Here is a 57,671-nt window from a genome sequence, read left to right as displayed (position 1 = left end):
CAACGCACACTACTCCAAACCCTTTAGCCTTAAATGAACTGCTGAAGGATATGGTAAATGCAGGCTGCGACTACTGTTTTATGGAAGTTAGTTCTCATGCGGTTTCTCAACATAGAATTGAAGGGTTAACTTTTTCTGGTGGCGTGTTTTCTAACCTTACACATGATCATCTTGATTTCCATAAAACTTTCGATGCTTATTTAAAAGCTAAGAAAACATTTTTCGATTTGCTACCTAAATCAGCTTTTGCACTTACCAATATCGATGATAAAAATGGTATGGTTATGCTGCAAAATACAAAGGCTCATAAAAAAACCTATGCGCTTAAACAGCTTGCCGATTTTAAAGCTAAAATTATAGAAAACGGTTTTGCTGGTTTGCATTTAGATATTGATAATGAAGATGTTTATTTCAAACTGATTGGTTCTTTCAATGCCTATAATTTGCTTGCTGTTTATGGTACTGCAATTTTATTAGAGCAAGATAAACTTAAAGTGCTTACGCTTTTGAGCCGCTTAAGCGGAGCCGAAGGTCGTTTTGATTATATCGTTTCTGATGATAAAATTATCGGAATTGTAGATTATGCACATACTCCTGATGCTGTACAAAATGTATTAGGTACAATTGCAGACATCAGAAAAGGAAATGAGCAGGTGATTACTGTAATTGGATGTGGAGGAGATAGGGATAAAACTAAAAGGCCGATAATGGCTCAGGTTGCCTGCGATTGGAGCGATAAGGTAATTCTTACTTCTGATAATCCGCGTACTGAAAATCCGCAAAGCATTATTGCGGATATGGAAGCAGGTGTTTCGCCAACCAATAAACGTAAAACCTTATCCATTTTGGATAGAAAAGAAGCTATAAAAACAGCTTGTCATTTGGCGCAAAGCGGAGACATTATTCTAATTGCCGGAAAAGGACATGAAAAATACCAGGAAATAAATGGCGCACGTAACCATTTTGATGATAAGGAAATATTACTTGAACAATTAAACCCTCGCAGCTAATGTTATATTTATTATTCGAATACCTGCATAAGCATTACGATATTCCTGGATTAAGGTTGTTCCAGTACATTACTTTTCGTGCGTCAGTTTCAATTATTTTGTCATTAATAATTACTACGGTTTATGGCCGCAGGTTGATTGATTATTTACATGCAAAACAAGTTGGTGAAACGGTAAGAAATTTAGGTCTTGAAGGACAAATGCAAAAACAAGGTACGCCTACAATGGGTGGTATCATCATTTTGCTTGGTATTTTAATTCCAACATTATTATTTGCAAACATTGCTAATGTGTACGTTATCCTGATGATTATAACCACCATCTGGATGGGTGCAATTGGATTTTTAGATGATTACATCAAAGTTTTTAAGAAAAATAAAGAAGGTTTAGCAGGGAGATTTAAAGTTGTTGGTCAGGTTGGTTTGGGAATTATTGTAGGCTGTACAATGTACTTCCATCCAAATATTGTAGTTCGCCAAACGGTTAAAGATGATGTTAAAAACACTTCAACAGTGCCAATGGTTTTGCGCCAAAAAGGAGAAACATTCTACTACACACAAGATGTAAAATCAACCAAAACCAATATTCCTTTTTATAAAAATAATGAGTTTGATTACGCTAAGGTGCTTAAATTTTTAGGAACTGGATATGAAAAATATGCCTTTCTTGTATTTCTGGCATTTACAGTATTTATCATCACGGCAGTATCAAACGGAGCAAATATAACGGATGGTATAGATGGACTTGCAACGGGAACATCGGCCGTAATCGGTACCACGCTCGGAATTTTGGCTTATGTTTCAGGTAACACTGGCTTCGCCGATTATCTGAATATTATGTACATCCCGAATTCGGGTGAGCTGATGATTTTTGCGGGTGCATTTGTGGGTGCCTGCGTAGGTTTCCTTTGGTATAACTCTTATCCTGCTCAGGTTTTTATGGGCGATACCGGTAGTCTTGCCATCGGAGGTATCATTGCATCGTTTGCAATTATGATTCGTAAAGAATTGCTAATTCCAATTTTGTGTGGAGTATTCTTAATCGAACTTGTTTCGGTAATTATGCAGGTTTCCTATTTCAAATATACCAAGAAGAAATTTGGTGAAGGACGAAGGATTTTCCTGATGTCGCCTTTACATCATCATTATCAGAAAAAAGGTTATCACGAAGCAAAAATTGTTACCCGTTTTTGGATTATTGGAATTATGCTCGCCATCATGACGATTGTAACCCTGAAATTGAGATAGGGATTAAGTACAAAGTAAAGAGTAAAAAGTTAAAAGTAAAAAACCAATCTAAGGTGTCTTAGGTGATTAATAAAAGAATAAAGAAATGAGCACTAATCAAAATACAACAAACAACACTCCCTCAGCAATGGCAGGGCAGGGCCGTGTTGTAATTTTGGGTGCTGGTGAAAGCGGTGTTGGTGCTGCAAAGTTAGCTCAATTACAAGGTTTCGATGTTTTTGTATCTGATTTTGGAGTGATTACAGATAAATACAAAGCTGCTTTAGAAAAGTTATCTGTACCGTTCGAATCAGAGAAACATACTGAAGAGCTTATTTTAAATGCAAGCGAAGTAATTAAAAGTCCGGGTATTCCTGCAACAGCTCCAATAATTAAAAAGTTGGTTGCTTTGGGTATTCCGGTAATTTCTGAGATTGAGTTTGCAAAGCGATATACAAATGCTAAAACTGTTTGTATAACGGGCTCTAATGGTAAATCAACAACAAGTTTACTTACTTATCATATTTTAAAAGACGCCGGGCTTAATGTTGGTCTTGCAGGTAATATCGGACAAAGTTTTGCGGCTCAGGTTGCAACTGAAAACTTTGACTGGTATGTGCTTGAAATTTCGAGTTTCATGCTCGATGATATGTTTAAGTTTAAAGCTGATGTAGCGGTTTTGCTAAACATCACGCCAGATCATTTAGATAGATACGATTACAAACTTGAAAATTACGCGGCTTCAAAAATGCGAATTATTCAAAATCAAACTGCTGATGATACATTTATTTACTGTGCTGATGATGAAGAAAGTTTGAAAGCACTGCAAAAGGTAAAGCCATTGGCGAAAACATATACTTTCTCTATAAACAAAAAGGTTAAAGACGGAGCAGATTTAGAGAACGATACAATACACATACACATTGAACCAAATAAAGAACTAACCATGTCTATTACAGAATTAGCCTTACAAGGCAAGCACAACATTTACAACTCTATGGCTTCGGGCATTGTAGCAAAGGTTTTAGAGTTAAGAAATGATTCTATTCGTGAGAGTATGGGTAATTTCAAAAATATTGAACATCGCCTGGAGCATGTTGCAAAAATTTCTGGAATTGATTTTATCAACGATAGTAAAGCAACCAATGTTAATTCTACCTGGTATGCTTTAGAAAGTATGACTACTGATGTTGTGTTGATTATGGGTGGTGTGGATAAGGGCAATGATTATGGTATGCTTAAAGATTTGGTTAAAAGCAAGGTCAAAGCAATTGTATGTTTAGGTAAAGATAATAAACGTATTCATGATGCTTTTGAGGATGATGTTGAAGTGATTGTAAATACTTTTTCGGCAGAGGAAGCAGCTCAAATTGCTTTCCACCTTGCAAAACGTGGCGATTCGGTTTTGTTATCGCCTGCTTGTGCAAGTTTCGATTTATTTAAAAATTATGAAGACCGTGGAAATCAGTTTAAAGCGGCTGTAAAAGAATTATAGAAGGAGGTTAACAATATGTTGCAAGCTCTACTTAATAAAACAAAAGGTGATAGATGGATATGGTTAATCATCATCCTGCTTTCGCTTATTTCAATAATGGCAGTATATAGTGCCACTGGTGCTTATGCATACAAGAAAAACCAATCGGTTGAAAAGGTTTTGTTGTATAAGCATTTGATTTTTGTAATGTTAGGCATTGGGATGATTTACATTTCCCATTTACTCGATTATCGATATTACGCAGGGATATCCAAAATATTGATGATTGTAACCATACCGTTATTACTATACACATTAATATTTGGTACAAATTTAAATGATGCTTCTCGCTGGGTTAAAATTCCGGTTATTGGCTTAACGTTTCAAACTTCCGATTTAGCAAAACTGGCATTAATTACCTTTTTAGCACGTATGCTAACTAAAAAGCAAGAAAATATTAAGGATTTAAGAGAATCTTTTATACCGATTATGGCTTCTGTTTGTTCAGTATTCGTTTTAATCGCTCTTGCGAATATGTCTACAGCGTTGATGCTTTTCGGCGTAAGCATTTTGCTTTTAATTATTGGAAGAATCAGTATAAAACAGATTTCGATAGTTTGTGCAGGCGGTTTAGTTTTATTGTTACTTGTAGGGTTTTTAGGTCCAAGAAGTGAAACATACAAATCACGTATCAGAACCTTTTTACATCCGGAATTGGTACACTCTGATAAAAGTTTTCAAGCCGACCAGGCAAAAATAGCTTTGGCAACCGGCGGTGTTTTTGGTAAAGGACCAGGTAATAGCACACAGCGTAATTTCCTTCCGCACCCTTATTCTGATTTTATTTTCGCCATTATTATTGAAGAATGGGGAACGTTAGGGGGAATTGTGATTATGATGCTTTACCTGGTGCTTTTATATCGATGTATAAAAATTGTAACCAGGGCGCCCAAGGCATTTGGTGCATTGCTTGCAGCTGGACTGAGTTTTAGTTTAACCATTCAGGCGTTTGCAAATATGGCTGTAGCGGTAGGTTTAGGCCCGGTAACAGGTGTTCCACTTCCGCTAGTGAGTATGGGTGGTACTTCGATGATATTTACAAGTGTGGCTTTTGGTATTATTTTAAGCGTTAGCCGAGATGTAGAAGAAAACGTTGCAGGTAAAACAACAGGCGATAAAACTAAAGTAAGTAATAAAGTTATTGTTGGAGAGATTCCGGCGATGGCTTAGAAGAGCTTAAGGCTTAAAGCCGAAAGTTTAAAGAGATAGTGTTAGTAAAAATAAAGCTTTAGACTTTGGTCTTTTAGCTTCAAAGCTTAAATATAACAAATGAATAATTCCCCAAAAATTATCATATCAGGAGGTGGCACAGGCGGGCACATTTTTCCCGCCGTTGCCATTGCCAATGCGCTAAAACGTATTGTGCCTGCTTGTGAAATTTTATTTGTGGGTGCAATCGGCCGGATGGAAATGGAAAAAGTTCCTGCTGCCGGATATAAAATTGTGGGATTAAACATTAGTGGCATTCAACGTGGTTCAATTGTGAAAAATCTGGCTTTGCCATTTAAGGTTTTGGGCAGTGTTCGCAAAGCGATGCAACTGATAAATGATTTTAAGCCCGATGCAGTTGTTGGCGTTGGTGGTTATGCTTCTGGTCCTTTATTGTACGCAGCTTCATTAAAAGGAATTCCGTATTTGATACAAGAGCAGAATTCTTACGCAGGTGTAACCAATAAGTGGCTGGGAAAAAAGGCTTCAAAAATTTGTGTCGCTTTTGATAATATGGACGCTTTCTTCCCTGCGGATAGGATTTTAAAAACGGGAAACCCAGTAAGAGGTGAAGTTGTAGATATTAGAGGAAAGCATTTTTCAGGAGCAGAGCTTTTAAAGTTAGATCCTCAGAAAAAAACAATATTGGTAACAGGCGGAAGTCTTGGTGCCGGAACATTAAATAAAGCAATTGAAAAACATTTACCTGAAATTCTTTCAAAAGATGTGCAGGTAATCTGGCAGACAGGCAAATTTTATTATAAAGGAATTATCGAAAGATTAGGACTGGATTATCACCCAAACGTGAGAATTCTGGAGTTTTTAAATAAGATGGATTTAGCCTACGCTGCCGCTGATGTAATTATTAGCAGGGCAGGTGCAGGTACAATTGCAGAGCTTTGTATGATTAGAAAACCAGTGATTTTGGTACCATCGCCGAACGTGGCTGAAGACCATCAAACTAAAAATGCTCTGGCGCTCGTTAAAAATAATGCAGCAGTGTTAATTAACGATCGCTCTGCTGAAGATACTTTGGTAACCGAAGCTTTGAAATTGCTGAATGATAAAGCTCATAGTGAATTGCTTGCAGATAATATAGGTAAAATGGCATTGCCAATGGCAGATGAAATTATAGCGAAGGAAGTATTGAAGTTGATAAAATAAGTTAAAAGACTAAAGCTGAAAGATAAAAGCAGAATTGCTTGATAACAAAGTATTAATTAAAAGTAAACAAATAACTGAATAGCTGAAAGGAAAGCCTTAAGCTTTTGTCTTTCAGCTTTAAGCTCAAATAAAATGGAACTAAGTAAAATAAATAGGGTTTATTTCGTGGGTATCGGTGGTATCGGTATGAGTGCGCTTGCCCGTTATTTTGCTAAGCGTGGCTTGGTTGTTTGTGGTTACGATAAAACCAGAACCAAACTAACTGAAACATTAGAACAGGAAGGTATTTTGATTTCTTATCTGGATGAATCTGCGGCTTTGCCTTGTGCATTTTTAGATAAGCACGATGATAGTCTGATTGTTTACACACCAGCAATTCCAAAAAACTCGAAGATTTTAAGTCATTTTATTGATCAGGGTTTCAGCTTAAAAAAACGTTCTGAGGTTTTAGGTATTATCAGTAAAGGCATGTTTTGCATTGCCGTTGCGGGTACCCATGGTAAAACTACAACTTCATCAATTGTAGCGCATATTTTAAAAGATACAGGTTACGATTGTACTGCATTTTTAGGCGGCATCACCAGTAATTACAATACCAACGTGCTGTTTGGAGAAAATAATGTAGTAGTGGTAGAGGCTGATGAATACGACAGATCTTTCCTTACACTTCATCCAGATGTTGCGGTTATTACATCAATGGATGCTGATCATTTAGATATTTACGGAGATAAAAGCCATCTAGAAGAATCGTTCCATTTATTTGCTGGTCAGCTTAAACCAAATGGTGTTTTATTTGGGCATGAAGGATTGCCTTTAGAAAATAGCATCAGCTACGCTGCAAGTAATACTGCGGTAGCAAAGGCAGAAAACTTAAGGGTTGAAGGTTCAAAATTCGTATTCGATTATGCTGATGAAAATCACAGTATTAAGGATTTGAGTTTGATGTTGCCTGGAAAACACAATGTAGAAAATACAGCGGTAGCCATCGCGATATCGTTAAAACTTGGAATTGATGCTGAGAAGATTAAAAAAGCAGTTGCAAATTTTAAAGGCGTAAAACGTCGCTTTGAATATATTGTAAATAACGATAATCAGATTTATATTGATGACTATGCGCATCACCCTGAAGAATTAAGAGCTTGTTTCGATGCCGTTAGACAATTGTATCCGGAGAAAAAACTAACGGTGATTTTTCAACCTCACCTGTTTACCAGAACCAGAGATTTTGCAGATGAGTTTGCAAAGGTTTTAAGTACGGCAGATGAATTGTTATTGCTTGAAATTTATCCAGCGAGAGAATTGCCTATTGATGGTGTGAACTCTGCTTTTTTACTGGATAAAATAAATTCAAATAATAAAAGAATAATAGAAAAAGGAGCTGTAACAGAATATATTAAAAATACCAAGCCTGAATTAATTTTAACTGTGGGTGCCGGAGATATCGATACTTTAATTGAACCAATAAAAAATATTTTAACAAATGCTTAATAGGATAAACTGGAGCGCTATTTTTACTGGATTTGCATGGCTTGTAAGCCTTGCTGGTTTGGTGGTGCTTTTAAGTTTTATTAATGTTAAAAAGCAAACGGTTAAATGTACAAATGTTAAAATTTTAATCCCTGGTGCGGATAATTTTATAGAGCGTGAAGAAGTTGATCAGATCTTACGAGAAGACCAAGGTGTATTAGTGGGTAGAAATTTAGAGCAGATTAACATTCATCAAATTGAAAAGAAACTTCAGGCTAATCCTTACATCGGCTTTGCTAAGGTTTTTGTAGATATGGATGGTGTTTTAAATATTGAGATTAAACAACGTCAACCTATTTTAAGAATTTTGAACAGCAGCGGACAGGATTTTTATATTGATAATGATGGTTTAAAAATGCCAATTTCTCCAAACTTTACGGCTAATGTACTTGTTGCTACAGGCAATATTCAGGAAGTTTTTGGAACAAGGGTTGATACTTTGAGAACCCAAATGGCGAGAGATTTATACAAAACTGCTCAATACATTAAAAGAGATACCCTTTGGGATAATCAGATTGAACAAATTACAGTTGATTCTAAAAATGATATTGAACTAATTCCGAGGGTTGGTAACCAACGCATTATTCTTGGAAATGCAGATTCATTGGATAAAAAAATGAAGAACCTGTTGGTTTTTTACAAAAAGGCAATGCCACAGGTTGGATGGGAAACTTATCGCACAATTAATATAAAATATACCAATCAAATTGTTTGCGAGAAAAGAGATTCATCATTAATTGGTAAGCAAAGTAAAAAGCTAACTGCGGTAGATAGTTTAAGTCTCAGCAGAAAGGTTGCTGATTCTTTAATAAAGGCAGCAATTGGAAAATCGCTTGCTGATGATGCAGATGAAAGAACCGATGAGCAAAGGAAAGCAGTTACCGCATCGAAACCAATAGTAACAAAGGCAGAACCTGCCAAGGCTGTAGAGAAAAAGGAGCCTGAAAAGGAAAAGGTGAAAACAACTGATGCTACTAAAGAGAAAGCAAAGGTTACTGCTAAACCAGAAGTTAAGAAAGCCGAACCAAAAAAAGAAGAGGTTAAAAAAAGCACTTTAGCTAAAACTTCCACAACAAAACCAAAAACTGATGCAAATCAGAAAAAGGATAAAGAAAAGAAAAACAAATAGATCCCTAAGAAGAACAATATATAAAACTCAACAAAATTAACGAATATGGACAAGGCAAAACATACTAGTCAGTCTCCAATTGTAGTTGGCCTGGATATCGGTACTACAAAAATTTGTGTTATTGTAGGCCGCAGAACACAGCATGGTAAAATTGAAGTATTAGGAATCGGCAAGGCCGAATCAGCAGGTGTAACGAGGGGTGTGGTTTCTAATATTCAGAAAACCGTGCAGGGTATTATGCAGGCTGTTGAAATTTCAAGCGGACAATCGAATGTAGAAATTCAGGTTGTTAACGTTGGTATTGCGGGGCAACACATTAAGAGTTTGCAGCACCGTGGTATTTTAACCAGAAGGGAATTAAATAACGAAATCGGTAAAAAAGATATCGATAAGTTAATTGATGATATGTTTAAACTGGTTATGCCTCCGGGCGAAGAAATTATTCATGTTTTACCACAAGAATTTACCATTGATAACGAGCCGGGGATTAAAGATCCTATCGGGATGGCAGGAGTGCGCCTTGAGGCTAACTTCCACATCATTTCTGGTCAGGTTACAGCAGTAAAGAACATTATTAAATGCGTAAATAATGCAGGATTGCAAACTCAGGATTTAATTCTTGAGCCTTTAGCTTCTTCGGAATCGGTGTTGAGCGATGAAGAAAAAGAAGCGGGAATTGCACTTGTAGATATTGGTGGTGGTACAACAGATATTGCTATTTTTCACGAAGGGATCATTCGTCATACAGCAGTTATTCCTTTCGGAGGAAACAGTGTTACCGAAGATATTAGAGAAGGTTGTTCAGTAATGCGTAACCAGGCGGAGCTTTTAAAAACACGCTTTGGTTCTGCATTGGCAGAAGAAAACAAGGAAAACGAAATTATTTGTGTTCCGGGTTTAAGAGGTAGAGAACCTAAAGAAATTTCGGTTAAAAATTTGGCTTATGTTATTCAGGCCAGAATGGAAGAGATTATCGAACACGTTTACTACGAGATTAAATCATCAGGATACGAGAAAAAATTAATTGGTGGTATTGTAATTACTGGTGGTGGCGCTTTGCTTAAACATTTATCTCAGGCGGTAGAATATGTAACTGGTTTAGATTGCCGCATTGGTTACCCTAACGAGCATTTATCTAAGTATGAAGATATGCCGAAAACCATTTATGATGATTTAAAAAGCCCGATGTATGCAACCAGTGTTGGTTTATTAATCAAAGGTATCCAAAGAGCAGAAGAGCAGGAGATAGAAATTAGAAAAGGTACAGTTATCGTTGATAAATCAAAACCTCAAAAAGAAAAAGAGAAACGCGGACCAGGCTTATTTGATAAGTTGCTGGCAAAAACTAAAATTTTCATCCAGGATGACATGGATGTAAGCGATGAAGATTACTTGAAAGGTTAATTTTTTCAACAAATAAAGAGTTTTCCACATTATGAACAGTTGTGGAAAACGTCTGTTGAAAAAGTGTTAATATTACATTGAGTAATGAACAGAATTTAAAAAATTTTAAACAACTGATTCATAATATTATGCAGTTCGAAATGTTAAAAGATAAGTCGTCAATCATCAAAGTAATTGGTGTTGGTGGCGGTGGCGGCAACGCAGTAAACCATATGTACCTGTCAGGAATTACGGGTGTAGACTTTATTATTTGTAATACCGATGCTCAGGCTTTGGAGTCTAGTCCTATACCTAACAAGGTTCAATTGGGTGCTAGCTTAACCGAAGGGATGGGTGCAGGATCAATTCCTGAAGTTGGTAAAAACTCAGCGATTGAAAATATCGATGATATTAAAGCTATGCTTGGTAGTACAACCAAAATGCTATTTATTACAGCAGGAATGGGTGGTGGTACTGGTACTGGTGCAAGTCCAATTATCGCGAAAGCTGCAAAAGAACTTGATATATTAACAGTTGCTATAATTACAACTCCTTTTTCTTTTGAAGGAAAACGTAGAAGATCACAGGCAGATGAAGGTTTGGAAGAACTGAAAAAGTATGTTGATTCTTACTTAGTGATTTCAAACGACAGGTTGCGAGAAATTTTTGGAAACCTAACCCTTGGCTCAGCTTTTGGTCAGGCAGATGATATTTTAACAACTGCCGCGAAAGGAATTGCCGAAATTATTACCGTTCCTGGTTATATAAACGTCGATTTTAAAGATGTGCGTACCGTTATGAAAGATAGCGGTGTTGCAATAATGGGTAGCCATGCATCTGACGGTGAAGACAGAGCTTTACAAGCGGTTGAAGGTGCATTAGCTTCTCCTCTTTTAAAGGATAATGAAATTGAAGGTGCCCGTTATATCTTATTAAACATTAGTTCTGGTTTACGTGAAGTAACTATGGATGAGGTTTCAATTATTACAGATTACATTCAGGAAAAAGCAGGTTTATCTGCTGATTTAATTTGGGGTAACTGTACTGATGAAACATTAGATGATAAATTATCGGTAACAATAATTGCTACTGGTTTTCAAACTTCTGATGAGCGTGTGCATGAAGAGAAAAACAAAAAGAAAATCTCTTTATTAACTCCTGAAGAAGCACCATTAGTACGTGCTGTTGAGCCTGTTAATTCTTTCATTCAGCCAAAGACTGTTCCTGTTGCAGAACCAGTAATGAAGTTGAAAGAAGAAGCACCACAAGCAGATTTATTTGGAGGAATGTTTAACAAAACAGAAACTTCAAAATATCAGGAGCCTGAAAATGAAATCGTTCGTCATACTTTAATTGAAGAAGAACCACAAGCAGAAGCGCCTGCTGAACAAGGCTTTGAATTTGAGATAAAACTGGCTGAAACAGAATACGTTTTTGAAACTCCTGTTGCTGAAGTACCGCAAATGCCGGAACCTGAACCAGAATTGCCAATTGTTGGTTTGGATGATAATCAGAATGATGAATCAGTTGAAGAACAACTTAAAAAATCGAAAGAACGTATTATGCGTTTAAAAGATTTAAGTATGAAACTTCGTACAACAAATGGTTTACAGGAATTAGAAAACGAGCCTGCTTACAAACGCAAGCAAATGCAGTTACAACAGGTTCAACATTCTTCTGAGTCTCAGGTTAGTCGCTTTACATTAAGCAACGACCAGGACGGAGGAACAGAAATCAGACCTAATAACTCATTTCTACACGATAACGTTGATTAATCCAATCAAAATATAGTTTTAAGGCTCCGATGTATCGGGGCCTTTTTGGCATAAGGTTAAAACGTTAAAAATTCATAATTGACATCAGACGGATTAAATGAGTTGATTTTAAGCCGAATAAACCGTAAATTCGCAAAATTTTAACACAATAATAATACATAATACATTGGATATATTTGAGAAGATAGCAAAACACATGGGTCCGCTTGGCCAACACCAAAAATGGTCTCATGGGTATTTCTCTTTCCCAAAATTGGAGGGAGAAATTGCACCACACATGCAATTTAAAGGAAAAGAGCATTTGGTTTGGAGTTTAAACAATTATTTAGGTTTAGCCAATCATCCTGAAGTTAGAAAAGCAGATGAAGAAGCTGCAGCACAATTTGGAATGGCTTATCCGATGGGTGCACGTATGATGAGTGGTAACTCAAAGTATCATGAGCAATTGGAGCAAGAACTTGCTGCTTTTGTTGGTAAACCAGATGCATTCTTATTGAACTATGGTTACCAAGGTATGGTTTCCATTATCGATACTTTGGTAGATAGAAACGATGTTATTGTTTATGATGCGGAATCTCACGCTTGTATTATTGATGGTTTGCGTTTGCACATGGGTAAAAGATTTGTGTACAAGCATAATGACATCGAAAGTGCAAGAAAACAATTAGAACGTGCTACTAAATTAACCAACGAATCGGGTGGTGGTATTCTTTTAATTACCGAAGGTGTTTTTGGAATGAGTGGCGCACAAGGTAAACTGAAAGAAATTGTCGATTTAAAGAAAGATTTCGATTTCAGAATCCTAGTTGATGATGCTCACGGTTTCGGTACTATGGGTAAAACAGGAGCAGGTACACACGAAGCACAGGATTGTATTGATGGCATCGATGTTTACTTCGGTACTTTTGCAAAATCAATGGCAGGTATTGGTGCTTTCGTAGCTTCTACAGAAGAAATTACTAACTTCTTAAGATATAATATGCGTTCTCAAACATTTGCAAAGGCATTGCCTATGCCAATGGTAATTGGATTATTAAAACGCTTAGAACTGCTTAAAAGTAAGCCAGAACTGAAAGATAAACTTTGGGAAATTGCCATGACCTTGCAAAAAGGTTTACGCGAGCGTGGGTTTGATTTAGGCGTAACAGATTCTGTGGTAACGCCGGTTTTCTTAAAAGGAGAATTAAGTGATGCTACCGCGATTACTTTTGATTTACGCCAGAACTATAGTATTTTCTGTTCTATCGTAGTATACCCGGTTATTCCAAAAGGTATGATTGAGTTGCGTTTAATTCCAACAGCGGTGCATACACTTGAAGATGTACAACGTACATTAGATGCATTTAGCGAAGTTTCTGAGAAATTGGAAAATGGTTATTATAAAGAAAACCAATTCGAGATAGCTTAAGCAAATTTCAAATATTTCGATGCCCTTTAATTCAGTTTAAAGGGCATTTTTTGTTATACTAGTTTTGTAATATTCTGATTTTTAGCTTATTATATTAAATATGTTACAATTGTTTGTGTATAAATGTCCGAAATGTGGAAAAAAAGGGCTTTAGAGGCCGTTTTTTATTAGCACAAAAGTTTTTTTATTTAATTAAACACGTTAAATTAGATATACAAATTAAATTAAAACTAAAAACCTAAAATTACAGGAGCATTTAAAAATGAAAAAATTTGAAGAAGTAAAAAGTTTAGTTGCAGCTTTGGAAGCTGACGCAGACAAATTCTATAACAAAGGTAACAGCGCAGCAGGTACTCGTGTACGTAAAGGCATGCAAGATTTAAAAAACTTAGCTCAGGCTATACGTTTAGAAGTACAGGATACTAAAAACAAAGCTTAAGCAAATTAATAATATTATTAAAAATGCCTCACGATAAAATCGTGAGGCATTTTTGTTATTGAATGAATTTGTAATCATCAAGCCTATCAGATTTTACAAACCTTACTAATTTGCTGTTATTAAAGTAAAAGAATGAATAAGGTTCTGGAATTGGTCTCCAACCCTCATAAGTACTTCTATAAATTTTTGTATTATCATCCGCAGACGATACTAACATAGATTTAGGGTTGCTTTGCTTAAAATCAGCTTCAGTCATACCAATTGTAAATTTGGGTTCGTAGTACGAAACCGATTTGCAGCCCAACGCCACAACTGCCAGTAGGCAGATAAATAGTAGTTTTTTCATATGTGTTTAATTTGTGTGTGTAAAGTTTGCTTCAACAATGGTGCCCAGTTTTATGCCCAAAACATATAATGCCTTTTATCAATTCTTTTTTCTTTTATAGGTAATTAATGGTCTGATTAAAAGTGAATTATAAAAGGTAATTTTTTGCTTACGAATAAAGTCTTAATAGAAAGTTTTAACAGTAAACATCATTGAATGCCTCTTTAACTACTAAAGAATAATACAATAAATAATTAGTCTAAAATTTAAATTTTGTGACTTATTAGCTTACCGAAGAGCAGAAATTTTTAACTATTTCATTATATGATGTTGCCAAAACCTAAATATTTTCAGATTATTTTGAGAATAAAGTCATTTGGTTTGATTTATAAGCTCAAGTGCCGCAAATATGGGTTTGGGAGCCATTGAAGAGGTATTTTTTATAATTTTTTGAAGATTAAAGTGCACATAATTTACATATAATGTATAATTAATAAGTCTGTATTTTTACGAATACGTTTATGTATTTTTTTTATTATAAATAATTTGCATTAAATTATATAATTATCTATTATTGGATTAGTAAATCGTTTTAATTCTAACCAAGTTAACCCTATGAGATTTATATATAATTCTATCATTACCAGCGAAATTGTATTATTATCAATTTCATCTTTCTGTTTGCTTCTATTACTTATTTAGCATTCCCATTTTCTATTTCCTGTAATCTTCAATTCTTTTTAATTATTAACTAAATCGTTTTATGTAACATAATTTTCTATCATTATTAACCATTTATAAAATTTATGAGAATGAATCTATCAAAGATTTCAGGGCTAGCAATGCTCTTGCTGCTCCATGGCCCTGTTTTTTCAAAAAATCCCATGGAGGAAGGTCCAAATGGATTTAAAATTTCAAATTTTTCTCCTCTATTGCAGCAGACGACCATTAGTGGAACTGTTACGGATGAAAAAAATCAATCCATGCCTGGAGTTGGCGTAAAAAATCAAACTACAGGAAAATCCGCGGTTACAGACGCTTCAGGAAAATTCGTTATCGAGGCGAGTCCGGGTAATGTAATTCGCTTTACTTTTATCGGGTATAAAAACAAAGATGTTACCGTAGGAAGTGGTTCAACCCTTAATGTTAAAATAGAACCCGCGGAAGCAAATGAACTTAACGATGTTGTTGTAATCGGATATGGCGCCGTTAAGAAGAGTGATTTAACCGGCTCAGTTGGTGTAGTTAAAGCAAGTGAACTCCAGGAGCGCCCTGCTCCATCCCTTAATCAGGCGTTAGCAGGTAGGATTGCAGGTGTTCAGGTGAATACCAATTCAGGAAGACCTGGTGGACAGACCAATATCAGAATCAGGGGATTTAGTTCTATAAATACGAGTAATAATCCTCTTTATGTAGTAGATGGAGTGGCGCTGCCTGTAGGTTCACAGACCCAGAATAGCAGTGCTATTGATTATATCAACCCAAGCGATATTGCTTCTGTTGAGGTATTGAAAGACGCTTCATCGACTGCTATTTATGGTGCAAGGGGTGCTAATGGTGTAATTTTAATTACAACTAAAAAAGGAACAGCCAATAATCAACGCATTACTTATGATGCAGATTTTTCTGTAAATACACTTGGTCCAAAACATGTTGAAATGCTGGATGCTTTCGAATACGTTAAGGTACAGGATTTGGCCTATGAGAATATTAAAGTATACGATCCGGTAGGCTGGGCAGCGGGGAATTATGCTTCTACACCAGTTCCAAAAAATGCCCGAATCGCTTTACCCCAATTTTTCGATGGTAATGGTAATCCTCTGTATAATACGGATTGGTTAAAGGAGTCAACACAGAATAAACTTTCGCAAAACCATCAACTTGGATTTTCTGGTGGTAACGAAAATAGCACTTACGGCATTTTTGCAGGTTATCGCAATGATGAAGGCCTTCTTAAAAACTCTTTTCTTAAACGTTATTCTGCCAGATTCAACTTCGATAGTAAGATAAAAAGCTGGTTAAAAGTTGGGGGTAACCTAAGCTATAATAATCAACAAGAAAATATTGTAGACCAAGGTACTGGCGGATTAAATTCTGTTAGGATGATTACAGAAGCTTTTCCTTTTCTACCGATTAAATTACCTGATGGAAGATGGGGTGATAATAAGTTGATTCCATGGGCAGAAGGCGGTTCAAATCCGGTACATATTTTAACTGATCAGAAATATGGTGTTGTAACTCAAACCGCATTAGGAAGTCTTTACAGTACCATCAGCCTAACAAAGGATTTGGAGTTCAGAACACAACTTGGTGCGAACGTTGTGAGCAGAAATATTAATGAATATAACGCTAAATTACTATATGGTATCTCTGATGGGCAAAACGGTACAGCTAACATTACTGATGACAGGGAAACCTTCTGGTCATTAGAGAATTATTTAACTTATAACAAGCGTTTTGGAGAATCTCACGCACTAAACGCCTTATTAGGTTTTTCATGGCAAGAAACCAATTTTTTCAGTAACACTAGTCATGCAGAGAATTTTGTAACCGATTTTTATGGTAATAATAATCTGGGTTCGGGAAGTAAATCGATTACAGTTGGCTCGAGCAGAAACCGTTCAGCATTTAATTCTTATTTCGGAAGGATAAATTATGCTTTTAAGGATAAATATTTAGCTACAGTTACAGGCAGGGTAGATGGTTCATCAAAATTTGGAGAAAATCATAAGTTTGCTTTTTTCCCTTCTGCAGCCCTGGCTTGGAAAGTATCTGAAGAAAGTTTCTTGAAAGGAAATAAAACAATATCAAACCTTAAATTACGTACCAGCTACGGATTGAGTGGTAATTCTGAGTTGCCTGCATATCAATCTTTAGCAACGCTTGTTAACAATTCAGCAATCATAAATGATACAAGAGTTACAGGTATTGGTATTGGAAGACTAGCCAATCCTGATTTAGTTTGGGAGAAAACTGCACAATATGACGCCGGACTTGAATTGGGTTTATTAAATAACCGAATTAATATAGAAGCCGATGTATATTATAGAAAAACAACAGACATGCTGTTGGATGCACCAGTTCCTCGTTCAACTGGTTATGCCGTAATTCGCAAAAACATTGGCTCAATGCGTAATAAAGGGGTTGATTTAGGTATTAATACCATAAACGTTGAAACGGAAAACTTTGCCTGGAAAACCAGTTTCAACATATCTTTAAACCGCAACAAGGTACTATCATTAGCAACTCCTGACGATATTTTTGGTGTTGGTAATCCAAACTTTACCAATCAAACCGGAATCATCAGAGTTGGAGAACCTGTTGGCTCCTTTTGGGGACTTGTTCGTTTAGGAACCTGGAGTGAAGCCGAAAGAGCAACTGCAGCGCAGTTTGTAAGTTATCGAGGAGGTAAAACACTTCTTCCTGGTGATGTGAAATATCTTGATGTAAATGGCGACAAAGCAATTACAGATGCAGACAGACAGATTATTGGAAACGGAACTCCAAAAGGCTGGGGATCATTCTCCAACTCATTTCGATATAAAAATCTTGATCTGATAGTAGAATTACAATATTCTTATGGTAACGATATATTAAATATGACACACCACTCTGGCGAAGACAGACAGGTACAGGCCAATAGTTTTGCAAGTGTTTTAAATGCCTGGACACCGCAAAATCAAAACACATCTATCGCTGCTATCCGTGATCAGTCGGCAGGTTATGTAACCAATGTGGATACGCACTGGCTAGAGGATGGTTCATTTATCCGCGGTAAAAATTTGTTGTTAGGCTATACATTCAATCCTTCAGTTGTACAAAAATTAAGATTGAGCAGACTTAGAGTCTACGCCTCAGTCCAAAACTTTTTCCTTGCCACTAAATATACCGGAAACGATCCGGAGGTGACCACCTACGGTAATGCTTTTGCACAAGGACAAACTTTTTTCGATTATCCTAAGCCAACAACTTTTATGCTGGGCTTAAACATCGGACTGTAATATTGATTAACGATAAGAAATACTAAAATGAAAATTAATATAAAAAATATTGTCTTGTTATCGCTTCTAGCAGTCGCGATAACGAGTAATTCGGGATGTAAGAAATTCCTGGAAGAGCAGGACCCTACGAACCTATCGCCCTCAAGTTTTTACACCTTGCCTGAACATGCGGAGGCAGGAATTGCGGCTGTTTATGCCGAGCTTAGATTTATTGGTAACGGGGCAGGAATTTTTTCAAATAACTGGCAAATGTTTGATGCTCCTTCTGGAATACAAACGACCGAGACAGCACAAAACTCAGATTTGAATAACTTGTATTCGCTAATTTATGATGGTTCTAATCTTCATATTAACCAAAATTGGAATGGCTTTTACAAACTAATCGCACAAACTAATTTGGTTTTGGATAAAGTTCCGGGAATAAATCCAATGGATGCTGTGCAAAAAAAGCGTATTCTTGGAGAGGCTGCCTTTGTCAGAGCCTGGGCATATTTCTATCTGGTTCGTTTATGGGGAGATGTTCCGCTTATTGTAAAACCAATAACAAGTCCTAACGATCCAAATTTCTCACCGGCAAGAACTCCACAAGAACAGGTTTATAAACAAATTGTTGATGATTTAATTTTAGCAGAGGCGGCAGGTTTGCCTTTTATGGATGCAAGTGGACGAGTTTCTACGGCAGCCATCAAAACTCAGCTGGCTAAAGTTTATTTAACAATGGCTGGTCAGCCTTTAAATAAGGGAGCCGAATATTACAGACTTGCTGCAACGAAAGCTAAGGAAGTGATTGATTATTCAACAGCCAATCCAACTGTTGTAGGTCTCTTTCCTAATTACGCTGCGCTTCACGATGCCAAAAACGATAACAAGGTTGAGCACTTATTCGGTATTCAGTATAATGATGCAGCTGGTGCAGGGAATCCACTTCAATCGTCATATTTACCTTTGCATCAGCCACTGGTTTCAAAGATTGATGGTATAGCTACCTCGATACCTACTCCTGAATTTTTCACTTCGTATGATGCCGGTGACATAAGAGCAAAAAACCGTGAAGGATTTTTCTTTACCGATTATTATACTGATGGTTTCAAACTGCCATTGATAAACAGAGGGAAAGCTTACGTGTTTAAATATTTCGACATCATTGCCAATGGAACACTTGGTGTAGAAGGAACCAGTAGGAGTGATTTGAATATTCCGCAAATCCGCTATGCAGAAACTTTGTTAATTTATGCTGAAGCTCAGAACAGAGCGGACGGAATAGCAAATACAGCCGCTTATGCAGCAGTAAATGCGATTCGCTCTAGAGCAGGTTTAACGCCATTGGCCGGTTTAACACAAACAGCATTTGAGGAAGCAGTTTGGACAGAACGCTGGCACGAGTTATGTTACGAAGGCATAATTTGGTTTGATATGCTACGTTTACGTAAAGTGTACAATGAAACCACTAAGGGATTTGATAATTTTGTTGGGCATATCAACAAAAGTGTTAACCAACCATTACAAGCGAAGCATTTATTATTCCCAATACCAACACCAGAAATCAAGAACAACCAAAAGTTAACTCAAAATCCTGGATATTAAAAAAATTGTTAAGTTAAGTTGATTAGTGAGCGGATGCCCTTTTGGGTATCCGTTTTTTTTATGACGAAAATTAACCATTAATCAGTTATGGATTTTTATATCTTTAAGCATACCATATCATTCCAATCATGAAAAAAATAATACTCCTCCTTCTTCTGATGAGCACTAAACTGATTTATGCTCAAGAGAATCTAAATTTTGGTCGTCAGAAGGAAATTATATCTCCACAAACCAATAGTGATGGTTCGTTTACTTTCAGGCTTAAGGCTCCAAATGCAAAGAAAGTAGAAATACAAGGTGACTTTTTGGTTGCCAAAGGAAATGCTCCAGCGATAGAATCAATGAAATTAGGAGCAGATAGTATCTGGACTTTTACTTCTTCAGTTTTACCGTCAGAGCTTTACAGTTACAGTTTTATTGTTGATGGATTGAAAATTAGAGACCCTAATAATGTGTACCTCATTCGCGATGTGTCTTCAGTTGTAAACGTGTTTTTAGCTGGTAACGGCAAAGCCGATTTGTATATGGTTAAGGATGTGCCTCATGGAACAGTCGCAAAACGTTGGTATGAATCGGCAGGGCTTAAAACCAGTCGCAGACTTAGCGTTTATACACCACCAGGTTATGAGTCATTAAAAGGAAATTATCCTGTTTTATATTTATTACATGGTGTTGGTGGAGATGAAGAAGCGTGGATGCAGCTTGGCAGAGCATCACAGATTTTAGATAACCTAATTGCCGCAGGTAAGGCAAAGCCGATGATTGTAGTTATGACTAACGGACACACGAGTAACACTGCTGCGCCAGGAGAATCGTCAAAAGGTTTATATAAACCAATTATGATGACACCGGACGTGTTTAACGGCGACATGGAAACTTATTTCAAAGAAATAATCGATTTCACTGAGAAAAATTATCGTACCGGAAAAACTCAAAACGATAGGGCAATTGCTGGCTTATCAATGGGAGGATTTCATTCGCTTTGGATTTCGGCAAACTACCCTAAAACTTTTGGTTATGTTGGTCTATTTTCTCCGGCAATATTAGCTCCTGCGAGTGCAAATAGTCCTATTTACAAAGATTTGGACGTAAAATTACAAGCTCAAAAGAAAAACGGCTATAAACTTTACTGGGTCGCAATTGGAAAAACAGATTTTTTATATAAAAACGTAACCGATTTTCGTAAAAAGCTTGATGGAATGGGGTTTGAATATCAATATAAAGAAAGCGAGGGTGGTCATACCTGGTCAAATTGGAGAGATTATTTATCTGCTTTTACAACAATGTTATTTAAGTAGATATTAAAAATAGGCTAAAATAAGAAAGGCTTCCAAATTTCGATTTGGAAGCCTTTCTTAATAATTAATTAAGCTACTGCACTTATTTTTTCTAGCTCGGCAATTATTAATTGTTCAAGACCTGAAGATGCTTTAACCAAAGGCAATCGTACTGTATCGCCACAAATATTTAAATGTTTTAGTGCAGCCTTAATTCCTGCAGGATTTCCTTCTGCAAAAGCTAGGCGAGTAAATTCTACCAAACTTAAATGAGCTGGTGTAGCTGCTTTAAAATTACATTCAAGACATAAATTAACCATATCGGTAAATGGCTTAGGTACAGCATTTGCAATTACTGAAATAATTCCACTCGCACCTAAAGCAATCATAGGCAGTGTTATCGGATCATCACCAGAAATTAATAGAAAATCTTCTGGTTTATCTCTCATAATCTGATTAAACTGGTCGAAACTTCCTGATGCTTCTTTGGTTGCGATAATGTTTTTAAAATCGTGAGCCAACCTGCAAGTTGTTTCCGGGCCCATATTACTCATTGTACGGCCAGGAACATTATATAAAATTAAATCCAAAGGTGAAACCTCTGCCAAATGTTTATAATGCTGATAAATTCCTTCCTGTGTTGGTTTGTTGTAATAAGGACTAACCGATAGAATGGCAGAATATCCTTCTTTGTTAAATGATTTAATATCTTCAGCAACCGCTAATGTATTGTTGCCACCAATTCCGGCTACTAATGGTAATCTGTTATTGTTAATTTCAGCAGTAAAAGCCCACACCTTCTTCTTCTCTTCCTTAGTCATTGTGGCTGTTTCACCTGTTGTACCTAAAGAAACGAGGTAATCTACCCCTCCATCTACCAAGTGATTAATCAGGTTTTTTAAACCATTATAATCAACTTGTCCATCTGCGTTAAAAGGTGTAACTAAGGCTACACCAGTACCCTGAAATTTGTTCATTATGTTATTTATTGTTTTTATTCAGCATAGGCACTTTTTACCTATGTGTTCTTTTATTTATAAATCCCCGTTTAGGATGTGTCTCATACTAATTAATATTTTAACTTTAAGCGCTTATTTTGCTAACATGCCAAGTAATTCTTCATCACTAATTATAGGTATCTTTAGCTTAGTTGCTTTTTCGAGCTTTGATGGTCCCATATTATCTCCAGCAACTAAATAATCAAGTTTGCCAGAAATGCCACTTAAAATTTTTCCACCGTTAGCTTCAATCAAATCTTTAAGTTCATCGCGACTCAAATTTTCGAAAACGCCCGAAATTACGAATGTTTTTCCAATAAGTGTATCGCTGTCTAGCGTTATTACTTTTTCTTCAATTTCGAAGGCTAATCCGGCTAATTTTAATAATTCTATTTGTTTTATATGCTCATCTTTTCCAAAATACTCAACAATGCTTTCAGCAATACGTTGCCCTATTTCATTTATAGCAATTAATTCTTCAAGATTTGCACTTGCTAGTTTATCGATATTTTTAACACCAGCAGCGAGTTTTTTTGCTACTGTTTCGCCAACGTAACGAATCCCTAAACCGAAAAGTACCTTCTCGAATGGCATTTGCTTGGATTTTTCTATGCCAGATAACATATTTTCGATGGAGCGTTCTCCAAACCTGTCGAGCGATTTTAATTGTTCAGCTTTTTGATAAAGTGTATATAAATCGCTGATGTGATTTACCAATCCATTTTTGTAAAAAGTTTCAATAGTTTCATCACCCAATCCATCAATATTCATCGCTTTGCGTGAAATAAAATGCTGAATTTTGCCAACAATTTGTGGCGGGCAGCCTTCATCGTTTAAGCAATAATGAACGGCTTCGCCTTCTTTTCTTACTAGTTCAGTTCCACATTCGGGGCAGTTTTTCAGGTAATGTATTTTATCAGAACTAGGTTTGCGTTTATAAAGATTTACTTTAATAATTTTTGGGATAATTTCTCCGCCTTTCTCTACAAAAACAGTATCGCCTTCATGTAAATCTAATCGCTCAATTTCATTGGCGTTGTGTAGAGTAGCTCTTTTAACGGTTGTACCAGCAAGTAAAACGGGTTTCAAGTTTGCAACAGGTGTTACCGCACCTGTACGACCAACCTGATAAGTAACCTTTTCCAAAATGGTTTCAACTTCGGCAGCTTTGTATTTGTAAGAAATTGCCCAACGAGGAGATTTGGCAGTGAAGCCAAGTTCCTGCTGTTGCGCATAACTATTTACTTTAATTACGATTCCATCGATATCGTAACTCAATTTAAAGCGTTCGTTTTCCCAATGGTGAATAAATTCTAAAACATCGTCGATGTTTTTTACCAATTTATTATGCTCGCAAACGTGGAAACCCCAATTTTTTACAGCGTTTAAGCTTTCCCAATGTGTTTTAAACTCATTTTTATCGGTATACAAGAAATAAATAAAACCATCTAACGGACGTTTTGCTACTTCTTTGCTATCCTGCATTTTTATAGTGCCTGATGCAAAATTTCTTGGATTAGCGTAAGCAATTTCTCCCAATTCTTCGCGGGCAGCATTTAGCTTTAAAAAAGCCGCTTTATGCATAAAAATTTCGCCTCTTATCTCAAAATGTTCAGGTGCATTGCCTGTTTTAATTTGATGAGGAATGGTGTGAATAGTTTTTACATTACTAGTTACATCATCACCTTTTGTTCCGTCTCCACGGGTTACAGCTCTTAAAAGTTTGCCATTTTCGTAAGTAAGGCTTATGGATAAGCCATCAAATTTCAGTTCGCAAACGTATTCAAAGTTATCACCTATCGCTTTTCTTATGCGTTCATCAAAGTCGCGTAAATCCTGTTCGTTGTAAGTATTTCCCAATGATAACATTGGATATTTATGCTGTACAGTTACAAAATTCTTGGTGATATCGCCGCCAACACGTTGTGTTGGAGAATTTGGATCGGCAAAATCAGGGTTTGCCAGTTCTAAATCTGCAAGGTGTTTAAGTTTTTTATCAAATTCAAAATCGCCAATAGTTGGCATCGCCAATACATAATAATTGTAATTATGCTGGTTTAATTCTGCCACAAGGGCATCCATTTCTTCTTTTACTGCAAATAGCGACATAACACAAAGATAAAAAAAGGAAGGATGCTTGAAAGGCTCTATCTAATTAGTTAGGATAGTTTCAAATCTATTTCATCGAAAATATCCATAAAATCTTTTTCCAAAATCTCTTTAAAGAAACCCAATTGGAAAGTTAACTGGTCAAGTTGATGTTCGTTTAAAGTTTCAGGCCATAAACGCATACATATTCTGTTTAAAGCATAGCTGATGTTTCCCAGTTTTTGATAGCTTAATAAATATTTACTGCTGATAAACTGCTCCAAAAATTTGAAGAATACATCAGGATTTTTCAATTGGCAATGCTCAAGAAAATCGCTTAACGATTCTTTTTTAACGGCAGTTAAATTATCATAGAAATGGTTGACTTGAATTAAGTTGTGTTCAATTAAAAGATGATCCAATAAAAGTTCTAAGCCTATATGAGCCAAAAATGAAGGTCGAACAATTGAATTTTCTAACACCGGAAGGATAAGGTGTTTAAGTTCTGTAGTTCTTTCAAGAAAAAATGTTGAGGAATGAAAATGTAAGTCTACCGCGAGATGGCGTTTCCAACCTTTTAATAAACTTTCCTCATCAAGGTTTCCTAAAAATAAAAACTCATTTTTTTGCGGATATAGATTTGCCTCTTTTGATGCATTTTTTATTAAATCGGGCAATACAGTGCCCATCACAATATTTGCATCAGTAGTGTTTCTATCAAAATAAAAATGAGAAAGGAAGTTCATTCAGTAAATATAGTTTTTAAAATTACCCGTTTTAAGATACTGCATTATCTTAACCACAATATAACAATTCATTTATAAAAAGATTTTAGCTTTTCATTTGGTTTCGGCTTTAACATCAAAAAACTATCTTTGCGCAATTAATTTTATACCATGACAAATTTTGTTGAAGAGTTACGTTGGAGAGGCATGTTGCACGATATTATGCCTAATACTGAAGAAAAGTTAAATGAAGGCATGACTTCTGGCTATATTGGTTTCGACCCGACTGCTGATTCGTTACACGTTGGTCACCTTACCCAAATTATGACGCTTATTCACTTTCAGAATGCGGGTCATAAACCTTTTGCTTTAGTTGGCGGTGCTACAGGAATGGTTGGCGATCCGTCAGGGAAATCTGATGAGCGTAATTTGCAAACTCCAGAAATGATTGAGCATAACCTAAAAGGGATGAAAACTCAATTGGCTAAATTTTTAAAGTTTGAAGATGCTGGTAACGGTGCGGTTATGGTAAACAATGCCGACTGGTTTAAGGATATGAATCTTTTTACTTTTATTCGTGATGTTGGTAAACACATTACCGTTAACTACATGATGGCGAAAGATAGCGTGAAAAGACGCTTGGAAGGCGATTCTGGATTATCTTTTACTGAGTTTTGCTACCAACTGATTCAAGGTTATGATTTCTATTATTTGTGGAAGAACAATAACTGCTTAGTACAAATGGGTGGTTCTGACCAGTGGGGCAATATCGTTACCGGAACAGAATTAATCAGGAGGAAAGACCAAGGTACGGCATATGCCATTACTACTCAGTTGATAAAAAAGGCAGATGGTACTAAATTTGGTAAAACCGAAAGCGGTGCAGTTTGGTTAGATCCAGAAAAAACCTCTCCATATAAATTTTATCAATTCTGGTTAAATGCATCAGATGATGATGTTAAAAAATGGATTAGAATTTTTACATTAAAAACTAAAGATGAGATTGAAGCACTTGAAAAAGAACATGATGCTGCTCCTCATTTAAGAATATTACAAAAAGCATTAGCTGAAGATATTACAGTTAAAACGCACTCGGTTGAGGCGCTTGAAACTGCAATAAAGACTTCTGAGTTTTTGTTTGGAAATGGTTCTTTAGAATTTTTGAAAACTTTATCTGAAAATCAGGTTTTAGAAATGTTTGAGGGTATTCCTCAATTTAAAATATCAAAAGCTGAACTTGCTGGTGGATTTGATGCAGCAACTTTATTTGCTGAAAAATCATCTATTTTTCCATCAAAAGGTGAGACTAAAAAGTTAATACAAGGTGGTGGAGTTTCTGTTAACAAGGAAAAGGTTGCAGATGCAAATCAGATATTCAACTCAGAAAATTTAATAAATGATAAGTTTATTGTAGTACAAAAAGGAAAGAAAAACTATTTCTTATTGATTACAGAATAAGCTAATTACATTTTCTTAATACTTTAATCCCAAGCTTTTTAGCTTGGGGTTTTTTTATTTGATTTTTTTTATTTCGGACAAAATGTATATATTGGTGTATTATTGTCTGATATGAAAAAGAAAATCGAAGATATCCAAAAAGTTGAAGAGCCAATATTTGCGTATGGTGTACAAAGTTATACGCCAATGGTTGCCATGATGGGAAGTCAATATGCAAATCCTTCGGATTTTGATTTGCTTCAATTAGCTAGAAAGGGCATTTCAAAAAAGTCGTTATTAGCTTTGGCAAAGCAAATTTCTTTAACAATAGAGGAAGTGGCTACTGTATTGCATATTTCTGAACGCACTTTGCAAAGATATACGCCAACTACATTGGTTAAAACAGAACATGCCGATAGAGCAATTGAACTTGCCTTATTATATGAACGAGGTATTGAAGTTTTAGGTAACGAAAAAGCTTTCAGTACCTGGATAAAATCTCCAAATGTAGCGCTTGGTGGCGAAGTTCCTTTTAATTTATTGGATACCCGAATTGGCTTTACAATGGTGCTAAATATTTTAGGTAGGATAGAGTACGGAGTTTTTAGCTAATGATTCTGTATCGAATTTCAAATTGTAACTACGCTAATGATTATAGCGGTACAGGCGCAAAGCTATATGGCGGTCGCTGGAATTCAGTTGGTGTTCCATTGCATTATATGGCTTCGAATAGGGCTTTAGCTGCTTTGGAAGTTTTGGCAAATAAAAATACACTAATAAATTCTAAAAATTTATGTTTAACCGTATTTGAATTACCTGATAATCTTGTGAAACAAATTGAATTGAAAGATTTACCTAAAAACTGGAAAGATTATCCATCAATACCACAACTAGCAAAAATAGGCGATGAATTTGCAAAGCAGAAAGAATTTTTATTGCTTAAAGTACCATCAGTTTTAATCGAGGACGAATTTAACTATTTAATGAATGTTAATCATCCCGCGGTTATTGAAGTTAAAATTATTGAGGTAAAACCATTTATGTTTGATGACAGATTGACTTAAATTACTGCACCAAAAGATTACAACCTCTAATATCTGCGTTATCAAATCTCCCTAACACTTCAAAACTACCATCAGGGTTTATTCTACCTAAATCCTGTGTTGCAATAAAAGAGCATGAATTTATATTTGCTAAATCAATAACGTTAATTCCTCCGGTTTTACCGTTATTAATTAGTGACAGGGGATCGTTTGTATCTCTAATTAAAACTTTTATCCATCTCGGGCAATTAAAAATACCATCACCTAAAGAATAAGCCTGAGAAAGCAGTTCCGTCATGCCATATTCGCTATGAATCGATTTTACGCCAAAACCGTTTGTAAGTTGCTCATGTAATTCCTCGCGAACCATTTCCTTTCTTTTGCCTTTCATTCCACCGGTTTCCATAATGATGAGTTCGGGGAAATCAATTTCAAATTTCTCTATAAAACCGAGCAGGGCATAAGTAACACCGATTAAAATAGTTTTCTGATTTTTAGATTTTAAAATGTTAAGTGTTTCAAGAAGCTCGTCGTGGTTATATAAAAAATATCCACTTTGTGGATGATTGCTTTTTTCAATCAAATCGTTCACCATATAGATTAACGATGAGCCTGAACGTTGTTGATAGGATGGAAGTAATGCCAAAAAACAATACTCTTCTATTTTCCCGTAAAACTGATTAAAAGCCTGAAGGTAGCTTTGCTCATATAAACTCACATCTGTTACATGATGGCTACTTTGGCTCATTCCTGTAGTACCAGAACTGCTGAAGGTAATTTCTACAGGGTTTTTACTACTTAATATGGAGTGTGTTTTAAAAAAACTAATGGGTAGAAAAGGAATGTCTTCAATACATTTAACTTCATTGATATCAATACGCAGATTTTGAATATAATCGCGGTAAACGGCACAATTTTTTGATTGTAATTTGAAGATTTCTATTGCAGCAGCACTAAAACCCTCATTTTCTTTTACAGAAAATATTTTATCAGCATTTAAACTCACAAGCGCAAAAATACTAAGCTTTATGCTATTTTCTAGTCAGTTTTTTTAATCAGCATCGCTTTGCGGAAATGGTAACCACAAAACCCACTAATTCCTGCCACCAAACCGCTGACTAAGCCAGTTACAAGTAATAAAATCCACCATATCTTAATGCCTATCATAACTGCAACTCTGCTTGCAAGGATGTTATCGTTAGGTAAGCTTTTAAATAGCGAATAACCAATCCACAATAAAAATATCGCAAAAAAAGATTGCCAGAATGCAATTTTACCTGTTTTGCCAATAATGCCACAGGTTGCGAAAGAAATTACGATGATAACCCACCAAGGCGCAACCATTTGAAGGAAAAAACAGATAATTAATATAACCAGAAAAACCATTTTGTATTATTTAGATATTTTTAATCGAGAAATTATTTTGCCAGATTTATCATCTGGGCTTTGCATGTAAAATAAATCGTAAAGCTGACCGCTAGCCCATTTATCTACCATGTTATCGTAAAATTTGCTGCCTGGATTACCAGATTGGCCGCCAGGGTAAACGCCATGTCCTTTTGGTGTTTTGCCAAGTTCTATTACCATTCTCCACGATGGCCCGTTTGCTTCGCTCATTGCATTTATAGTGCTTTTTGCGCCGCCTATTAATAAAACTTTCGAGCCAAAGCCTGGTATTTTTGCCAAATGCGGAACATTGGTTTGCTTGACATTGGCCCAATTCCAATCTTTATTAATCGGGCCAAACCTACGTTCTAAACTATCGCAACTATATTTAAAAGCTTCATTTACTAAATCAGAAAGTGTTTCTTTCTGTGGAGTTTTAACATTGTCGAACCATTTCGATTCAGGTTGTTTCAAAATCAATTCTATTGTTCTGTCCCTTGATGGATAACGCATCGGTATGCCGTCTACCTTAAATTCATCATCCCAAATATTAAAGGAAACGCGTTTGGTCCAGATTTCGAAAACACTTGCAGCAATCTCATTTGCATCGTAACGTTTATTCCATTTATTTACATAACTAAAAGCCTCTTTTTGGGTAGCGTTTAATTGTTCGTTATTAACCAAAGGCAACAATGTTGGCAAAATATTTTGGGCCATAATGCTGTAATTGTCAGTTTGCATTAATCTTATGCTATCAAGATTTGCTTTGGTCATTGTCGTTAACCTATCATTAATTCGCTTGCCTCTTTCGTAAGGTGCAAATTCCCAGTTAATGTAATAAGGATAACTTGCATCGGTTGAAGATTGATTTGCTGAACTTACAAAACCACGTGGCGGGTTTTTAACCGTTGGATTTTGTGCTGCCGGAATCCAGCCTTGCCAATCGTAAGATGGGTCGGTTCCGTCTAAAATAAATTTGCCTTGATTCTTCCACTTCAATGGAAATTTTCCATTTGGAGTGATGGCAATATCATTATCAATACTTGCGAAAACAAAATTTTGGGCAGGAGCCGTATAAAAAGTTAATGCTTTACGGTAATCATTATAGTTTTTGCCTCTGTTTAAATAATAAAAGGTCATTAATTCATTCGATTCATCATGTGCAATCCATCTCAATGCATCCCCAACAGGTACATTATTTGCTCTTGCATATTTAGGTTGTTGAAAATATACAACCGGACCATGGTGCGTGTAATAAACCGTATCAATTTCATCTTTGCTACCACGAATTTTTATGGTTTCAAGCCTTGTTTTTGTAGCTTTCCATTGGTTGTTATACCAGTATTCTTTGTGCGAATCATCTTTAAATTTAATTTGATAAAAATCAAGTACATCTGCCGCTACATTAGTTACGCCCCATGCAATTTTTTGATTAAAACCAATAATTACGCCCGGCGCACCTGGAAGCGAAACTCCATAAGTATTTACCCCTGGAGCATGAAGTTGAATTTGATACCAGATTGATGGTAGAGTTAAATCTAAATGTGGGTCGTTGGCTAAAATAGGAAAGCCCGATGCCGTCTTGTTGCCCGAAAGCGCCCAGTTATTACTTCCTATACCTTCAATTTTTTCTGTCGTTTTTACCTCTCCGGTTATTGCTTTGGTAAAAGATTCAGGGGTTTTCGGTATGCTAAGCGGAGTAAAATCCCATTTTGTACCTACCGGGATAATTGGGTCTTCGCGAAATGGATAGTCTGGAAATAGATCTTTAGTTACTTCAGTTCCGAATTTTTTAAGAATGTTAGTCATGTAAAACTCATCAGAGCCCATTGCTAAGACTGCCGACATTTGCTTTAAAAGCAAGGCACATTTTACAGGTGACCAGTTCTCAGGTTTAAAATCAAGTATTTTATATTCTATTGGGTAATTGGCATGAGATAAAGTTTTAATGTATGCATTAATTCCATCCGTGTATGCCAAAATCATTTCCTTCGCTTTAGGGTCGGCCATCATGCCTTTTAAAGAATTTTCTGCACCGTAAACCATGCCCATTCTTCGCTGGTAGCGGTCAACCTCAATTGCTTTTTCTCCAACTACTTCACTTATTCTTCCGGCGGCAAACCGTGTTTGAAAATCCATTTGCCAAAGGCGGTGCATAGCCGTAACGTAGCCTTGAGCAAGGTAAAGGTCATGGTCATTCTTCGCAAAAATGTGCGGAATCATTCTATCGTCGAAAACAATTTGAATTTCATCTATTGCACCTTTTATTTTCGCTTTATGATTAAACATAAAATGATTATTCTCTGCATTTTGCCAAAAACCCATAAAAGGATTTAGGAACTTCAGGATAGGAGGCGTACTTCCGATTTTTGTATTGAACAAAAAAGCTAATGCGATAGGGATGATAACGCAAAAAAGCGCTTTTATTTTATTCATAATGGTTAGCTGATGTAGACTAATAAGTTTTGTTGAGCGATATTATTGCAAATTACAACAATCTCTATGTGAAACAAAATAATAAATTTTATTAAAAAATTATTATGCTAACATAATTTGTTTAATTCAAAAAAAGCATTTAAGTTTATATTAACTAAAGAACAACTAACCAAATAGTAATCATTTTATGAGCAAATTCTCTACGCAAATCTTGTATGTGTTTCTGCTTGTATGTGCAACTAATTTTGCAGTACAAGCCCAAAACATAACGGTAAGTGGAACCGTTAAAGATAAACAGACAAAAGAACCATTAATAGGTGTAACCGTAATCGTTAAAGGACAAACAGGTGGTGCAGCCACTAGTGCAAATGGTAGTTTTAGTTTCACAACATCAGCAAAAACGCCTTTTACTTTGGTAGCAAGTTATATTGGCTACACTACCGTAGAACAACAGGTTACCGGAGGTACAACAGGGATATCTATAGAGATGGATGGCGGAACTGTTTTAGGTGGTGACGTTGTAATTTCTGCATCAAGAACTCCGGAACGTATTTTAGAATCGCCTGTATCAATAGAGAGAATGAGTGCCGCATCCATTCGCGAAATTGCAGCGCCATCTTTTTACGATGCCTTGAATAATATGAAAGGTGTAGAAAGTAGTATGCAAAGTTTAACTTTCAAATCTATTAATACCCGTGGTTTTAACTCTAACGGTAATACGCGTTTTAACCAATATATTGATGGAATGGATAATCAGGCGCCTGGTTTGAATTTCTCAGTTGGTAATATTGTTGGTATTACCGAGCTCGATATAGATAATGTTGAACTTCTACCTGGTGCATCCTCAGCGTTATATGGTGCTGGTGGTATTAACGGTACCTTGTTAATGACATCAAAAGACCCATTTAAATATCAGGGTGCAAGCTTTCAATATAAAACAGGAGTTAACCATGTAAATGATAATAATAGCTCTGTTCAGCCTTTTAACCAATTGGATGTTCGTTTGGCTAAATCCTGGAATAACAAATTTGGTGTAAAGGCAGCATTTTCATTCTTACAAGCAAAAGATTGGTTCGGAAATAATTATTCAAATTTTGATAGAGTTTCTAGAACCGCAAAGTCTGGAGACAGAAATAGCGATACCAACTATGATGGTATTAATGTCTATGGAGACGAGGTTAGTCAGAACATGAGAAATGTTGCTTTGAGTGTTCAAAATGCAACTATTTCTGGTATTAATGCTGGCTCAGGCGGTGCAATACCGAACATTAAAAATTTAATTGACGGCACTTTTGGTGCGGCAATCCCTAACGCAGCACAACAAGCTGGGTTTTTAGCTGGATTACCTGCCGCATTACGTCCGGCAGTTCAAAACTATTTTCCATTTTATGTTGGTTTAAAAGCAAATTTAATTCCTGATCAAAACGTTTCAAGAACAGGATACAACGAAGAAAACCTGGTTGATTACGATACTAAATCTTTAAAAGTATCTGGAGCGATGTATTACAATATTACCAATACCGTTCAGGCTGTTGCGCAAGCAAATTGGGGTACAGGTACATCTGTTTACACAGGTTCAGATCGTTATTCTCTACGTAATTTCAATATTGGTCAGTATAAACTAGAGATTAAAGGTCAAGATTTTTATGTTAAAGGATATACTACTCAAGAGCGTTCAGGTGATTCTTATATTTCATCAATACTTGGTAGTTATATTAACGAGGTTTCAAAACCATCAACAACATGGTTTCCTCAATACATTGGAAATTATGTTGGTGCGAGAGCAGCAGGTCAAAATGATGTAGCAGCGCACGCCTTTGCGAGAGGTGTTGCAAATCAAGGTCGTTTCGAACCTGGTTCTCCTCAGTTTGCAACTACAATGAATACCATCATGAATACGACAATTAGTGCTACTTCTATTAATTCAGCTAATCCTTCTCAAAGTATTTATGGTGCTAAATTCGATGATAAAACCAATTTATACCATTATGAAGGTATGTATAACTTTACCAATGCATTTAATAATGTAGTAGAGTTTCAGGTTGGTGCATCATATCGTCTATACGATTTAAATTCAGCAGGAACAATTTTCAATGATTTAAATGAATCGATAGACATTAACGAATACGGTGCATTTGCACAAATTGGTAAAAAACTCTTCAACGATAAGGTGAAATTTACTTTTGCTGGTAGATACGATAAGAGCATGAACTTCGAAGGTCGTTTTACACCACGTATTACGGGAGTTTTCACAGTTGCTAAGAATAACAACATCAGAGCATCTTACCAAACCGGTTATCGTAACCCAACTACACAAAATCAATATATCGATTTATCAGTGGGTGGAGGTTCTCAACGTTTAATTGGTGGTTTGCCAGAAATCATGTTCGGTAAATATAATCTTAACGGTAATAAAGCTTTTACTGATGTAAGTTATAGAGCATTCTTGGCATCAGCAGCAACTGGTACACCAAACCCTGCTTTGCTACAACAATATACTTTTGATGCAGGTGGCGTTCGTCCGGAAAGTGTTCAATCTTTCGAGTTAGGTTATAAAGGATTAATTACTCCAAACCTTTTAATTGATGCTTACGGTTATTACAACACTTATAAAGATTTTATTACTGCAGTTGATGTTTATCAGAATGTTGGCACATTAGCTAGCCCTACTTTTGTTAAATTCGGTGTTCCGGTAAATGCACAAGGTGAAGTAAATTCTTATGGTGCTGCTTTAGGTTTAGATTATTTAATGAATAAATGGACAGTTAGCGGTAACGTATCTTACAATCAAATCGGCGATCTTCCCGTAAACTATATCAACGATTTCAATACACCGAAAGTTCGCTTTAACTTAGGTTTAGGTAATAAAGAGATTATCAAAAACTTTGGTTTTAACGTTTCTTACCGCTGGCAAGATAGATTTTACTGGAATTCATCTTTCGCATCAGGCGAAGTGCCGGCATACAGCACTTTGGATGCACAAGTTAGCTTGAAAATTCCTTCAGTTAATTCTTCTATCAAACTTGGTGGTTCAAACATCATGAATAAATATTACATCACTTCTTATGGTAACCCGGCTGCAGGTGCTATTTACTATTTGGCATTTACATTTAATCCATAATATCAATTAGTTAACATTAAAAAAATCAAAGCCTGCATAGTTTTAAACTTTGCAGGCTTTTTTATGCACAATTAAGTTACCTTTTACAAAATATTTGTATTATAGTACTTTCTTAAACGTATTCAGGTTTAAGGAGTTTAATTTAATTTTTTTGAATAGTTAAGGATGGAAGATACAAACGATAAGCAGAACGAGGTTAATGAATTGATTGAAAAAGAACAGGAAATTCAACATTTAAATAATCCCGTTGATATTTCTGTTAAGCCAATTGTTAAACAATATTTAGGAGCTGTAAAAAAGGTTAAAAAAGAAGGTAACCGTTTTTATTTTTCTGATGGAGATGCAAGAGTAGAAATTAGAGTTGTAAGCGACAATATTATACGTGTTAGACTTGCGCCACACGGTGTTTTCTTAGATGATTTCTCTTATGCTGTGCCTGAAGTTGACCAGAAAGTTTCTGTTTTTAAAATGCAGGAACATGATGAATTCTATACTGTTTCTACAAGTGTTGTAACCTGTAAAATTGAAAAAAAGAATTTCCATATTTCCTTTTCAGATAACATTACAAATACTGTAATGGTTGATGAAGCCAACTCAATGCATTGGGAAGAAAATGTTGATTTTGGTGGATATTATATTTACGCAACTAAGAAATGCCATCCTGAAGAAAATTTCTTCGGACTTGGAGATAAATCAGGGAATTTTAATTTAAGAGGTAGAAGGTTTGAAAACTGGAATACCGATGCTTATTCTTTCGGCTGGAATCAGGACCCATTATATCGCACTATTCCGTTTTACATCGGAGTACATAATCAGGCAGCTTACGGTATTTTCTTTGATAATACTTTTAAATCTTACTTTGATTTTGGTAGCGAAGATGTATCAAAAACTAGTTTCTGGGCTGATGGAGGAGAGTTGCAATACTATTACATACATGGTCCACATATGATGGATGTTGTTAAGCGTTACGCAACCTTAACAGGAACACACCCGATGCCCCCAAAATGGACTCTAGGTTATCAGCAGTGCCGTTGGAGTTATTATCCTGAAAGTAAGGTTAAAGAAGTAGCTAAACAATTCAGAGAACGTAAAATTCCATGCGATGCAATCTATTTAGATATCGATTACATGGATGGATATCGCTGCTTTACCTGGAATAAAAAGTATTTTCCTGACCCAAGGAGAATGATAAAAGAGCTTTCTGATGATGGTTTTAAAACCGTTGTAATGATTGATCCGGGAATAAAGGTTGATGATGATTACTGGGTTTTCAAAGAAGGTAAAGACAATAAATATTTCTGCCGTAGAAGTGATGACTATTTTATGGAAGGTCATGTTTGGCCGGGCCGTTGTCAGTTTCCTGATTTTACCAATCCAAAAGTTAGAAAATGGTGGGGTAAATTATACGAGGAGATGGTAGATATGGGGGTTGCAGGTTTTTGGAATGATATGAACGAACCTGCAGTATTTGGTTCGGGCACTTTCCCTAACGATGTTCGCCATAATTACGATGGTTATCGTGGTTCGCACCGTAAAGCACATAATGTTTATGGTATGCAAATGGTGCGTTCTACTTACGAAGGTTTGAAAAAACTAATGCGTAATAAAAGGCCTTTCACAATCACAAGAGCTGGTTATGCCGGTATGCAGCGTTATGGAAGCGTTTGGACAGGAGATAACATCGCCACCTGGGAGCACTTAAAAATTGGAAATATCCAGTGTCAACGTTTAGCGGTTTCTGGCGTTTCTTTCTGCGGTACTGATATTGGTGGCTTTAGTGGCGAACCAGATGGTGAATTATTTACAAGATGGATTCAGCTTGGAACATTCTCTCCATTTATGCGTGCACACTCGGCTGGTGATACTGCGGAGCGTGAGCCATGGAGTTTTGGAGAGTTTTTTGAAGATATTAACCGAAAATTTATTGAGTTAAGGTATCGTTTGTTACCATATTTATATTCGGTTTTCTGGGAACATCATCGTTACGGTTTCCCAATTTTGCGTCCGCTTGTAATGCTTGAGCAAGAAAATATCAGCAATCATTTCCGTCAGGATGAATTTTGCTATGGAGATAAGTTGTTGATTTGTCCGGTTTTGGAGCAGGGTGCAATCTCAAGAAAAGTTTATCTTCCAAAAGGAAAATGGTATAATTTCTGGACTAATGAAATTCTTGATGGAGAAAGCGAGCATTTAATTGAGGCAAAAATTGATAGTATGCCGATGTTTGTGCGTGCGGGTTCTGTAATTCCAGAGTATCCTGTAATGCAGTATGTTGATGAAAAATCAATTACTGAGGTTGTTTTGAATATTTACAATAGTGATTACGAAGTGAACTCGTATATGTACGAAGATCACGGCGATACTTTTGCATTTGAGCAAGATATTTATCTGGAGAAGAAATTTACAGTTAAAGGTGATGATCAATTTTTGAAAGTAAACCAGAGAATTGAAGGTTTATACACTCCGAATTATGAGTTTTATGCTTGTAATATAATGGGTGTAAACTTTCAGGTAAAAAAGATTATTGTAGACAATAAAGAAGTGACTGATTTTTATACAGATGATAAAAATATCCTTCACTTTAAGTGTCTTAAAAATTTCTCAGAAATACAGATTTTAAGTCTGTAATCATTCAACCCCGAAACTTTAAATCGGTTTCGGGGTTATACCTATCTAACCGAAAAACGTCTATGTCAGCAGCAAAAAAAGAAAATATTAAGAAAGCAGCTTTACCAGTAGATTTTACTTTGAACGTTTGGTCTCACAGTTTATTTACGGATTATGATATTGATTTATTTTCAGTCGGCAAGCATTTTCGATTATACGAAAAATTTGGTGCTCACATCACAACGCTTAACAAAACAGCTGGAACATATTTTGCGGTTTGGGCACCTAATGCCATTAGAGTTGGTGTAGTTGGGGATTTTAACGGTTGGGACAGAAGGGCTCATCCTTTAAATAAACGTTGGGACAAATCAGGTATTTGGGAAGGTTTCATTCCAAATATTGGAAAAGGCGAAGTTTATAAATATTTCGTAAAAGGATTTGATGAGTCAGAGCATTTAAAAGGCGACCCTTACGCAACTAAATGGGAGCATCCACCGCAAACGGCCAGTGTAATTTGGGATACTGATTACAGTTGGAAAGATAAAGCCTGGTTAAAAAAAAGACCAAAACTAAATGCTTTAAATCAACCTATATCAGTTTATGAATTGCATTTAGGTTCTTGGCAGAGAGATCCCAGCGAGCCTGAAAGAGTTTTAAACGCTCGTGAGGTTGCCACAGCCTTAGTTCCCTATGTTAAGGAAATGGGTTTTACTCATGTAGAACTTATGCCTGTAATGGAGTTTCCATTTTTTCCAAGTTGGGGATATCAGATAACAGGTTATTTTGGAGCTAGTTCCAGGTATGGAAGTCCGCAGGATTTAATGTATTTAATAGAAGAGTTACATAAAGCGGATATTGCTGTAATTCTGGATTGGGTACCATCTCATTTTCCTGGTGATAGACATGGCTTGTATGAATTTGATGGAACTCACCTATACGAGCATGCAGATATGCGTAAAGGATTTCATCCAGATTGGAAATCTTATATTTTCAATTATGATAGGAACGAAGTTCGTTCGTTTTTAATTAGTAACGCTCTGTTCTGGTTAGATAAGTATCATGCCGACGGGCTTAGAGTAGATGCGGTTGCTTCTATGCTTTATTTTAATTTTTCTAGAGAGGATGGAGATGCAGCAACCAATGAATATGGTGGAAGTGAAAATCTTGGTGCAATACAATTTTTGCAAGATTTGAATGTTGCCGTTTATGGCAATTTCGAAGGTGTGCAAACTATAGCTGAAGAAAGCAGTACTTACCCTGGAGTAACTCATCCCGTTCACTCTGGTGGATTAGGTTTTGGGATGAAATGGATGATGGGTTGGATGAATGATACATTAAAGTATTTCAAAGTTGATACTTTAGGTAGAAAACACCACCATAACCAGCTCAGTTTTAGCATGAGTTATGCTTTTACCGAGAATTTTATGTTGCCTTTTTCGCACGATGAGGTTGTGCATGGCAAATCGCCTATGTTGTACAAAATGCCTGGCGATGACTGGCAAAAATTTGCCAACTTAAGAGCACTCTATGGCTATATGTTCACGCATCCTGGCGCGAAGCTACTTTTCATGGGCAACGAATTTGGGGACACAAGTGAATGGAATTTTACAGCATCATTAAATTGGCATTTGCTTGATTTCACACCTCATAAAGGACTGCAAGAAACTGTGAAGGCTTTGAATTTTCTTTACCGGAACCAACCAGCCTTGCACCACTTTAATTTCAGTTATGAAGGGTTTGAATGGCTGGATGCGGATAACTCTAGTGAATCAACCTTTGTTTTTATGCGAAAGGGGCCTAAAGCTAAAGATACTTTGATTGTGGCCATCAATCTTACCCCGGTAGTGAGAGAAAGCTACCGAATTGGTGTACCCTTTAAAAATAATTGGACGGAAATTTTTAACACCGACAATATTATCTTCTACGGAAGTGGAATTAATAATAGCGGTCATATTCTTGCTAACGAGCAACCATACAATAATCAGCAGTATTCTATTGAGGTTGTGCTGCCTCCATTGGCAGTGGTGATTTTTAAAAGCCGTTAACAACAAGAGTACAGAATAACTACAGTGTACTTTCTATAAACAAAACAAAAAATAGATTTGTAGTTAACTAGCGATTTCATTAGTAATTTTTGGTAATCAGTTTTGTCGCAAGAAAAAAAGCATTTGAGGTCTGGATTACGAATTAATCACTCAAGCTATCAAAATCGGAATTGGTTCAAACTGGGTAATTTTATCCTTTAGTTCTTTTGTAAGCCATGGATAGGTATTGCTAAAAAAATATAGACGGTTGGCTGATTGTTCCTGTGCATGCAGCGCTGTCCTTGAATCAAAGCCTTTCATGGCGTAGGGAAAAAGTAGATTAAAAAATAAGACCATTAAAATTGGGTATTTTTTGCAACCCTCTTCTAACTGCTGACCATTTATAATCATGAATTTGGAAGGTTCGCATGCAGTAACATTAAAGTTTTCTAAAATGGATTCTTCACACATAAACATGCTTCCTTTTATCCCAACCCATATTACTTTGTTTTGTTCTGCTGTAGCATTCGACAGGTATCCATTTACCAGACCGCTAGTTAACATTAGGATATGTGTCTTTGAGTAAGGGTGCTCTGCATTAAAAAGCAACTCGCCTTTCTTTACATATCTGAATGAAGTATTTAAATAGAGGTAGCGCAAAGCTTGGTGGTGAGACCTGTTGTTTAAGAAAGGTAATGACAGCTTTAGAAAGCTGCGTATGTTTGCAGTTGATTTTTTATTTATTCTTATTGGCTCTGGGGTAGCAATCATCATAGATATAGGGGTTCTGAATACTAGGTACTAATATTTTTCAAATTTCCTCAAAACGAAATACATTTCCGCTGACTGCAGACAGTATAAACCTTGATTATGATCAGCAATTAGTTCCTTAGTGATTTAAGTTGTTCAGGCCTCTTTATAATAATCTCGTTGCCATGTTTTCCAATCAGACCCTCCCTGGCAAAATCACCAAGTACCCTGCTCAAAGTCTCAGAAGCAACGCCAGTAAAGCTGGCCAGGTCGTTTCTTGATATAGTAAGGATTGGTTGAAGATTGTAAGGTTGATTCTCGGAAAGGTGTAAGATCGTATTAGAAATCCGTTTCCGCACTGAACAGTAGACAATTTCTAAAAGCCGCTTTTCTCTCTGTGTAACTCTTGAAGATAAATCCCTGATAAACATTTGAAGTAGGTCCGGGTAGTCCAGTATCATTTGCTGCAATTCTCGCATTGGGATTGTGACAACCTCTGTATTCTCAATCGCCACTGCCTCATCTATTGAGAGCTTTCCTAGGGAAAGGTTTTCCAGGCCGAAATACTCGTTTTTGTGGTAAAAGCCAGTTACCATTGTATTCCCTTTAACATCGGAGATAAATGTCTTTACCCGCCCTGATATAATAAAATGGAGACCAGAAACATGGTCATCGTTGTAAAAAATGGTTTGGCTTTTCTTAAATGATCGTAATGGGAAGTTTTTGAGGCGTTCGATAAGCCAAGGTAAAGCTTCATTGAGGGTTGCAGCGACCCTGGCCTGTTGAATTTTCTTTAAAAATAACTCTTGTTGGAAACGCTTTTTTCTTAGGCGCACTTCTGCCTGATTGAGTAATTCTAAGTCGTCAAAAGGCTCAACTAGATATCCATCTGTTCCGAGCTCCATCGCCTTCCTTGCTAACGGTTCCTGGTATTTTTCTAGTAACATAATAAAGCTGGTGGCAGCAGTTTCCAAAAATTTATTCGCTACTCTGAGTACGCCGAAACCATCCATTCCGATGAGTTCAATTCCGCAGATTACCAAATCTATAGGGTTTTCCCGTATGTGTTCAACTGCCTCGCTACCGCTCGCTGTTTCTTTGACCTTGTATTTGCCTGCAGTGAGTATGCTTGATATTTTTTTTCTTAACTCAAAATTCTTGATTGCTATCAAGATTCTGGATCCTTCCATTTAAATTTAATTTTTGAGTCCGGCTTTGTTTATTGCAAGCTGGAAATTACAAGACGGTTGTTAGCTGAATTTGTTATTTATCTAAAAAAGAGTTCTTTTGCCGAAGTATGCAAAACTCCCGAAGAATAGGTTACTACAGAGATTAATAGCCCAAATAAAAGCCATACTAATTCTTCATTTTCCAGGTCAGTCAGTTCCTGATGTACTTTACAAAAGAAAAATTTGAGCTTCCGTTGCAGGTTGACATAACACTGGTGCAAATATGTTGTTTTTTTCATGCAATAGCAAGAAAATAAAAGGCGTAAAGTAAAGATTGATGTGATTTAGAGCTTAAATAGTAGAACTTTCTGCTTGAATTGCGCAATTCTGCGTCAATTAAGCTTTTAGATGGCTTAATATTTACATTGTTTGTAATTGTAGGGCAGATGTGTTTGTTCATATTGGGCAAAATTCAGGTTTTGCGCAAAGCTTAATAAAAGATCAAACAAACCATTTGACGCTAGTCATTTAGTTTATTGATTTAAATCAACAATAAAAAGCTCCAAGACTATTTTTATGTTTAGGAATATTAAAAAAAAGAGTATGACGATAGTGCCTAGTTTTAAAACTTATCTTTTTTTCTTGACAACGCCTATTTTAAGTCTGGGATCAAAATATAGGTTGTATTCCTCTTTTGTGCCTACATGAATGAGTTTTCTGCTCTGGTTGTTCGTATTGCCTCGCTCATCATCTTGAAAGCTTGACTTTTGGCTTCGAGAGTAATTGACGGTTCTGTCAATTCTCAATGTCGCAAGTATTGATAGCAGAATAAAGGAAACCAAAAATATGTGTATACCCAATGTTTGTGCTATGTAGAGACGCAGATGAAATATTATAAAATAAGAAATTATTAAAAGAGTTAAATGGGCAATTAATATTCCTAATGCTATTGTGCGCCCTGAAAAAAGCAATATTGGTATCATTAACACAAACGGAAGGGCAACTATAGAGAATATCCATCTTCTATAAAAATTAGGATTTAAACTATCTTTTAGCCATTCCTGAAGGATTAAAATCAGGCAGATGAATGTAGGGCAGAGCAAGATGGCTGATAGGTTTTCAACGAGCGAAATACCTCTGCCTGAGAAAATCAAGCTTTCTATGCCAACAAGGTTGATAATCTCTATCCCAAAAGCCTTGAAGTAATATACTTCCTCCACTATGGAAAGTATTGTTATGGCTACTATAGTAAGTAACAAATACCCTAAGAAAAAATTAGATAGACTATTCATTATTGCTCGAACACCTAGCGTTATGTAACATCAAAAACACCAAATTTGGTATCTAATGCAAAAATGTACATTCAAATCTGGAAACATTCTGATGATGACCGATTGGTCTGATGATTTATATCAAGTATGTTGCTCAATTCGGAATATAAGTGTCATCACTATAAAAAGTTTTTTTGCAATAGACTTCGGTGGGAGTATTCCAGCATCATATGGTCTGGGAATTGATAAAACAAAGAAAGCCCTCCGTTACCGAAGGGCTTTTCTTTTTTCCGGAGTGGAAGCATCCGGAGCTGCAAAGATAGAAAATTATTGCTTTTGAAATATTTTTTTTAATGATTTCTTTAATTGACTAAACTATAGTCTCAATTTTATTCCTGCATTGAAGGTTCTGCCTTCCGTGTGGGTCCAAATATCATCAAATGTTGGATTGGTGTGCGAGCCATTTACGACACTTTTGTATCGGCTTTGCCGGGTATCTGTAAAGTTTTCTGCATTTATAAAAAACGATATTTTTCCGAAATACTTTTCTGCCATAAATCCAAACTCCCAATAGGAAGGAGTTTGAAAATTATTATATAGATATTGCCTGTCTGTAAAATAACCTTCTAAACCCAGTTTAATATTTTTTTCTTTCTCATAAAGCAAGGCCAAATTCAGTCTATTTTTTGGGAGTAATCTTATTTCTTGAATTATAGGAAGGTAATTTGCTTTTGCATTTGTAAAGGTATATCCGGCAAAAAGTTTGAAGTTATCTTTAAAGATTAATTTTGCATTTGTTTCAAAACCCTTGCTATCTACTGCCTCAGTAGTATTTGAAAAATAAAAATTTTGCGAAGCATTTTGTAGCAATATTGTTGAATTATTTATTCTGGTGTAAAAAAACATTTGATTTAAGCTAATCAACCAATCCTCACCAATACTGGTTTTGAAATTTACATCTGCAGTTCCGCCATAACTTTTTTCCGATTCTACGTTGCTTAGTGGATTTAGATTTTGATACTGGAATGTTTCTGTTTGCTCAGTAAATAGCGTTGGTGTTTTATAGCCTAACCCTCCTCCAATTCTCGAGCTCCACTTTTCGGTGAAATTATATAGGGCAGATACGCGTGGTAAGAGGAAAAAATCTGTCTTGTTATATAAATTATTCCCGTATTGTGTGATATCTGCTCTAATTCCATTTTCTAATTTTAGTTTCTCAGAAATATCTAAAGTTTGCTGAACATACAAACCTGCGGTTTTGGTTTTAAAATCTTTAGCGTCGGATGCATCTCTTTCCTTAAAATTATCGTAAATTAAATTTCCTCCAAAAATAAGCGATTGGTTTTCTAGGTTTTTCAAGTAGCTCACATCATTGTAAAAATTGTAATTAGAGCCATTAAATAAATATCCTGGAGTGCCAATTTTACGCTTAAAATAGTTGAAACTACTTTTTACCCTAAATAGATCCTTTTCATTTGGCTTAGTACTTAAATCGAATGTTGTAGTATTTCTTGAAGTGTTGTTGTTTTCGAAATAAGTATGATTTGAAGTCGGACCATCCTTTATCAGATAAATATCGCCTCCCGTTTTATCACTTGTAGTGAAAGAGTTTCCAAAAATTATCGACGTTCTCTCATTGGGATATATAAAAATTTTGGGATGAATGGTGAAATCTTTACTTTTAGGAAGTTCAGTGAAATCATCGTTATCAACATCGTAAGGCTTCTGAAAATTTACCAATGCAAGTAGGCTGTAACCAAATTTTTTATTTCTTTTCATCGTAAAGCCACCAATGTTTGTTTGCCCAACGTTAGATTGGTTGACAATGAAATTGTAATCTGCTTTTTCTTTTGGAGTTCTGGAAATAAAATTTACGACACCTGCAATCGCGCCAGCACCATATAATGTAGAGGATGGTCCTTTAATGATCTCAACCTGAGCCAAATCTAAAGGTGGGATTTCGAGCACACTTAAGCCACTTGCAAAATTCCCGAAGCTTGCATAGCCATCTTTCAGTAACTGTGTGTAACGACCATCTAGTCCTTGAATACGAATGCTCGCATTACCACTTGTCGCAGAGGTTTGTTGTACGGCTATACCTGTACTTTCATGCAATATCATCGAAACATTTGCCGGGCGCATATTGCTTTTTTCGTCAATTTCCTCCAGCTCAATAGTTTCTACTCTTGTTGGGGTGTTCTTAATCGATCTACTGGTTCTGGTTGATGAAATAATTACTTCCTCAAGCTCATCTTCTGATAGATTTAGCAAAATTTCGTAAGGATTTGTTTGATTTAAAGGGAAGCTGAGCATTACAGTTTTGCTTTCAAAACCAATGCAATTAACTACTAAAATTTGTTTCCCATTAGGGATGTTTTTAAGATTAGCAATTCCGTTTTCATCAGTCGTTACAATGTTTTTTGTTCCTTTTACTTGGATGTTAACATTATTTACTGGTAATTGGCTTTGTTGATTTTTAACAACAACGTTAAAATTATTCTGTGCGTTAGCAGTTACTACGCACACAAGTGTACATAACAACAAAAGTATTTTTTGCATTTTTATTTAGATAATTGAATATAACCCAGTAGTAACCGAGCAGTTAATTAACATTAGAATTAACTATTCAATTTTGGAGGTTGCCAGATGTTTTTAGTATAATCTGATAGAAAGTAATTACAATAAGTAGCTACATTCTTGCTGTGGTTTAGTGGCTTCGGTTTGATTAAAAGCTCAACCTTTTGATTAAATACAATTAATTGACCACAGCAGTTGCAGGTGCATAACGGAGAACAATTATCGCTTTCTTGATGACTGTTTTCCTGATTTATAATTTGCTCTGTAACTATTGATAAGTTATTTGCAAGCTCAAAATCTTCACATGAAATGCAAGATAAAGCAAGAATTGAGATGCATAAAATGATGGCAAATAACTTCATAAGATTTTCAAAGATACATATAAAATGAAAATTTACTCCGTTGGGTTGTTTGTTTCTTCTGATTATAGTGAACAATTGTATAAACCGTGTGTTGATAATCTAATTGCGATAAATTTATGCAAACGCCAATCCTTAGTAATTCAACACAATTCGTTAAGCCATTGTTAAAAGTGTGGCATCCCAAAGATGAAATATGTTTGGCAAAATTAAAGTCTGGTGATAAGGAGACTTTCAAAATACTTTATAAATTGTACTCATCTGCATTGTATGGTTCAATAATTCGAGATGTAAAGAATAAGAAAAAGGGTAATGAGATTCTTGAAAACACATTTCTTTACGCATGGCACAATATTTCATCTTTTGATGAATCAAAATCGAAGATTTTTATATGGCTTTTAAAGGCTTGTAAGGAGATTTCCAATAAAAGTATTTAAGCACTTTGGGTTAAATTGGCTTTCAAATTCGCTTGTGCTGATAAAACTTCTGTTATCTTTTGATACATTAATTCCTCATCAACAGGTTTATTCATATAATCATTAGCGCCAATATTGTAAACTCTTTCTTTGGTTTTACTTGTTACATCGGCAGTAATAACTATTATTGGTTTTTCGCTATTATTTAGTCCTGCTAAGCCGCTTCTTATCGCTGCTATAGCTTCGTAGCCATCCATTACAGGCATTTGCAAATCCATTAAAATTAGGTCAATACTTTCATCAGATTTAAGCAAGTCTAAGGATTGCGCACCATCATCAGCGATAGATACTGTTGTGTTTTTCCAATCTTCAAGTATCATTTGAATTATCATTTGATTCATGGGATTATCTTCAACAACTAATATATGTTTGCCAAGCAAATCATGCTCATCAGTAGGGTATATGTTTACTGCTTTGGTAATAATTTTTTGAACAGGATATTTAATTACGAGTTCACAACTGGTACCATGACCAACACTGCTAATAATATTTATCGAACCATCATGTAAATCGATTAATGCTTTTGCAATTGTTAGCCCAATACCAAAACCACCATATTTCCTTTTGTTATCTGAATTTGTTTGAGCAAAAAGTTCGAATATTTTATCTAGTTTTTCTTTAGGTATACCAATACCAGTATCGTTAATGGTAATGCTTAAGGTTAAAGTACTGTCTTCTACAATAGATTTTGCTTTTAGCGTTACTTCGCCCTTAGATGTAAACTTAATTGCATTGCCCAAAACGTTATAGATAATTTGCTCCAACCTAACCGAATCGCCGAGTAGAATAATATTTTGCTCTAAAGTAGATTCGAAATTAAAAACTAAACCTTTTTCTTTAGATTGCCTTTGTGCACTGTTGGCCAATTTTTCTAGCACTTCATGCGCACAAAAATCATTATTGTTGAGTTGAAGCAAACCCTTTTCAATCTGCGAGAAATCAAGAATATCATTAACCGAAGAAATTAAACCATTAGAGGCAAATCTTATTTTTTCACAATTTAGTTTCAGTTTAGCATCAGTTGTTTCTTTCTCCATAATTGCAGCCAGTCCTAATATTGCATTAAGCGGCGTTCTAAGTTCATGACTCATGTTCGACAGAAAGTAGGATTTAATGTCGTTCATTTCTTCCGATTTCTGGAGCGCAATGTTTTGAAGTTCTTCCTTTTTATTTCTGAGTATTCCAATTCTATTGGCCATACTGAGTGATAGTGCTATAATTTCTAAGCCAATTCCTGGCTTGGTAATGTTATCAGTTGAAAAATCTTCAGGGAAAACACCAAAATTCATTAATATGGCTAAAATGATACTTAGTGCTAAAATTGAAATTCCTATGGTATAAAATATATCAATCGACTGTTTTTTAAAAATGATTACTGCTATTGATGAAAAGATTAACAATAAACCAAAAACCGTTAATATATTAATGATTGGGTATGAATATTTTAAGAACCCAGGAAACAATATAATGGAAGCTAAAACTAATCCTAAAGCAATATATAGGGGTTTAAATAGCTTATGGATACGATGATTTTTCTGTTTTATTTCCAGAATAATTTCACTGTATTTGCCAAAAAAGAAGCAGCTTAAAATTGCACTTATAATGACCGCATGCAAGCTAAACCATGAGTTTCCTGTACCAATATATTGATGGTAGAAACCATCTAAAGCAAATTGGCATAAACCCATAAAAAACACATACAACGTGTAGTAAAGGAATGAAATATCTTTTAAGGCAAAATAAAAAAAGAAATATGTTATCGCAACCACTAAAAGAATTCCATAGAAAATACCCATTATTAACTGGTCAGAATAGGTGTGTTCTAGCATTTTCTGCTGACTTATTAATACCAATGGTAAAGAATTTTTTTCGCCGTCGTTCTTTAGTTTAATAAATGCACTCTTGGTTTCTCCAGGTTCAAGCTCAATTTTAAAAATTGTTTTTCTGCTTGAAATACTCTTTTCGCTAAAGTCTATGTTATCACCACTTTTCTGTAGTTCAATTTTCGAATTATTTCCAAGCAAATACAAATAAACATTATCTGTAACAGGTTCTGCAGTTTGAAGGTAATAGAGCGTAGGTACATCCAAAGTATTTTGAACTTGGAACTTAACCCAATAATTATCGCTTGTAAAACCTAAATTCCCGAACTTCCCGCTTAATGGTTTAAACTTAAGTTTTTCTGAATTTTTAATTATTTGATGTAAGCTTAAATCTTTAGTGCCTGTATTTAAGATAGATGCATGATCTAGGATAGATACCTCATCTGGCAGATTATTTTCTTTTAATTGATACTGCGCTTTCGCAGTTATTACAGCAAGAAACAGGAGCAAAAATGTAAAAATTCTTCTCAAAATAATAAAATACTAAGAAAGGCTGTTGGCCAAAAAGTTGGTTTATTTGTGGTTGCAATTTTTGAGAGACGTAGAAGATTTTAGCAAGCCGCAATGCACAATGATATACAAAGAATATGTATTTATTGCGCAGCCTTTGTGACTTTTATGTTATACAACAGCAAAATTTTACAACCTTATGGAATGCTTCTTTTCTAAGCAATGTCTTTTATGATTTTTTTTATGGGGATGTAAATATTTGGGTTACAAAATATTTTGTTTAGACAAAAAATCAGTTTAATTCTTTATTTAGAAATTTCAAATACTGTGAGAAACAATACTTACACTATTTCGAATGTTGTGTTTCCTGTTTTATGGTTTTAGTTTTGCTATTATTGCGACAAGTTTGATGAAAATTAAACTCAACACTATGAAAAAGATCATCATCACATTTCTAATTTTAATTACTGCTCTATTTACAGTAAATGCACAGAATGGTATCAACTTTAAGCGTCATTATGCCGCCGGAGGAAAACTGTTAATGAATGTTGATAGCTCAGCTAGGAAAGTTTATTACAACAACGTATTTCCAAATCAACCAAAAATTTCTTTTAACTATTTGCCAGATGCTAATAATGTAAACCTTCAGATATATTTTAGGAAAAATATTGCTATAAAAGATTTTCGCTATACAATATTGATGGATGATAAACCGGTAAACGTTAACCAATCATTTAACTTAGCTCAGATGAAAGATGCTAACGCTGGAGACGATGAGGTGTTTAGCTCTACATCACTTGGTATTTTCCCGATTAAGGACAAAATAATTACAGTACTCCTTTACAGCATAGAAAAACCTCAGGATATTGATAAAACTGTTTTTTACGGAAAACCTATTCCAAAAGCAAAAATTAAAGGTTTTTCGAAACGATTCAAAACTGAAAAAGGTGTTGATTATAGTTGGGTTAATAAGCCAAAGGATACAACAAATTTCACTTTCACTGAAAAAGATGACGAAATAACAATCGTGAAAGAAAGATCAGATATTGATTATCTCTATAATATTTCCATCATAGACAAGCAGAACAATCAAATCATTTATGAATCATCCGTTTGGCAATATGGTGGCATAGTCGAAGAGCATGAGTTTCTGCCCGTTGTTAAAGTTGATAGAAACATCTTCAAAAAATCTGGAAATTATGAGATTATTATACAGCCAGCTATAAAATCAGATATTTTTCAAAAAGAAATAGAAAAGCATACAACCAGACACATGCTTTCAATAACTTTAGAGGAAGAAAATTATACTAAAAAAGAACTTTTATTTTACGGATTTATTGTATCAATTTTTATTGGACTAGTCTTTCTTGTTATCCTTTACTTCAGCAAAAAAAGAAATAAAAAAGCATTGGCTGAAAAAGAACAACAGAAAAATGTTGCTAAACTTCAACTTAATTCTATCCGTTCTCAGTTAAATCCTCACTTTTTATTTAATGCACTTTCTGGTATTCAAAATTTAATGAATAAAAACGAAATAGATAATGCTAATAAATATCTTTCAAAGTTTGCCAGGTTAACCCGCAACGTACTCAATGATAAAGAACTGATTAGTTTATCGCAAGAAAAAAGTTTGCTTGATGATTACTTACAAATGGAGCGTTTGCGTTTTGGTTTTGATTACGAGATTAAAACGGAGCATAATTTGGATTTAGATAACGTAGAAATACCAAGTATGCTGCTCCAACCTTTTGTAGAAAATGCAGTGAAACATGGTATATCGCAGAAAGCTACGGATGGAAAAATAAGTATATTATTTATAAAGCAAGGGAACGATTTAGTTTTAACTGTTACCGATAATGGAATCGGCTTTGACAAAGAAAAAAGGAGTAATGGTTTGGGTATTTCGCTAAGCGAGAGTAGAATTGCTTTATTAAACAGTGTTTATAAAGAAAATCGCTTTATTTTGGAAATACAATCAAGGGAAAATGGCACTAAAATAATTTTAACACTAACCGATTGGCTATAAAAATATGAAGGCAGTTTTAGTTGATGATGAAATTTCCAATTTAGAAAACCTGCGGACATTGCTAAATAAGCATTGTCCGCAGGTAAGTATAATGGCAACTGCACAAAATGTAACAGATGCTGTTGATGTGATTGAAAAGTATTTGCCTGATTTGGTTTTTTTGGATATCCAAATGGGTAAGAGGACAGGTTTTGATGTACTTAAGTTAGTTCAAACGCAAAATTTTGAAGTTATTTTTGTTACCGCATACGACCAATACGGCATACAAGCAGTAAAATTTGCTGCCTTGGATTATCTTTTAAAACCTATTGATATTGAAGAATTAATTAATGCGGTAAGTAAGGCTGAAGATAAATTATCAACCCATATACGAACTTCGCAACTCGATTTTTTGATGCAACAGCTTAAAAAGCCTGAAGTGAATATGAGTAAAATTGCTTTACAGATGCAGAGCGAAATAAGATACGTTGCTTTATCAGAAATTATACGATGCGAAGCAGACAATACTTACACTCATTTCTATCTTTCGGGCAGTGAAAAAATATTGGTTTCAAAACCTCTTAAAGAATATGCTGATTTATTAAAACCAAATGGTTTTATAAGAACGCACCAAAGCCATTTGGTAAATCCTAAATATGTAAAAAGTTGGTTGAAAGAAGATGGTGGTGTTTTGCTCTTAACCTCTGGAGAGAAAATTCCAATTTCAAAGCCTAATAAAGATAATGTAAGAAAAGCTTTGCATGGGTTGTAAATAATATCATGGTCTCTTTAAATAAGAAAATCAAATATAACCTATTATGGGCTATAATCTTTGTTCATTACATCTTTCTAGTTTATGGTCAATATAGTTTTAAGTGTGTGTTCGTTAATGTTTAAATATACAGGCTTGTCTTTTTGGATAATTAATTATACATTTAATAAAAATAAACTTTAATGAAAAATATAACGCTTATCTCACCCCTTAAACTATTCATTGCATTTGTTATGATTTCTATGGTGCAAATTACTTCATGTAAGAAGGAATTCTACATCAAGGATAATCAAAGCATGAAAATTGTAACACTTAGCGAACTGAAAAGGTTTAACTGCCAATCTACCCTTAGGTAATGTTGCAAAATCCTCCAATAAAATTAGTGGTAATAACATGATTTATTGGAAAAATGCTTATTCAATCCAACTAAAAAATGGCAATAATATTATCCATGTGCCCCTAGTAGAGAACTTATATGAAGGTTATAACTCTACAAAAAGTCATTTGGTCGCCTATAAAGATTCTGTGGGCAAAATCCATAGTTCAATAATGGTTATTAAGCCTAGTAATGGAGACACAAAGGCTATCGATGAAAACAAATCTTTAAAGAACTTCAATGGAGATATTTTACTTTTTGATTTAAAAAATACTTTTCAAAGAGGCTATATTCTTTTCGAAGGAAAAATTATTGGACAAACAAAATTCGATTCAAGTCCATCGACAGAGCTTGTTGATAAGTCATTTTTTAAACTAGGTAAGCTTATGAGCCTTGATGGAAGTATAAAGCCTGATAAAATTCAAGATTGGCAAGAGAATTGTAGTTGGGTGCCAGGTGAAAGCTATGTTAATCTAATAGGTGAGTTGGTGATAGTTTCCAGGAAAGTATGTAAATGGAGTTATACCTCAAATGTAGACCCAAATATTCCAGAACAAGAAGCAATAGACTTTATAGCGCCAGCACCTCCTGGAGAAGCATACGGTGGGGAAATCGTTAAAGAGGAATACACTAGAGCAATTATATCAAAAGACACGTCAATTATCAATAATCCAAAAGCTAAGTGTGCATTGGATAAATTACTTAACAATAATATAAAATTTGATTCATTGTTGAAAGCATTTACTGGAGTTGGGTACGATGTAACTTTCAAAGTTAAAGATGTACTAACGAATGCTGATTCTCGAGGTGAAACTACCTACAATCCTGCCAACAAAGCTCAGATTTATATAAATCTGAAGCGTTCTTTTGTTAATAGTGCTCCTCCTATTCACATTGCTAAAACGTTATTACACGAAGCATTTCATGCTAATCTTATGCAAAGAGCACATGATGTTTTTGGTACGTATGAGGTTACGAATAATTGGACAAAAAAACCTGAGGATATGACTTTAAATGAGTTAATGGATATTTTTGAAAGTAAACTTGCAGGTAACTCAACATTGGGGGCTGTTCACCATGAATATATTGCCCGAAACATTGGCGTATTAGTTTTAGGTCTGAAGGAATTTGCCCAGAAATATGATGCAAACTATAATAATTATGATCAGTATGATTATTTGGGGCTTGCTTGGGAAGGTTCAAGAGAAACTACTTATTTCATTCAAAATGTAAAGGATACCCAAGTTTACTATATTCCGGGTACTCCTCTACATATGAGAATAGATTCTTTATTCGATAATAAGGTTACACCAATGCTAAATAATTCTAATATTAACTGTGTAAACTAATAATTTTGCCCTAATGAAAAAGCTCCTTATTTTTGCACTTTTAATCATGTTTTCGAGGCATTATTGTTCCGGTCAGGATGGCCTTATGCGTTATTCGAAAGGCGTAACACCCATGCATAAATTTTTTCAGCAATACGCAGATAGCACTATAATAATTGAATATGCAAATGTTCCGGACGGAAAGCCCTCAAGCTACCAGCTTATTAGTAAAACTGGAAGTTTTGTAAATACTTTTAACTATAAGCCATTAGATACTGCTTACTATCCGCTTTACAAATTAAAAAATATGTTTCCGGTAATTTTATGGAATATGATAGGTGTAGAGCGTTCAAATTTCAAAAATCGTCCTGCCGATATTAATATTTTTTTTAATCTTATCAACCTAAAACCAGATACAGCAAAGAAAATATGGAATGAAATTTCTATGTATAAGCCATGGCAAATTGTTGATGATAGAGTTTTTGGACATGGCTGTAAAAATATTGTCGATAATTTCCTCAATGACGGAGGCAGTCCTGCGATTATTCATTTAATTACAAAAAAAGAAATTAAAACATTAATTTTTTGGAATCCTGAATATTATGAAAAGCTTTGCCCGGGTAACAATAGCAGAAAGGTGGCTATCAAAATTGAAGAAATAATTGATAGATATTTTCCCAAGATCAGGGATGATTATTATTAAATTTAATCATGAAAATATTAGCGACCTCTATTCTATTATTAATATGCATTTATTCTTGTAGGGGGCAAACTAAAGGCATTACTCCCATGCATAAATTTTTTCAGAAATATGCAGATAGTACAATAATTATAGAGTATGATACTGACAGTTATGAGCCACATCCGTATAGGATAATTTCAAGAGCAGGAAAATCTGTAAATACTTTTAGCTATGAGCCTATTGATAATTCTTGGAAAACATTGTCATCATCTAAGAAAAATTTTCCAACCCAACTTTGGTATGAATTATTATCCAGAAAAACCTTGTATAAGAATAGACAAGCAGACATCAATATTTTTTTTAATCTTGTTGAAATTAACCCCGATACCTCATTAAGAATATGGAAGGACATTTCAAAATTTAAGCCGTGGCAGTTGTTAGATGATAAAAGCTATCCAGAATGCAGCAATATAGCTATTGATGCTGGTTATAGTATTATGCATCTAATTACAAAAAAAGAGATTAAAACATTAATTTATTATGCGCCTTATTATTATGAAGAACAATGCCCAGGTAATAAGAATAGACAAGGTATAGTCGGTATAGAGCGTTTGTTTGAAAAGAATTTTCCTAAACTGCCTAATTTATGGTGATTGGCGAGTTAGGTATATGAATAACTTATAGAAAATCAAAGGTCTAAATTTTAACAAACAACCACAATCCCTTTAAATAAGAAAAGAGATACTCCATCCAGACGTATCTCTTTTTTCTAACCAAATATAAACCTGTTATGAGCCAGGCTTTGTCTTAAATTTTCTTTCTAAACAAATGTTTTTCCAGAAAATGATTTATCTATTTATTACGTGATAACCACTGTTTGATTATTACTCTACAAATATAGTAAAAAAAATGTTAGTGTAAAAAATACACTAAGAAAAAATTAAGTATTTTTTTTGTCATTTTTTTATTCCAATCTAATATTGCTTCAACTAAAGGAATTATTCGATTGATTTTTCAAATTTAACAAGAAAATTCATTAATAAATTGTTAAATAATGTAAAATCGTATCAATTGATGGTGGAATTGTGTCAATATTTCGATTAAATTGAAAATATAGTCGGTATAATATTTTGCTTTTCTATTTAACCATAGAATTTAATCTACTTCTTCTATAATTTTTAAAAAGATGTATAAATATTTTCTCTTTTGAACAATGTTTTTATTAGTGAATAAAAAAAGGGTTAACATTTTTAAATGTTAACCCTTTAATAATTTTAATTTAACTTAAAATCTCAAATATTATAAACTTGCATAGTATTCTACAAATTTAGCTAACGCTGAAGAATATCCCCACTCGTTATCGTACCATGAAACAACTTTTACAAAGTTATCGTTTAATGAAATACCTGCTTTAGCATCGAAAATAGAAGCGTGGTCATCACCAATAAAGTCAGATGATACAACTTCATCTTCAGTATAAGCTAAAACGCCTTTTAATTCACCTTCTGAAGCCGCTTTCATAGCTGCTTTAATTTGCTCGTAAGTTGCTGGTTTTTCTAAACGAGCAGTTAAATCTACAACAGATACATCAGCAACAGGAACGCGGAAAGACATACCAGTAAGTTTACCTTTTAACTCAGGTAAAACCATACCAACTGCTTTAGCAGCACCAGTAGAAGAAGGGATGATGTTGGAGAAACCACCACGGCCACCTCTCCAATCTTTTGCAGATGGACCATCAACTGTTTTTTGAGTTGCTGTTACTGCGTGAATTGTACTCATTAAACCTTCAACAATTCCGAAATTATCATTTAATACTTTAGCGATTGGCGCTAAGCAGTTTGTAGTACATGAAGCGTTTGAAACGATGGTTTGATCAGCTGTCAATTTATCATGATTAACACCCATTACATAAGTAGGGATATCAGCATCTTTAGCCGGAGCAGAGAAAACTACTTTTTTAGCACCTGCAGCGATGTGTTTTTCAGCATCAGCACGTGTTAAGAATAAACCTGTAGATTCGATAACTACTTCAACACCTACAGCATCCCATTTTAAATCAGCAGGATTTTTTTCTGCAGTAACGCGAATGGTTTTGCCATTAACAACTAGGTTACCATCTACAACTTCAATTGTACCATCGAATTTACCGTGGGTAGAATCATACTTTAACATATAAGCCATGTAATCCGGCTCAATTAAATCGTTAATAGCTACAATATCTAATCCTCTTTTTAATGCGGCTCTGAAAACCAGTCTGCCGATACGGCCAAAGCCGTTTATTCCAATTTTGCTCATTGTTTTTGTTAATTAGTGTAATGTTTTAATAAATTTAGTATTGGTTCTTTTATAATGGTTTTTATAGTTAAATCGTGCTTTTCGGCTGTATGTATTAATCTATCTTGAAATTCTGCGGCAACCGTACCAACAAAATGTAAGTCTTCTTTTGGGTATTTATTTTTCATTGGTAGGATGTACGTTTGAAAGTGTTTTTCAAAACCTTCATCAACCATTTTTAAAATATGCCCGTGTTTATTGTTTTGTATAAAAAAATCAAGAAACGAACTCAGAAAAATATTTGCCTGAGGCTTTCTGTAAATTCTCTCAAGTATCTGGCTTCTATCTAAATTATAAGTTCTGATAAATTTGGTTTCAAGCTCTTTAGGGAGTTTTTTGGTTAAAAAACTTCTTAAAAGCATTTTACCTAAATAATTTGCAGAGCCTTCATCTCCTAAAACATAGCCTAAGCCAAAATTATTGTTGTGTGGCTTTTTTCCATCAAAATAGGCACAATTTGCGCCGCTACCTAACATACTAACTATGCCTGTTTTGTTATAACAAACAGCCTTGGCTGCGCCAAATAAATCATTTTCTACCACAACCTTGCTGTATCTAAAAAAAGATGACAAAGTTTTTGCAAGTTCATCTTTCCTATCAGCAGAAGAAGCACCTGCTGCAAAGAAATAGATTTTCTTAATATTCTCTGCATTGTTTACCAAAACAACCTTCTTATTTAAAATTTGAAGAATTGTTTTCTTGTCAACAAAGCAAGGATTTATACCGGTAGTGTTGCAATGTGCTACAACTTCTCCATTTTGGGTTAATTTCCAAAACGCCGTTCTCGAACCACTGTAAACAACTGCTACCATCCTTATTATATGGATAAGACTTCTGTCATTTCCATTAAATCATCCTCAAGTTTAAAAGCATGAGCACTTAATGCATCTTCAATGCTGGTTAACTTTATTGCGTTTCCATGCAAACCAACCATTTGTGCACTTTCTCCTGCAATTAATGCATTAACGGCAGCATAACCTAACCTACTACCCAAAATTCGATCGAAACTACTAGGGCTTCCGCCTCTTTGCAAATGCCCTAAAATAGTAACCTTTGTATCATAATGATCAAAAGTTTCTTTAACCCGCCTAGCAATATCGTAAGCGCCGCCTTGTTTATGTCCTTCGGCAACAATTACAATGCTCGATGATTTTTTAGTAGCTGCACCAAGTGTTAATTTTTGAATAAGCTCATCAACACTGGTTTCAATTTCAGGTAATAAAACTGCTTCTGCACCACTTGCTATAGAACTTCGCAAAGCGATACAACCAGAATCTCTGCCCATTACCTCAATAAAAAATAATCTATCGTGAGCATCGGCAGTATCTCTGATTTTGTCAATCGCTTCAATAACCGTATTTATTGCTGTATCGTAGCCTAATGTAAAATCAGAACCACTTAAATCATTATCAATTGTACCCGGTATACCAATTACTTTAACACCAAATTTCTCACCGAAACGTTTGGCACCCGTAAAGGTTCCATCGCCACCAATTACAACCAAGCCGTCAATATCGTTTGCTTTTAAATTATCGTAAGCAATTTGCTGTCCTTCATCTGTTTTAAACTCTAAACATCTGGCTGTTTTTAATATGGTTCCACCCAAGTGTAAAATATTGCTTACAGAGCGGGCGTCCATCGGTTTAATGTTGTTATTTATTAAACCTTGATATCCTTGCATAACACCAAACATGTTAATGCCATGGTAAATTCCTGTACGTACAACTGCTCTAATTGCAGCATTCATGCCTGGAGCATCGCCCCCAGAAGTAAGTACAGCTATATTTTTAATATTTGGTTTCATCTTCGTGTTACGAATATAGTGTGTATTTTCTACACTAAGTAATTTATTTTATTTTTTTTACTTAATATTGAAAGTCATACCTTTAACGCTTAAATTAACTAAATTTTACCTTGGAACAAATTTTACCTCATTTAGATTCCGTTTTCTCCATCGACTGTGTGCTGTTTGGATTCGATGGTAAGGAATTAAAAATCTTACTTATTGAAAGGAACGAAGAACCTTTTAAAGATTGGTGGGCACTACCAGGCAATATTGTTGGTCCTGATGAAAGTCTGGATCAATCTGCATCTCGAATTTTATATGAATTAACCGGCTTACGTGGTATTTATATGGAGCAGTACTATGCTTTTGGCGACCCAGGAAGACACCCGCAGGGTAGGGTTATTACCTTAGCGTATTACGCATTAATACGCTTAGGTGGAGACAAGGATTTACGCCCGATAAGTACCTATGCCAAGCAAGCAAACTGGTTACCAATTACTGCATTGCCAAAACTGGCTTTTGACCACCAGAAGATTTACGATAAAGGCTTAGAAAAAATAAAAAGAAGAATAAAGCATCAGCCAATTGCTTTTG

Annotated in this window: 43 protein-coding genes (2 of these 43 running past the window's edge); 27 read left to right on the top strand and 16 right to left on the bottom strand. The window is 35.2% G+C overall.

The window, feature by feature from the left end; translation table 11 throughout:
* From ACO05K_RS11715 to ACO05K_RS11665, 11 genes are all read left to right on the top strand, one after another.
* Nucleotides 1–1,010, top strand: partial view of a UDP-N-acetylmuramoyl-L-alanyl-D-glutamate--2,6-diaminopimelate ligase gene (locus ACO05K_RS11715; RefSeq protein WP_421944615.1) — the 3' portion only. It extends 448 nt beyond the left edge of the window; only the last 1,010 of its 1,458 coding nucleotides appear in the window; its start codon lies off the left edge, out of view; its stop codon occupies nt 1,008–1,010.
* Nucleotides 1,010–2,257, top strand: coding sequence for a phospho-N-acetylmuramoyl-pentapeptide-transferase (gene mraY, locus ACO05K_RS11710; protein WP_421944614.1), 1,248 nt, complete (start codon nt 1,010–1,012; stop codon nt 2,255–2,257). The genes ACO05K_RS11715 and mraY overlap by 1 nt, the downstream gene beginning before the upstream one ends.
* Nucleotides 2,258–2,342: 85 nt before the next feature.
* Entirely contained in the window at nt 2,343–3,731 is a 1,389-nt protein-coding gene (gene murD, locus ACO05K_RS11705; RefSeq protein ID WP_421944613.1) for a UDP-N-acetylmuramoyl-L-alanine--D-glutamate ligase, read from the top strand.
* Nucleotides 3,732–3,746: 15 nt separating this feature from the next.
* Nucleotides 3,747–4,940: an FtsW/RodA/SpoVE family cell cycle protein gene (locus ACO05K_RS11700; RefSeq protein WP_421944612.1), complete on the top strand. Its 1,194-nt coding sequence runs from the start codon at nt 3,747–3,749 to the stop codon at nt 4,938–4,940.
* Between the two features lie 99 nt (nt 4,941–5,039).
* A complete protein-coding gene (gene murG / locus ACO05K_RS11695) occupies nt 5,040–6,143 on the top strand; it encodes an undecaprenyldiphospho-muramoylpentapeptide beta-N-acetylglucosaminyltransferase (RefSeq protein ID WP_421944611.1) in 1,104 nt (367 codons plus the stop codon).
* Nucleotides 6,144–6,275: 132 nt separating this feature from the next.
* On the top strand, nt 6,276–7,631 hold the full coding sequence (gene murC, locus ACO05K_RS11690) for a UDP-N-acetylmuramate--L-alanine ligase (RefSeq protein WP_421944610.1): 1,356 nt from the start codon (nt 6,276–6,278) through the stop codon (nt 7,629–7,631).
* The gene (locus ACO05K_RS11685) at nt 7,624–8,799 is read left to right on the top strand and encodes a cell division protein FtsQ (protein WP_421944609.1); all 1,176 of its coding nucleotides are present in this window, start codon (nt 7,624–7,626) and stop codon (nt 8,797–8,799) included. The genes murC and ACO05K_RS11685 overlap by 8 nt, the downstream gene beginning before the upstream one ends.
* 45 nt (nt 8,800–8,844) lie before the next feature.
* A complete protein-coding gene (ftsA, locus tag ACO05K_RS11680; RefSeq protein WP_421944608.1) occupies nt 8,845–10,203 on the top strand; it encodes a cell division protein FtsA in 1,359 nt (452 codons plus the stop codon).
* Nucleotides 10,204–10,331: 128 nt separating this feature from the next.
* Nucleotides 10,332–11,957, top strand: a complete 1,626-nt coding sequence (gene ftsZ, locus ACO05K_RS11675) for a cell division protein FtsZ (protein ID WP_421944607.1) — start codon at nt 10,332–10,334, stop codon at nt 11,955–11,957.
* Nucleotides 11,958–12,123: 166 nt separating this feature from the next.
* Nucleotides 12,124–13,365, top strand: coding sequence for an aminotransferase class I/II-fold pyridoxal phosphate-dependent enzyme (locus tag ACO05K_RS11670; RefSeq protein ID WP_421944606.1), 1,242 nt, complete (start codon nt 12,124–12,126; stop codon nt 13,363–13,365).
* Nucleotides 13,366–13,627: 262 nt separating this feature from the next.
* The gene (locus tag ACO05K_RS11665; protein ID WP_010602932.1) at nt 13,628–13,804 is read left to right on the top strand and encodes a hypothetical protein; all 177 of its coding nucleotides are present in this window, start codon (nt 13,628–13,630) and stop codon (nt 13,802–13,804) included.
* A 55-nt stretch (nt 13,805–13,859) separates the two neighbouring features.
* On the opposite strand, the gene ACO05K_RS11660 is transcribed toward ACO05K_RS11665, so the two are convergent.
* Complete coding sequence (locus tag ACO05K_RS11660; RefSeq protein ID WP_421944605.1) at nt 13,860–14,150, bottom strand: hypothetical protein; 291 nt, start codon at nt 14,148–14,150, stop codon at nt 13,860–13,862.
* 791 nt (nt 14,151–14,941) lie between these two features.
* On the opposite strand from ACO05K_RS11660, the gene ACO05K_RS11655 reads away from it, so the two are divergent.
* The 3 genes from ACO05K_RS11655 (at nt 14,942) to ACO05K_RS11645 (ending at nt 21,012) form a co-directional block, all read left to right on the top strand.
* A complete protein-coding gene (locus ACO05K_RS11655) occupies nt 14,942–18,130 on the top strand; it encodes a SusC/RagA family TonB-linked outer membrane protein (protein ID WP_421944604.1) in 3,189 nt (1,062 codons plus the stop codon).
* 27 nt (nt 18,131–18,157) lie between these two features.
* Nucleotides 18,158–19,714: a RagB/SusD family nutrient uptake outer membrane protein gene (locus ACO05K_RS11650; protein WP_421944603.1), complete on the top strand. Its 1,557-nt coding sequence runs from the start codon at nt 18,158–18,160 to the stop codon at nt 19,712–19,714.
* Nucleotides 19,715–19,842: 128 nt separating this feature from the next.
* Nucleotides 19,843–21,012 carry an alpha/beta hydrolase-fold protein gene (locus ACO05K_RS11645; RefSeq protein WP_421944602.1) on the top strand — a complete coding sequence of 390 codons (1,170 nt, stop codon included), beginning with the start codon at nt 19,843–19,845 and terminating at the stop codon, nt 21,010–21,012.
* A 68-nt stretch (nt 21,013–21,080) separates the two neighbouring features.
* On the opposite strand, the gene dapA is transcribed toward ACO05K_RS11645, so the two are convergent.
* From dapA to ACO05K_RS11630, 3 genes are all read right to left on the bottom strand, one after another.
* A complete protein-coding gene (gene dapA, locus ACO05K_RS11640; protein ID WP_421944601.1) occupies nt 21,081–21,968 on the bottom strand; it encodes a 4-hydroxy-tetrahydrodipicolinate synthase in 888 nt (295 codons plus the stop codon).
* A 114-nt stretch (nt 21,969–22,082) separates the two neighbouring features.
* Nucleotides 22,083–24,098 carry an NAD-dependent DNA ligase LigA gene (ligA, locus tag ACO05K_RS11635; RefSeq protein ID WP_421944600.1) on the bottom strand — a complete coding sequence of 672 codons (2,016 nt, stop codon included), beginning with the start codon at nt 24,096–24,098 and terminating at the stop codon, nt 22,083–22,085.
* Nucleotides 24,099–24,148: 50 nt separating this feature from the next.
* Nucleotides 24,149–24,823, bottom strand: coding sequence for an ACP phosphodiesterase (locus ACO05K_RS11630; protein WP_421944599.1), 675 nt, complete (start codon nt 24,821–24,823; stop codon nt 24,149–24,151).
* A 150-nt stretch (nt 24,824–24,973) separates the two neighbouring features.
* Between ACO05K_RS11630 and tyrS the strand changes: the two genes are divergently transcribed.
* The 3 genes from tyrS (at nt 24,974) to ACO05K_RS11615 (ending at nt 27,303) form a co-directional block, all read left to right on the top strand.
* Complete coding sequence (gene tyrS, locus ACO05K_RS11625; protein ID WP_421944598.1) at nt 24,974–26,260, top strand: tyrosine--tRNA ligase; 1,287 nt, start codon at nt 24,974–24,976, stop codon at nt 26,258–26,260.
* 111 nt (nt 26,261–26,371) lie between these two features.
* Nucleotides 26,372–26,851 (top strand): type II toxin-antitoxin system Xre/ParS family antitoxin, encoded by a 480-nt coding sequence (gene parS, locus ACO05K_RS11620; RefSeq protein ID WP_421944597.1) that lies wholly within the window; start codon nt 26,372–26,374, stop codon nt 26,849–26,851.
* Nucleotides 26,851–27,303: an RES family NAD+ phosphorylase gene (locus ACO05K_RS11615; RefSeq protein ID WP_421944596.1), complete on the top strand. Its 453-nt coding sequence runs from the start codon at nt 26,851–26,853 to the stop codon at nt 27,301–27,303. The genes parS and ACO05K_RS11615 overlap by 1 nt, the downstream gene beginning before the upstream one ends.
* Before the next feature lies 1 nt (nt 27,304).
* Here the strand turns inward: ACO05K_RS11615 and ACO05K_RS11610 are convergent, their stop codons facing one another.
* The 3 genes from ACO05K_RS11610 to ACO05K_RS11600 are packed head-to-tail and all read right to left on the bottom strand — an operon-like array spanning nt 27,305 to nt 31,104.
* Nucleotides 27,305–28,288, bottom strand: coding sequence for an acyl transferase (locus ACO05K_RS11610; RefSeq protein WP_421944595.1), 984 nt, complete (start codon nt 28,286–28,288; stop codon nt 27,305–27,307).
* A gap of 32 nt (nt 28,289–28,320) precedes the next feature.
* Nucleotides 28,321–28,668, bottom strand: a complete 348-nt coding sequence (locus tag ACO05K_RS11605; RefSeq protein ID WP_421944594.1) for a hypothetical protein — start codon at nt 28,666–28,668, stop codon at nt 28,321–28,323.
* Between the two features lie 6 nt (nt 28,669–28,674).
* Nucleotides 28,675–31,104 (bottom strand): penicillin acylase family protein, encoded by a 2,430-nt coding sequence (locus ACO05K_RS11600; protein ID WP_421944593.1) that lies wholly within the window; start codon nt 31,102–31,104, stop codon nt 28,675–28,677.
* Between the two features lie 187 nt (nt 31,105–31,291).
* Between ACO05K_RS11600 and ACO05K_RS11595 the strand changes: the two genes are divergently transcribed.
* From ACO05K_RS11595 to glgB, 3 genes are all read left to right on the top strand, one after another.
* Nucleotides 31,292–34,225 carry a TonB-dependent receptor domain-containing protein gene (locus ACO05K_RS11595; protein WP_421944592.1) on the top strand — a complete coding sequence of 978 codons (2,934 nt, stop codon included), beginning with the start codon at nt 31,292–31,294 and terminating at the stop codon, nt 34,223–34,225.
* Between the two features lie 165 nt (nt 34,226–34,390).
* Complete coding sequence (locus ACO05K_RS11590) at nt 34,391–36,853, top strand: glycoside hydrolase family 31 protein (protein ID WP_421944591.1); 2,463 nt, start codon at nt 34,391–34,393, stop codon at nt 36,851–36,853.
* Nucleotides 36,854–36,915: 62 nt separating this feature from the next.
* A complete protein-coding gene (gene glgB, locus ACO05K_RS11585) occupies nt 36,916–38,877 on the top strand; it encodes a 1,4-alpha-glucan branching protein GlgB (RefSeq protein ID WP_421944590.1) in 1,962 nt (653 codons plus the stop codon).
* A 150-nt stretch (nt 38,878–39,027) separates the two neighbouring features.
* Here glgB and ACO05K_RS11580 read toward each other — a convergent pair whose 3' ends face one another.
* From ACO05K_RS11580 to ACO05K_RS11560, 5 genes are all read right to left on the bottom strand, one after another.
* Nucleotides 39,028–39,630 carry a hypothetical protein gene (locus ACO05K_RS11580; RefSeq protein ID WP_421944589.1) on the bottom strand — a complete coding sequence of 201 codons (603 nt, stop codon included), beginning with the start codon at nt 39,628–39,630 and terminating at the stop codon, nt 39,028–39,030.
* A 107-nt stretch (nt 39,631–39,737) separates the two neighbouring features.
* Complete coding sequence (locus ACO05K_RS11575) at nt 39,738–40,796, bottom strand: cyclic nucleotide-binding domain-containing protein (RefSeq protein ID WP_421944588.1); 1,059 nt, start codon at nt 40,794–40,796, stop codon at nt 39,738–39,740.
* Nucleotides 40,797–41,404: 608 nt separating this feature from the next.
* Nucleotides 41,405–42,067, bottom strand: a complete 663-nt coding sequence (locus tag ACO05K_RS11570) for a hypothetical protein (protein ID WP_421944587.1) — start codon at nt 42,065–42,067, stop codon at nt 41,405–41,407.
* Between the two features lie 354 nt (nt 42,068–42,421).
* A complete protein-coding gene (locus ACO05K_RS11565) occupies nt 42,422–44,605 on the bottom strand; it encodes a TonB-dependent receptor (protein ID WP_421944586.1) in 2,184 nt (727 codons plus the stop codon).
* A 59-nt stretch (nt 44,606–44,664) separates the two neighbouring features.
* Nucleotides 44,665–44,985, bottom strand: coding sequence for a DUF6660 family protein (locus tag ACO05K_RS11560; RefSeq protein ID WP_421944585.1), 321 nt, complete (start codon nt 44,983–44,985; stop codon nt 44,665–44,667).
* A 116-nt stretch (nt 44,986–45,101) separates the two neighbouring features.
* Here ACO05K_RS11560 and ACO05K_RS11555 point away from each other — a divergent pair, with 116 nt between their 5' ends.
* A complete protein-coding gene (locus ACO05K_RS11555) occupies nt 45,102–45,419 on the top strand; it encodes a hypothetical protein (protein WP_421944584.1) in 318 nt (105 codons plus the stop codon).
* Here ACO05K_RS11555 and ACO05K_RS11550 read toward each other — a convergent pair.
* On the bottom strand, nt 45,416–47,812 hold the full coding sequence (locus ACO05K_RS11550) for a hybrid sensor histidine kinase/response regulator (RefSeq protein WP_421944583.1): 2,397 nt from the start codon (nt 47,810–47,812) through the stop codon (nt 45,416–45,418). The genes ACO05K_RS11555 and ACO05K_RS11550 overlap by 4 nt on opposite strands.
* Before the next feature lie 409 nt (nt 47,813–48,221).
* Here ACO05K_RS11550 and ACO05K_RS11545 point away from each other — a divergent pair, with 409 nt between their 5' ends.
* The 5 genes from ACO05K_RS11545 (at nt 48,222) to ACO05K_RS11525 (ending at nt 53,607) form a co-directional block, all read left to right on the top strand.
* On the top strand, nt 48,222–49,817 hold the full coding sequence (locus ACO05K_RS11545; protein WP_421944582.1) for a sensor histidine kinase: 1,596 nt from the start codon (nt 48,222–48,224) through the stop codon (nt 49,815–49,817).
* Nucleotides 49,818–49,821: 4 nt separating this feature from the next.
* Nucleotides 49,822–50,568, top strand: coding sequence for a LytR/AlgR family response regulator transcription factor (locus ACO05K_RS11540; RefSeq protein ID WP_421944581.1), 747 nt, complete (start codon nt 49,822–49,824; stop codon nt 50,566–50,568).
* 393 nt (nt 50,569–50,961) lie between these two features.
* Nucleotides 50,962–52,293, top strand: coding sequence for a hypothetical protein (locus tag ACO05K_RS11535; RefSeq protein ID WP_421944580.1), 1,332 nt, complete (start codon nt 50,962–50,964; stop codon nt 52,291–52,293).
* A gap of 13 nt (nt 52,294–52,306) precedes the next feature.
* Nucleotides 52,307–52,975, top strand: coding sequence for a hypothetical protein (locus ACO05K_RS11530; RefSeq protein WP_421944579.1), 669 nt, complete (start codon nt 52,307–52,309; stop codon nt 52,973–52,975).
* A gap of 8 nt (nt 52,976–52,983) precedes the next feature.
* A complete protein-coding gene (locus ACO05K_RS11525) occupies nt 52,984–53,607 on the top strand; it encodes a hypothetical protein (protein WP_421944578.1) in 624 nt (207 codons plus the stop codon).
* Between the two features lie 646 nt (nt 53,608–54,253).
* Here ACO05K_RS11525 and gap read toward each other — a convergent pair.
* Genes gap through pfkA form a run of 3 tightly spaced genes read right to left on the bottom strand, consistent with a single transcriptional unit; the run spans nt 54,254 to nt 57,095 of the window.
* Nucleotides 54,254–55,252, bottom strand: a complete 999-nt coding sequence (gene gap, locus ACO05K_RS11520) for a type I glyceraldehyde-3-phosphate dehydrogenase (protein ID WP_421944577.1) — start codon at nt 55,250–55,252, stop codon at nt 54,254–54,256.
* Between the two features lie 8 nt (nt 55,253–55,260).
* The gene (locus tag ACO05K_RS11515; protein WP_421944576.1) at nt 55,261–56,103 is read right to left on the bottom strand and encodes a hypothetical protein; all 843 of its coding nucleotides are present in this window, start codon (nt 56,101–56,103) and stop codon (nt 55,261–55,263) included.
* Between the two features lie 5 nt (nt 56,104–56,108).
* Nucleotides 56,109–57,095: a 6-phosphofructokinase gene (pfkA, locus tag ACO05K_RS11510; protein ID WP_421944575.1), complete on the bottom strand. Its 987-nt coding sequence runs from the start codon at nt 57,093–57,095 to the stop codon at nt 56,109–56,111.
* A gap of 110 nt (nt 57,096–57,205) precedes the next feature.
* On the opposite strand from pfkA, the gene ACO05K_RS11505 reads away from it, so the two are divergent.
* On the top strand, nt 57,206–57,671 hold the 5' portion of the coding sequence (locus ACO05K_RS11505; RefSeq protein ID WP_421944574.1) for an NUDIX hydrolase. The gene runs 224 nt beyond the window's last position; only the first 466 of its 690 coding nucleotides appear in the window; it begins with the start codon at nt 57,206–57,208; its stop codon lies off the right edge, out of view.

This window comes from Pedobacter sp., assembly GCF_965227205.1.
GTDB lineage: Bacteria > Bacteroidota > Bacteroidia > Sphingobacteriales > Sphingobacteriaceae > Pedobacter.
Note: the sequence above shows the minus strand (reverse complement) of the source record. Positions and strands in the feature narration are given on the sequence as shown.

Excerpts from the sequence above, each read along its gene's own strand:
- murD (WP_421944613.1), top strand. The coding sequence starts at position 2,343 with ATGAGCACTAATCAAAATACAACAAACAACACTCCCTCAGCAATGGCA.
- ACO05K_RS11595 (WP_421944592.1), top strand. The coding sequence starts at position 31,292 with ATGAGCAAATTCTCTACGCAAATCTTGTATGTGTTTCTGCTTGTATGT.
- gap (WP_421944577.1), bottom strand. The coding sequence starts at position 55,252 with ATGAGCAAAATTGGAATAAACGGCTTTGGCCGTATCGGCAGACTGGTT.
- ACO05K_RS11630 (WP_421944599.1), bottom strand. The coding sequence starts at position 24,823 with ATGAACTTCCTTTCTCATTTTTATTTTGATAGAAACACTACTGATGCA.
- tyrS (WP_421944598.1), top strand. The coding sequence starts at position 24,974 with ATGACAAATTTTGTTGAAGAGTTACGTTGGAGAGGCATGTTGCACGAT.
- ACO05K_RS11645 (WP_421944602.1), top strand. The coding sequence starts at position 19,843 with ATGAAAAAAATAATACTCCTCCTTCTTCTGATGAGCACTAAACTGATT.
- ACO05K_RS11590 (WP_421944591.1), top strand. The coding sequence starts at position 34,391 with ATGGAAGATACAAACGATAAGCAGAACGAGGTTAATGAATTGATTGAA.
- ACO05K_RS11565 (WP_421944586.1), bottom strand. The coding sequence starts at position 44,605 with ATGCAAAAAATACTTTTGTTGTTATGTACACTTGTGTGCGTAGTAACT.
- ACO05K_RS11605 (WP_421944594.1), bottom strand. The coding sequence starts at position 28,668 with ATGGTTTTTCTGGTTATATTAATTATCTGTTTTTTCCTTCAAATGGTT.
- ACO05K_RS11535 (WP_421944580.1), top strand. The coding sequence starts at position 50,962 with ATGATTTATTGGAAAAATGCTTATTCAATCCAACTAAAAAATGGCAAT.
- ftsZ (WP_421944607.1), top strand. The coding sequence starts at position 10,332 with ATGCAGTTCGAAATGTTAAAAGATAAGTCGTCAATCATCAAAGTAATT.
- mraY (WP_421944614.1), top strand. The coding sequence starts at position 1,010 with ATGTTATATTTATTATTCGAATACCTGCATAAGCATTACGATATTCCT.
- ACO05K_RS11530 (WP_421944579.1), top strand. The coding sequence starts at position 52,307 with ATGAAAAAGCTCCTTATTTTTGCACTTTTAATCATGTTTTCGAGGCAT.
- murG (WP_421944611.1), top strand. The coding sequence starts at position 5,040 with ATGAATAATTCCCCAAAAATTATCATATCAGGAGGTGGCACAGGCGGG.
- ACO05K_RS11515 (WP_421944576.1), bottom strand. The coding sequence starts at position 56,103 with ATGGTAGCAGTTGTTTACAGTGGTTCGAGAACGGCGTTTTGGAAATTA.
- glgB (WP_421944590.1), top strand. The coding sequence starts at position 36,916 with ATGTCAGCAGCAAAAAAAGAAAATATTAAGAAAGCAGCTTTACCAGTA.
- ACO05K_RS11560 (WP_421944585.1), bottom strand. The coding sequence starts at position 44,985 with ATGAAGTTATTTGCCATCATTTTATGCATCTCAATTCTTGCTTTATCT.
- ACO05K_RS11580 (WP_421944589.1), bottom strand. The coding sequence starts at position 39,630 with ATGATGATTGCTACCCCAGAGCCAATAAGAATAAATAAAAAATCAACT.
- ACO05K_RS11555 (WP_421944584.1), top strand. The coding sequence starts at position 45,102 with ATGCAAACGCCAATCCTTAGTAATTCAACACAATTCGTTAAGCCATTG.
- ACO05K_RS11615 (WP_421944596.1), top strand. The coding sequence starts at position 26,851 with ATGATTCTGTATCGAATTTCAAATTGTAACTACGCTAATGATTATAGC.
- parS (WP_421944597.1), top strand. The coding sequence starts at position 26,372 with ATGAAAAAGAAAATCGAAGATATCCAAAAAGTTGAAGAGCCAATATTT.
- ACO05K_RS11545 (WP_421944582.1), top strand. The coding sequence starts at position 48,222 with ATGAAAAAGATCATCATCACATTTCTAATTTTAATTACTGCTCTATTT.
- murC (WP_421944610.1), top strand. The coding sequence starts at position 6,276 with ATGGAACTAAGTAAAATAAATAGGGTTTATTTCGTGGGTATCGGTGGT.
- ACO05K_RS11685 (WP_421944609.1), top strand. The coding sequence starts at position 7,624 with ATGCTTAATAGGATAAACTGGAGCGCTATTTTTACTGGATTTGCATGG.
- ligA (WP_421944600.1), bottom strand. The coding sequence starts at position 24,098 with ATGTCGCTATTTGCAGTAAAAGAAGAAATGGATGCCCTTGTGGCAGAA.
- ACO05K_RS11660 (WP_421944605.1), bottom strand. The coding sequence starts at position 14,150 with ATGAAAAAACTACTATTTATCTGCCTACTGGCAGTTGTGGCGTTGGGC.
- ACO05K_RS11525 (WP_421944578.1), top strand. The coding sequence starts at position 52,984 with ATGAAAATATTAGCGACCTCTATTCTATTATTAATATGCATTTATTCT.
- ACO05K_RS11700 (WP_421944612.1), top strand. The coding sequence starts at position 3,747 with ATGTTGCAAGCTCTACTTAATAAAACAAAAGGTGATAGATGGATATGG.
- ACO05K_RS11650 (WP_421944603.1), top strand. The coding sequence starts at position 18,158 with ATGAAAATTAATATAAAAAATATTGTCTTGTTATCGCTTCTAGCAGTC.
- ACO05K_RS11570 (WP_421944587.1), bottom strand. The coding sequence starts at position 42,067 with ATGAATAGTCTATCTAATTTTTTCTTAGGGTATTTGTTACTTACTATA.
- ACO05K_RS11665 (WP_010602932.1), top strand. The coding sequence starts at position 13,628 with ATGAAAAAATTTGAAGAAGTAAAAAGTTTAGTTGCAGCTTTGGAAGCT.
- pfkA (WP_421944575.1), bottom strand. The coding sequence starts at position 57,095 with ATGAAACCAAATATTAAAAATATAGCTGTACTTACTTCTGGGGGCGAT.
- ACO05K_RS11600 (WP_421944593.1), bottom strand. The coding sequence starts at position 31,104 with ATGAATAAAATAAAAGCGCTTTTTTGCGTTATCATCCCTATCGCATTA.
- ACO05K_RS11655 (WP_421944604.1), top strand. The coding sequence starts at position 14,942 with ATGAATCTATCAAAGATTTCAGGGCTAGCAATGCTCTTGCTGCTCCAT.
- dapA (WP_421944601.1), bottom strand. The coding sequence starts at position 21,968 with ATGAACAAATTTCAGGGTACTGGTGTAGCCTTAGTTACACCTTTTAAC.
- ftsA (WP_421944608.1), top strand. The coding sequence starts at position 8,845 with ATGGACAAGGCAAAACATACTAGTCAGTCTCCAATTGTAGTTGGCCTG.
- ACO05K_RS11575 (WP_421944588.1), bottom strand. The coding sequence starts at position 40,796 with ATGGAAGGATCCAGAATCTTGATAGCAATCAAGAATTTTGAGTTAAGA.
- ACO05K_RS11540 (WP_421944581.1), top strand. The coding sequence starts at position 49,822 with ATGAAGGCAGTTTTAGTTGATGATGAAATTTCCAATTTAGAAAACCTG.